41 protein-coding genes (2 of these 41 cut by a window edge) are annotated in these 57,671 nt (G+C 49.5%); 35 read left to right on the forward strand and 6 right to left on the reverse strand.

Translation table 11 applies throughout. From position 1 onward, the window contains the following. From BUB16_RS06060 to BUB16_RS06120, 14 genes are all read left to right on the forward strand, one after another. Window positions 1-500, forward strand: partial view of a polysaccharide deacetylase family protein gene (locus BUB16_RS06060; RefSeq protein WP_139240207.1) — the 3' end only. 565 nt of this gene lie to the left of the window's left edge; only the last 500 of its 1,065 coding nucleotides appear in the window; its start codon lies beyond the left edge, outside the window; its stop codon occupies window positions 498-500. A gap of 223 nt (window positions 501-723) precedes the next feature. Next, a complete protein-coding gene (locus BUB16_RS06065; RefSeq protein WP_211483102.1) occupies window positions 724-1,857 on the forward strand; it encodes a sialidase family protein in 1,134 nt (377 codons plus the stop codon). A 1-nt stretch (window position 1,858) separates the two neighbouring features. Then, on the forward strand, window positions 1,859-3,172 hold the full coding sequence (locus BUB16_RS06070; RefSeq protein ID WP_073060843.1) for a hypothetical protein: 1,314 nt from the start codon (window positions 1,859-1,861) through the stop codon (window positions 3,170-3,172). Between the two features lie 6 nt (window positions 3,173-3,178). Next, window positions 3,179-4,612, forward strand: a complete 1,434-nt coding sequence (locus tag BUB16_RS06075; RefSeq protein WP_084088075.1) for a purple acid phosphatase family protein — start codon at window positions 3,179-3,181, stop codon at window positions 4,610-4,612. 21 nt (window positions 4,613-4,633) lie between these two features. Then, window positions 4,634-4,813 carry a hypothetical protein gene (locus BUB16_RS06080; RefSeq protein WP_139240208.1) on the forward strand — a complete coding sequence of 60 codons (180 nt, stop codon included), beginning with the start codon at window positions 4,634-4,636 and terminating at the stop codon, window positions 4,811-4,813. A 211-nt stretch (window positions 4,814-5,024) separates the two neighbouring features. Then, window positions 5,025-5,984 carry a sulfatase-like hydrolase/transferase gene (locus BUB16_RS06085; protein WP_211483103.1) on the forward strand — a complete coding sequence of 320 codons (960 nt, stop codon included), beginning with the start codon at window positions 5,025-5,027 and terminating at the stop codon, window positions 5,982-5,984. Next, window positions 5,962-6,309, forward strand: coding sequence for a hypothetical protein (locus tag BUB16_RS21735; RefSeq protein WP_211483104.1), 348 nt, complete (start codon window positions 5,962-5,964; stop codon window positions 6,307-6,309). Before BUB16_RS06085 ends, BUB16_RS21735 begins: the two co-directional genes overlap by 23 nt. A gap of 227 nt (window positions 6,310-6,536) precedes the next feature. Next, window positions 6,537-9,911 (forward strand): SusC/RagA family TonB-linked outer membrane protein, encoded by a 3,375-nt coding sequence (locus BUB16_RS06090; RefSeq protein WP_211483105.1) that lies wholly within the window; start codon window positions 6,537-6,539, stop codon window positions 9,909-9,911. 17 nt (window positions 9,912-9,928) lie between these two features. Further along, window positions 9,929-11,608, forward strand: coding sequence for a SusD/RagB family nutrient-binding outer membrane lipoprotein (locus tag BUB16_RS06095; protein ID WP_073060851.1), 1,680 nt, complete (start codon window positions 9,929-9,931; stop codon window positions 11,606-11,608). 300 nt (window positions 11,609-11,908) lie between these two features. Beyond that, entirely contained in the window at window positions 11,909-13,855 is a 1,947-nt protein-coding gene (locus BUB16_RS06100; RefSeq protein ID WP_211483106.1) for a metallophosphoesterase family protein, read from the forward strand. Window positions 13,856-13,978: 123 nt separating this feature from the next. Further along, window positions 13,979-14,704, forward strand: coding sequence for an orotidine 5'-phosphate decarboxylase / HUMPS family protein (locus BUB16_RS06105; RefSeq protein ID WP_073060855.1), 726 nt, complete (start codon window positions 13,979-13,981; stop codon window positions 14,702-14,704). Between the two features lie 104 nt (window positions 14,705-14,808). Beyond that, the gene (locus tag BUB16_RS06110; protein ID WP_073060857.1) at window positions 14,809-15,840 is read left to right on the forward strand and encodes a zinc-binding dehydrogenase; all 1,032 of its coding nucleotides are present in this window, start codon (window positions 14,809-14,811) and stop codon (window positions 15,838-15,840) included. Between the two features lie 19 nt (window positions 15,841-15,859). After that, window positions 15,860-16,666: an SDR family NAD(P)-dependent oxidoreductase gene (locus BUB16_RS06115; protein ID WP_073060860.1), complete on the forward strand. Its 807-nt coding sequence runs from the start codon at window positions 15,860-15,862 to the stop codon at window positions 16,664-16,666. 255 nt (window positions 16,667-16,921) lie between these two features. Next, complete coding sequence (locus tag BUB16_RS06120; RefSeq protein WP_073060863.1) at window positions 16,922-17,809, forward strand: sugar phosphate isomerase/epimerase family protein; 888 nt, start codon at window positions 16,922-16,924, stop codon at window positions 17,807-17,809. A gap of 126 nt (window positions 17,810-17,935) precedes the next feature. Here the strand turns inward: BUB16_RS06120 and BUB16_RS06125 are convergent, their stop codons facing one another. Beyond that, window positions 17,936-18,805, reverse strand: coding sequence for an AraC family transcriptional regulator (locus BUB16_RS06125; protein WP_073060866.1), 870 nt, complete (start codon window positions 18,803-18,805; stop codon window positions 17,936-17,938). A gap of 482 nt (window positions 18,806-19,287) precedes the next feature. On the opposite strand from BUB16_RS06125, the gene BUB16_RS06130 reads away from it, so the two are divergent. From BUB16_RS06130 to BUB16_RS06230, 20 genes are all read left to right on the forward strand, one after another. After that, window positions 19,288-20,793 (forward strand): sodium:solute symporter family protein, encoded by a 1,506-nt coding sequence (locus BUB16_RS06130; protein WP_073060869.1) that lies wholly within the window; start codon window positions 19,288-19,290, stop codon window positions 20,791-20,793. Beyond that, window positions 20,780-21,739 carry a dihydrodipicolinate synthase family protein gene (locus BUB16_RS06135; RefSeq protein ID WP_073060872.1) on the forward strand — a complete coding sequence of 320 codons (960 nt, stop codon included), beginning with the start codon at window positions 20,780-20,782 and terminating at the stop codon, window positions 21,737-21,739. Before BUB16_RS06130 ends, BUB16_RS06135 begins: the two co-directional genes overlap by 14 nt. Window positions 21,740-21,873: 134 nt before the next feature. Further along, a complete protein-coding gene (locus BUB16_RS06140; RefSeq protein ID WP_073061212.1) occupies window positions 21,874-23,691 on the forward strand; it encodes an L-fucose isomerase in 1,818 nt (605 codons plus the stop codon). A gap of 267 nt (window positions 23,692-23,958) precedes the next feature. Continuing rightward, a complete protein-coding gene (locus BUB16_RS06145) occupies window positions 23,959-25,314 on the forward strand; it encodes a DegT/DnrJ/EryC1/StrS family aminotransferase (protein WP_073060875.1) in 1,356 nt (451 codons plus the stop codon). 270 nt (window positions 25,315-25,584) lie between these two features. Then, window positions 25,585-26,220 carry an RNA polymerase sigma factor gene (locus tag BUB16_RS06150; RefSeq protein ID WP_073060878.1) on the forward strand — a complete coding sequence of 212 codons (636 nt, stop codon included), beginning with the start codon at window positions 25,585-25,587 and terminating at the stop codon, window positions 26,218-26,220. A gap of 416 nt (window positions 26,221-26,636) precedes the next feature. After that, window positions 26,637-27,734: a FecR family protein gene (locus BUB16_RS06155; RefSeq protein ID WP_073060881.1), complete on the forward strand. Its 1,098-nt coding sequence runs from the start codon at window positions 26,637-26,639 to the stop codon at window positions 27,732-27,734. 40 nt (window positions 27,735-27,774) lie between these two features. Further along, window positions 27,775-31,179: a SusC/RagA family TonB-linked outer membrane protein gene (locus BUB16_RS06160; RefSeq protein WP_073060884.1), complete on the forward strand. Its 3,405-nt coding sequence runs from the start codon at window positions 27,775-27,777 to the stop codon at window positions 31,177-31,179. 21 nt (window positions 31,180-31,200) lie between these two features. Beyond that, complete coding sequence (locus BUB16_RS06165) at window positions 31,201-32,754, forward strand: RagB/SusD family nutrient uptake outer membrane protein (protein WP_084088078.1); 1,554 nt, start codon at window positions 31,201-31,203, stop codon at window positions 32,752-32,754. Window positions 32,755-33,031: 277 nt separating this feature from the next. Then, window positions 33,032-35,263: an alpha/beta hydrolase family protein gene (locus BUB16_RS06170; RefSeq protein ID WP_139240209.1), complete on the forward strand. Its 2,232-nt coding sequence runs from the start codon at window positions 33,032-33,034 to the stop codon at window positions 35,261-35,263. 119 nt (window positions 35,264-35,382) lie between these two features. Then, entirely contained in the window at window positions 35,383-36,315 is a 933-nt protein-coding gene (locus tag BUB16_RS06175; RefSeq protein ID WP_084088079.1) for an amidohydrolase family protein, read from the forward strand. 52 nt (window positions 36,316-36,367) lie between these two features. Further along, window positions 36,368-37,234: an amidohydrolase family protein gene (locus tag BUB16_RS06180; protein ID WP_073060892.1), complete on the forward strand. Its 867-nt coding sequence runs from the start codon at window positions 36,368-36,370 to the stop codon at window positions 37,232-37,234. A 115-nt stretch (window positions 37,235-37,349) separates the two neighbouring features. Then, window positions 37,350-38,597 carry a RidA family protein gene (locus BUB16_RS06185; protein WP_073060895.1) on the forward strand — a complete coding sequence of 416 codons (1,248 nt, stop codon included), beginning with the start codon at window positions 37,350-37,352 and terminating at the stop codon, window positions 38,595-38,597. Window positions 38,598-38,645: 48 nt separating this feature from the next. Beyond that, the gene (locus BUB16_RS06190) at window positions 38,646-39,674 is read left to right on the forward strand and encodes a Gfo/Idh/MocA family protein (RefSeq protein ID WP_073060900.1); all 1,029 of its coding nucleotides are present in this window, start codon (window positions 38,646-38,648) and stop codon (window positions 39,672-39,674) included. A gap of 586 nt (window positions 39,675-40,260) precedes the next feature. Next, complete coding sequence (locus BUB16_RS06200) at window positions 40,261-41,910, forward strand: PQQ-dependent sugar dehydrogenase (RefSeq protein ID WP_084088081.1); 1,650 nt, start codon at window positions 40,261-40,263, stop codon at window positions 41,908-41,910. 234 nt (window positions 41,911-42,144) lie between these two features. Continuing rightward, entirely contained in the window at window positions 42,145-44,580 is a 2,436-nt protein-coding gene (locus BUB16_RS06205) for a DUF7133 domain-containing protein (protein WP_170864298.1), read from the forward strand. Between the two features lie 696 nt (window positions 44,581-45,276). After that, complete coding sequence (locus tag BUB16_RS06210) at window positions 45,277-46,701, forward strand: enolase C-terminal domain-like protein (protein ID WP_073060909.1); 1,425 nt, start codon at window positions 45,277-45,279, stop codon at window positions 46,699-46,701. 99 nt (window positions 46,702-46,800) lie between these two features. Further along, window positions 46,801-49,458 carry a DUF6797 domain-containing protein gene (locus BUB16_RS06215; protein WP_073060922.1) on the forward strand — a complete coding sequence of 886 codons (2,658 nt, stop codon included), beginning with the start codon at window positions 46,801-46,803 and terminating at the stop codon, window positions 49,456-49,458. A 640-nt stretch (window positions 49,459-50,098) separates the two neighbouring features. Continuing rightward, window positions 50,099-50,371 carry a hypothetical protein gene (locus BUB16_RS06220; protein WP_073060925.1) on the forward strand — a complete coding sequence of 91 codons (273 nt, stop codon included), beginning with the start codon at window positions 50,099-50,101 and terminating at the stop codon, window positions 50,369-50,371. 82 nt (window positions 50,372-50,453) lie between these two features. After that, window positions 50,454-51,719: a serpin family protein gene (locus BUB16_RS06225; protein ID WP_084088083.1), complete on the forward strand. Its 1,266-nt coding sequence runs from the start codon at window positions 50,454-50,456 to the stop codon at window positions 51,717-51,719. Between the two features lie 261 nt (window positions 51,720-51,980). Continuing rightward, a complete protein-coding gene (locus tag BUB16_RS06230; RefSeq protein ID WP_073060928.1) occupies window positions 51,981-52,550 on the forward strand; it encodes an ATP-dependent Clp protease proteolytic subunit in 570 nt (189 codons plus the stop codon). 78 nt (window positions 52,551-52,628) lie between these two features. Here the strand turns inward: BUB16_RS06230 and BUB16_RS06235 are convergent, their stop codons facing one another. From BUB16_RS06235 to BUB16_RS06255, 5 genes are all read right to left on the reverse strand, one after another. Then, a complete protein-coding gene (locus BUB16_RS06235; RefSeq protein WP_073060931.1) occupies window positions 52,629-53,843 on the reverse strand; it encodes an MFS transporter in 1,215 nt (404 codons plus the stop codon). Window positions 53,844-53,938: 95 nt separating this feature from the next. After that, window positions 53,939-54,136 carry a tautomerase family protein gene (locus BUB16_RS21155; protein ID WP_139240210.1) on the reverse strand — a complete coding sequence of 66 codons (198 nt, stop codon included), beginning with the start codon at window positions 54,134-54,136 and terminating at the stop codon, window positions 53,939-53,941. Window positions 54,137-54,345: 209 nt separating this feature from the next. Next, entirely contained in the window at window positions 54,346-55,173 is an 828-nt protein-coding gene (locus tag BUB16_RS06245) for an arylamine N-acetyltransferase family protein (RefSeq protein ID WP_073060945.1), read from the reverse strand. Then, window positions 55,170-55,751 (reverse strand): NADPH-dependent FMN reductase, encoded by a 582-nt coding sequence (locus BUB16_RS06250; protein ID WP_073060948.1) that lies wholly within the window; start codon window positions 55,749-55,751, stop codon window positions 55,170-55,172. Before BUB16_RS06250 ends, BUB16_RS06245 begins: the two co-directional genes overlap by 4 nt. Window positions 55,752-55,942: 191 nt before the next feature. Continuing rightward, entirely contained in the window at window positions 55,943-56,899 is a 957-nt protein-coding gene (locus BUB16_RS06255) for a WD40/YVTN/BNR-like repeat-containing protein (protein ID WP_073060951.1), read from the reverse strand. A 268-nt stretch (window positions 56,900-57,167) separates the two neighbouring features. Between BUB16_RS06255 and BUB16_RS06260 the strand changes: the two genes are divergently transcribed. After that, window positions 57,168-57,671 carry the 5' portion of a helix-turn-helix transcriptional regulator gene (locus tag BUB16_RS06260; RefSeq protein ID WP_073061222.1) on the forward strand. The gene runs 132 nt beyond the window's last position, so the window shows 504 of its 636 coding nt (coding positions 1-504); the start codon lies at window positions 57,168-57,170; its stop codon lies beyond the right edge, outside the window.

The following is a 57,671-nucleotide window of genomic DNA, read 5'->3' on the forward strand; positions in this document are numbered from 1 at the left end:
ACTACAATATTCCCGTTATGTTTCCCGGGGGACACCTGTCATTTTTGAAGGAGGACTACCGGCAGGAAACGATCCGCGAACTGAAGGAAAGCGGACAGTGGAAAGAGGGGATGGAAGTGCCTACGCCCGATCTGCTGGATCAGGCGCCTGAAATGGGAAAAAAAATATGGTCGATGGGACTGCCGGTACTCGATGATCTTCATAACGTCAGCGGCTGGAAGTACCCGGGGGATAAAAAGCCTACGGACGAGCAGCTGCAGCGGTTCCATACGGAGAAATATATTGAGACGATTGATGAATTGAAGCCCGGACTGACGATGGTCATAATGCACTGTACGGATCCGTCGGAGATATTCGGGGATATTTCCTCCTCCGGGCTGCGTCGCAAGGGCGATCTGCTGGCGATGACGGATCCCGCGTTGAAGCGATACCTAGAGGAGGAAAACATCATCCTGACCACATGGCGGGAAGCAATGGAGCGGCGGCAAAAGGTCAATTAGTTTAATGCCGGGCAGGGGCCGCTGTGCTAAGGGGTCGGATAAGGCTGATAAAGACTGTGATAGGATATGATACACAGCATTTATTATTGACGAGAGTTTTGAAAACTCATCGAATAGGCTGACCTGCCGTCCGTTGAGCGTCTCATTTTAACTGACCGCAGCGCGAATACCCGGGACAGGCGGTACTGCAAGGGTTTCTTAACATACATAAAAAAGAAAGAGCATGATGATATACCCACTTTTAACGACAAACAGACTTTTTTTCAACATTTCCAGGCTCGTTTTATGCTGTATGTGGATGGCCGGCGCACTGCTCTTTGCCGGCTGCCAGTCATCAGAATCCCGGCAAGAATCCACCGGTGATTTGCCGGTAAAGGATTTTGTGTTTGAGAAAAGTAAAGGTTTTGACCAGGCCCATGCTTCGACCATTGCCAACCTCAATGAGGAGGAATTTGTCGTTGCCTGGTTCGGCGGTACCGAAGAAAAGCATGATGACGTAGGAATATGGATTTCCAGGGGACATCCCGGGAACTGGTCAACTCCCCGGGAACTGGTGAAGGTACGGGAGGATCCTCACTGGAATCCGGTGCTGTTCAGAACACCCGGCGGAGAAATTATCTTGTACTTTAAAGTGGGAAAAGAAATTCCCGAATGGGAGACCTGGTATACGGTCTCTTCCGATGGAGGAGACACATGGAGCAAGGCCCGGGAACTGGTTCCGGGAGACAAAGGCGGACGGGGACCGGTTAAAAATAAGCCGATTGTGCTCTCGAATGGCGACTGGCTGGCACCGGCCTCACACGAGGGCGACCGGTGGCGGGTTTTTGTCGACCGAAGTAGCGACAGCGGCGAAAGCTGGACGGCCGGCGATTATATCCCCATAGATACCTCCGAGTTCCGGGGCAAGGGTGCCATTCAGCCCACGCTGTGGGAGTCGCAACCGGGTCATGTTCATATGCTGGTGCGAACATCCGCCGGGGTCATCGGCAGAAGCGATTCCGAAGATTACGGGAAAAGCTGGTCACCGCTCTATGAGACATCGCTGCCGAATCCCAACAGCGGTATCGACCTGGCCAAGCTACCGGACGGTACCCTGGTCCTGGCCTATAACCCGGATGATGAGAACTGGGGCGACCGGGCACCGCTGACACTGGCCGTCTCGGAGGATAACGGGGAGAGCTGGCCGTACAAACTGGATATCGAAACGGGAGATCCGGAGGATGAATTTTCCTATCCCTCTGTTATTTCCCGGGGAGACACGGTAGCCGTCGTGTATACCTGGCAGCGCCGGAGAGTCGCTTTCTGGTCGGGTACGACAGAACAAATTAAAGCACAAACAGCTGACGACAACCAGTAAAATGCTGACACCGAAGCAAGATAAACGCCTGGCTATATTTATGGTTATGCTGACGCTGGGAACAGCATGGGCTATTCGCGGGAGTTTCGGACATGAATTCGGGGCGGCCTGGGCCGGTTCCATCGGGGTTCTTTCAGTGGTAGTGGTTTCAGGAAGAAAAGACTGGATGCAGAACTGGCCGGCGATAGCGGCAATAGGGGCTGTCGGCTGGGGAGTGACGGGCATGATCAGCTACGGACAAGTGGTGGGTTACGGAAAGAGTACTGATTTCCTGAACGTCTCATATGGGCTGCTGAGTCTGTTTTTGATCGGGGGGTTGTTCGGCTTTCTGGGCGGCGGTTTGACGGGACTGGTGCTGGAGACCTCAAAAGATAAAAAAGCAAACTGGCCCGCTCTGATTACCCAGATGGTGGCCGGGGCTTATATTGTTTGGGGATATTTGATTTATCAGTTGGAGTGGTATATGACGCCGCCGCGATCCGAGTTATGGGCGGCCTGTCTGGGCGCTTCGGCCGCATTGGGCTGGTACCTGCACCGACATCATTTTAAGAATGCCTGGTATGTGGCGTTTTCGACGATGCTGGGGGCCGGCTTCGGTTTCGCCTTCGGGAACGTTATGCAGGTCACGGGGAGCGCCAGCGGTATTGCTTTTAACTGGTGGAATGTTATGGAATATTCGATCGGCTTTTTTGGGGGACTTGGTATGGCTGCCGGGGTATTCAACCGAAAGTGGCCCCACATGCGATCGACAACGCTGAAAACCCACGGCTGGGCCATCGCCTTGTTATTCCTGTTTATCCCTCTTGTGACCATTGTGAGTACATTTTCATATGAGGAGATTGCAGAGCTGGGATTACAACTATCGGTACCGGAAGTGCCATCGTTTTATCTCACGCAATGGGGACTGGTTATGGGTGTTAGCGTATTGTCCCTGATAGTTGTTGGCGTACAGTTCCGAAAATTATGGGCGGGTCAAAGCTCCCCGAACCAGGTTGTTGCGGTCCTTTTCACCACGTGGATCTGGTATAAGCTTCTGCAAGTTATTGAATCCGGCGTGTTATATCAGTACCATTTTACCTCTGATGATTTGGCGTTTTTGAATATTGCCGCTGTAGCTTTGATATGGAAGTGGCGGAACGTACATGATCCGTTTGCATTCGCTGCTTCCGATAGAAAATTTAATGCTGTGCTGGTTCGCCTGGTTGCAGGCATTATCCTGGCTTTGCTACTATTATCCGGTATTGTGAGTAACACGCACGGCGAGTTACCGGGACAACAACAACGGTTTACTGTCGAAATCGAAAACATGAATTAATAGAATATGAAATTCGACGTGAGAAAACTATATAAAATACTGCCTGTCATGATGCGCCAGCGTGTGGATGGCTCCCCGCGGAACATGAAGGCGATGACATGTTTCCGTCATCGCAATCGATTGCCAGAGCGACCGAGATTATTCCGACGTGCTGATAATTCCTGGCAGCGTTTTTCCGGGCTTTTCATGGTGATGAAAATAGTGGTTCTGGGGTTAGTCTTTTTAAACGGATGTCACAGCAGTGCCGTATTGATGCAGGATACCACGAGTCCCCGCCGGATTATGATCAATCCCCTGGAATCGGGGAACACCGGCGTGGCAATAACCTGGCGGAATGCCCTGGATGTGCAAGACAATTTTGTCCAGTTCGGCATCGCACATCCGCATCCCCTAAACGATCTTTCGGGTTTCAGGCGTCAAAAGGCTGACAGCAGATTGGATACGATAAACTATAAAGGTACGACTGCAGTGTATAAAAGTTTTAGGACTAACATTTCGGATTTGCAGCCCGGGCAAGAATATCTGTACAGGGTGGGAAGTGATTCAAAGGGCTGGAGCGAGTGGATCCAGTTTGATCTGCCGGAAGCCCACCCCGACTCCGCCCTGACCTTTATTTATCTTGGGGACCCGCAGAATGATCTGAAAAGCCAGTGGTCACGGACCGTACGACAGGCCTATGCCACGGCGCCTGATGCTTCTTTTCTCCTGTATGCCGGGGATTTGGTCAATCGCGGGTATAACGACCGGGAGTGGAGGGACTGGTATGAGGCGGGCGATTTTATCCACAGGATGATCCCCTCCATCATGACGCCCGGGAATCACGAGTATGAATACCCGGATCTTACCCCGTTGTGGCGCACGAATTTTACCTTTCCCGGGAACGGACCGGAAGGCTACGGGGAATTGTACGGGGCCTGCTATTATATCGATTATCCGGCGGTTCGAGTGATATCCCTGGACGGCACCACGAGCGAAAAAGACGAGCACCTGCGGTCGGTTCAGGCAGAATGGCTGGAAAAGGTGCTGAAAAATACCGATAAAAAGTGGACCGTATTGACGCTGCACCAGCCTTTTTACAGTACGAAAGAGACACGTGACAATCCCCAGATTCGGGACGCGTACCGGTCGCTTATTGAACAACACGGGGTCGATATCGTATTGCAGGGTCACGATCACGCCTACGGGCGGGGCATGTTGGACGAAGGAGCCCGGCGACCCGGACGCACCGGTATCATGTATGTGGTATCGGTGAGCGGACCCAAAATGTACGAGATAGGGGAGGGGAAAAACTGGATTCAGCAGCAAAGGGGAAATACGCAGCTATACCAGGTAGTAACGATTCGGGATAACCAGCTTAACTTCAAAAGCTATACGGCTACCGGGGAACAGTCGGATGAATTCACGCTGAAAAAAACTCCGCAGGGGAATGTCCTGCAATAACAGTTGGAGGATCCGGATGAATTGGAGTTACCTGTAAGTCGCGAAATTGACGGCAGGCGGGAAATCTATCTTGAGCAGGGCAGGCATCCGTTCCGGATTGAGTATTATACCGATCGTCCCTATAGTTATATGCGGTTTGAATATACCGGTCCAGACAACGTCAGGAAGCCGGTTTCGGAGCTGGAATTTTATCATGAATAATACTATGAAACGGGTATTTTCATTCTTATTGGTTGCCTTTCGGGATGCCGGGCCATCACTTGATGATCTCTGATACAAGATTAGGAAAATGTATAGTCATCCAAATAATATTATCATTTGTTTCACAGTGGTATTGTTATCTCTGGGCAATGCTGACCAAATTCGGGCCCGGCATACACCGGCCGGATCAAAACCGAATATTATTTTTATCATGGCGGATGACCTTGGATACGGGGACCTGGGAAGCTATGGGCAGTCGATGATACAAACGCCCCATATCGATCGACTGGCGAGAGAAGGGATTCGTTTTACCCAGGCATATGCGGGGGGACCCGCTTGTACGCCTTCGAGAAGCGTGCTCATGACCGGACAGCATAACGGTCACACCGCCGCCCGCGATAATATTCCCCACTACCACACGTACTTGCAGAAAGAAGATACCACGGTTGCGGAAGTGCTGCAAGACGCCGGTTATCGTACCGGTGGCGTGGGCAAGTGGTCGCTGGGTGATGCCGGCACGGTCGGGAGGGCGACCAACCAGGGCTTTGATATGTGGCTGGGATATTTAAATCAGGATCATGCTCATTACTACTATACCGACTACCTTGACTATAATGAGCGGCGGCTTGAACTTTCCGGAAATGCCGTATTGAGAGAACATTACAGTCACGATATTTTGACGAACAAGGCGTTGCAGTTTATCCGAAAATCAAAGGATGACCCATTCTTTTTATATGCAGCCTTTACGTTACCTCATTTTTCCTCGGAGTCCGAGGATGAACATGGACTCACGGTTCCTTCCACGGTTCCCTACACGGATAAAGACTGGCCGGAAAGTGCCAGGAAATATGCGGCGATGGTCCATATGCTTGACCGGGATGTCGGTCGCATTGTTGAACTTGTTGACGAGCTGGGACTCGGGAAAAAGACATTGATTATATTCACCAGCGATAATGGAGGTCACCGTACCATTTGGAAAGAGTTTGATACGAATGGTCCGCTCCGGGGCTATAAACGAAATCTGACGGAGGGAGGAATCCGGGTGCCCTTTATTGCAAGATGGACGGGCACCGTGCCTGCAGGCAGGGTTAGTAAGGAAGTGATATCATTTCAGGATATGATGCCGACTTTCGCAGAGTTGGCCGGGGTTGCGAGCCCCCCGCAATATTGATGGAATATCAGTACTTGGAGCGCTTGCCGGAGATACAATCAAAGAGCCCCGTAACTATCTGTATTGGGATTACGGGCATACCCGGGTCAGGTATGACCAGGCCGTTCGCATGGGAGCGTGGAAAGGAATACGCCTGGGAGAGGAAGGTGAAATCCAGTTGTATCACCTGGGGAAAGACATCAAAGAGAAAAATAACGTAGCAGACCAATACCCGGATATCGTACGCAACATTGATGAGATTATGGAAACGGCCCATGAACCTGATGAGCGCTATCCGATCGGGGAAGAGTATACGGGGGATCCCATCTGGAGAAAACAGCAATAGTTTTTGAGGCGTCGTCCGTTAACTCGGGGAAACGATGGGGTTCAGCAAGGCTTTCATCCCTCCTGATGGCCGGTGTTAAAATAGTTTAGAAGACCGGGAATTTTCCAGTAGTCATTCCGCTGACGTTTAAGTTATATATAACCGTTGCGTCAAAAGCACCTAACAGTTAATGCTCATTTTCTGGATCAGAATATTAAGACAATAGCAAGATATAAAACGATCGGATTATGAAAAAAAGAGACAGATATCAAAAAAGTGTTTGTTCAGGGAAAGCAGTTTTTACGATAGCCAATTTTTTGATGGCTATAGTCGTTTGTTTGTTTTATCAAGTATCAACTGCCAGGGCTCAACAGACAGGACCGGCTGAAACGGTAAACGGAATCATCACGGATGCTTCTAATGGTGAACCACTGCCGGGTGTTAATATTAGCGTGAAAGGGACGACCACAGGTACGGCCAGCGATTCAAACGGTGCCTATTCGCTTGAAGTCGCATCACTTGCCGATACGTTGATCTTCTCCTTTGTCGGTTTTGAGACCCGGGAGATTCCGATAGAAGGTCGTTCCGAAATAAATATTGAGCTCACACCATCCGCAGAAGCACTGGATGAAGTGGTGGTCACAGCACTGGGAATTTCCAGAGAGACGAGATCCCTCGGTTATTCGGTGGAGGAAGTCTCCGGAGATGAGATATCGACTACATCACTTGAGAATGTGACCAGCGGACTGGCCGGCAGAGTCGCGGGGGTGACGTTGAACCAGACCAGCGGAGTGGGGTCTTCGGTCAGTGTGGTGATCCGCGGATTAACGTCACTTACGACCGACAACCAACCCCTGTATGTAATAGATGGAGTGCCGATGACCAGCGGATTGAACAATGTTTCAAATATGGGAGACGGCAATGAAGTTGACTATGGAAATGCCATCAGTGATCTCAATCCCGCTGATATTGAAGATATGACCGTATTAAAAGGTCCGAGTGCTGCTGCTCTTTATGGATCCCGCGCGGCCAACGGCGTCGTATTAATTACTACCAAGGCTGGAGAAGAGGGTCAGCCCCAGAGAGTCTCTTTCAGCAGCAGCAATGTCTTTGAGAGACCCATGGAGTTTCTCGATTTCCATTATCGATATGCAACAGGTAACCGGAATGCTCTTCTGGATGAGAGCTCGAACTATTGGGCGGGGCCCGAACTGGACGTTGGCAATGAGGCGGTGCAGTGGAACAGTCCGCTGGATGAAAACGGTAATCCCATACCAATGGAACTGCGTTCTTATCCCGATAATATGAAGAATTTTCTGGAAACCGGATTTACCACGTCCAACAATATTTCTCTGAGCGGATCCACCGATGGCTCCGTGTATCGGTTTTCATTTAACAATATGATGCATAACGGGATGATTCCGAATTCCAACCTGAAGCGAAATACGTTTTCCTCGAAATATACGAGAACTATTTCGCCAAATTTAAGTTTGGATGTAAATATTAATTATTCCCGGTCAGGTTCCGATGACCGGCCATCCACTGCGAGCAGAGATGCCAATCCGGCTGAGGCCATCTATACAATTCCTCATACGGATATCCGGGATATGGAGCAGTATTGGGAGGAGGGTCTTGAAGGCATTCAGCAGCGATCCTTTGATCAGGGTAAAGACAATCCGTATTTCCTGGCCTATGGTATTAATAATGGTTTTGAACGGGATAGGATATACGGGAGTGTAAGACTTGACTGGGAAATATTAACCGGATTGAGTGCTTTCGGCCGTTTCTCGCTGAATTCCAGAGATGAAACCCGTGAAACGAAGATACCCTGGAGTTATACCGAGATGGAGCAGGGGGGATACTTTTACAATGAACTCGGTGGAGAAGAGATAAATACCGATTTTCTTGTCACCTATGAAACCAGACTGAATGATTTTGATTTCAGTGTCTCCGGAGGTGGAAACTATATGATAGAAACCTCGACAAGGGTGAATACCGGAACCAGTAATAATAACAGGGGCCTGGAAGTTCCGAACCTGTATCGCATATCCAATATACCTTCGGATGTATTGTCCGTAAACAACAGCACTTCCGAGAAAAAGATTTACAGTCTGTATGCCACGGGATCCATCGGGTTTAAAGATCAGCTTTACCTCGATCTGACCGCACGGAACGACTGGTCCAGTACGCTGCCTGCCGACAACCGGTCCTATTTCTATCCGTCTGCATCCGTCAGCTGGCTTGCCCAGGAGACATTGCAGCTGCCGGATCAGGTCTCCATGCTGAAACTGAGAGGCGGCTGGGCTCAGGTAGGGAATGATGCGGATCCCTACCAGCTGGAGCCATCGCTGGGAGTGGGTAACCTGCCGGGTTTCGGCTTGCCGTCCATATCAATGCCTACGACCTTGCTGAATCCCGATCTAAAGCCTGAAATTGCAACATCTGTGGAGGGGGGCATGGACCTGGCCCTTTTTGATAACCGGCTGAGATTCGAGGGAACCTATTATACGGTTGAAAACAAAAACCAGATTTTGAATGTAAATACTCCGGCCTCTTCCGGCGCAACCAGCAAATTGATTAACGCAGGTATCATTGAGAGTAAAGGCTGGGAGCTCAGTTTTGGAGCTACTCCTGTCCGTACACAGGACTGGATATGGGATTTCCAGGTTAACTTTACCAGAAACCGTACTAAGTTAGTGGAACTCGATGATGAGATTGACCGCCTGCAGTTATGGGGCGCCAATGGAGGAGGTGCCTATACGGAAGTAGGAGAAGAGATTGGCAACCTGTACAGCAGCGGGTATGCGAAAGTGGATGATCCATCCTCAGAATATCACAATTGGCCCATACTCGGCAGTAATGGCTATTGGCAGGAACTGTCTGATCCGGACGACCGCATTAAAGTGGGAAACTTTAATCCGTGGGGTATTGTCGGAGCTCAGACGTCTGTATCATACAAGCGATTTACGCTGAGTGCCAATATAGACTGGCGAATCGGCGGCGATTTCATCTCATTTACCTATCGCTATGGCGAGTCGGACTGGAAGTCGCAGAGACAGATAGACAATATGATACCGGGCGGCCTCTACGGTACGGAAGAATTGATCGAGCTCATGAAATCGGATCCTGAACGCTATATTATCCCCCGAAACGGTAATTTTCCAAGAGTCGGAGGATATACCGAGGAAACAGGCGGTTATTATGTCGATGAAGGTGCTCCCGGTTATGACGGGGGATTCATTCCGGGTGTTCAGGAAGTGGATGGGGAATATGTGGAACATCTCGGGGGAGAAGGAACCAATTACCGGCCGATATCAACATTGTATCCATGGAGCTTTAACCAGCAGGTTACATTTGATGCGTCCTTTGTAAAATTGAGGGATATCACTCTGGGATACGATATCCCTTCGGTACCCGTGGTGGAAAGTATGAGTGTTTCGGTGTATGCCAGAAACCTGCTGTTATGGACGGCTGCAGGTATAGGCATCGATCCTGAACGAGCATTTACGGCCCAGGCCTCTCCACAGGGGGATACAAACATGATGTTCAGGCAGGGACTGGAATGGCAAAATGTACTTCCCCACTCAATGTCACTGGGATTTAACGTAGACATTAACTTTTAAAAAGGAGCCAGAATATTATGAATATGACAAGTACATACAGCAAATGGTTAGTACTGATTATCATAGTAGGCTTTTTGGTCAGCTGTGATGAGGATCTGACAAAAACCAATATCAATCCGAATGGCGTGAGTCCGGAGTCGGCGAATGCCAGCCTGCTGCTCCCGAACTTAATGCGTGATTTTGCGCGCGAGTATACCGAGCTCGGAGAGGGGCATATTGCAGGGGTCGTTCAGCATATGCAGGAAGATGCCTGGAATGAGGAGTATAACGACTATGACTGGGAACCCAGGGACTGGGATAATTACTATAACATGCTTCGTAATAATCAGTTCGTGTATGAAAAATCTGTAGAGCAGGAACAGGAAGCTCTGCAGGCTATCTCTTTGACCATGAAAAGCCTGATATTTGGTCATATAACGGACCTCTGGGGCGATGCACCATACTCAGAGGCTTTAAAAGTTAGTGATGATGATCCCGTTTTAACACCTGTATTTGACAGCCAGGAAGACATTTATCTCGGAGTGATCGAAGACCTCAAAGAGGCAGCGTCGCTGTTTGATTCCGGAGCCGCATTGGGGAATACGGATGCGGACCTCTTTTTTGGAGGTAATATGGAAAAATGGCACAAGTTTGCCCATTCCCTGATCCTGCGATATTCCCTGAGGATATCGGAAAAGCTTCCCGATCTCGCCCGGGATAATATCCGGGAAGTCTATCAAAGCGGAATATATCTGGGAAGTGTAAGTGATGACGTGAGTATACCGTATAATGACGCTGATCCCTGGATAACGGCAGCTACGGGCACGGATGCCAGTAACTTCCGGAGAAGAAGACCGGCGAATACCCTGCTCGATAAATTAACGGCCTATAGCGATCCCCGGCTGGAGGTCTGGTTTGCCCCTGTTCATGTACAATGGGTCGAGGATACCTCTCTGGAGGTTGCTGTGGAGCCTACAATCCGTAGGAATGGAGAGCCAACTGATATCGTATCCATGACCGAAGAAGAGTATTATGCGGAGGTTAATGCGGGCAACGAGTTTACAAGACATTTTAACCCGGAACTTGCAGATACCGAGTACGATACAAGCGAATATGTCGGTTTGCCAACGGCTTTATTGGAGCCTACGGCATATAACGGCAATCCAACTCCGGGTCAGCAGGTGCAAAATCAGCATGTCTCCCAGCTGGGTGACATTTTCAGGCAAACAAGTCACGAGTTGGTTCAATCCAGGGTTATGACTGCGGCTGAAGTGCATTTTATTCTCGCGGAAGCGGCCTTCAAAGGCTGGATCAGTGCGAATGCCGAAGAGCATTATAACGACGCGATCCAGCAGGCGCTCAATATCTGGGGAGTTGGCGATAGATATGAGGACTATATTGCGACGGAGGGAGTCTCCTATGAGGGGACATTAGAGCAGATCATGGAACAAAAATGGATCAGCTCTTTTACAATCGCCACGGAATCGTGGTTCGACTGGCGCAGAACCGGCTATCCTGAACTGAAAGCAGGTCCCGCCGCCGTGCGTCCCGTACCACCCCTGAGATTTATGTATGGAAATAATGAACTGGATACCAACAGTTCAAACGCCGACACCGCCGTTGAACGGCTGGAAGAAACAGAATATGCCAACGTCGGAAAGAACAGCTCCTGGTCCAAGCCATGGCTCCTGCAAGACACCGAACATCCATCCTGGTAGAGATTTTGATCTTTTGATTCGTTGTATTCAAGTAGTATCATGAAAGGGACGTTGGGAAACCTGAAGTCTCGAGATCCCGCTTGGGTCAGGCGATGGTGCGGCTGCGGAGGTCCGGGTATCCCGCACGCATGATACCTGTTGTTGTACAGGTATCATGCGGCTCTTAAAGAAGCGTAACCATGCAGGCATATAGCCGCAGGAGTTGTTGATATTGACTGGTTGCCATCCTGGTGGCGAATGAGTAGAGAATTTTTGTTAAAATAAATGCGAGTACCAGCTTCTAATATTAATAGGGTATATGTGGCCAGCGGTCGAACACGAGCGGTATGCGTTATTTTAAATCTCTTATATATATGTTTATATCTGACTTTCACCGGCTGTCGGGCCGAAAGAGGTGGTGATAAACGCAGTGATCGCTACGATTCTGTAAGTATCGGATTGTTGCCGGACACGCAGGGAGACGGCGATGCGGTTTCGATACATCCCATGAAGGCGGTGCTGGACAAGCTTCAGGCGTCGGGCGTGGATATCGTTATCCCGGTCGGTGACCTGACCAATCACGGGACAACCGCTGAGTTTGACCAGTGGACCAGCGTTGCGGAACAATACCGGAAGGAGGGCATAGAGTTTCTTCCCCTAATGGGAAACCATGAAACCAGTTATGCCTACGCGGTCGAATGGATTGAGTATATGAAAGAGTATATCCCGGAGGATGCGGTTCACATGGCCGGCGCACAATACCAGAACTACTATGTGGTGAGAGAAAACGTGCTGATTGTTTTGCTGCGGTACTACAACCTGCCCATTGCTTTTCAATGGATTAAGGAGGTGGTGGATAACCGCGTGGATGAAGTGGACCATATCGTTATTGCGAGTCACGACGGACTCATCGGCGCAAAGTACGGGGAAACCCGGGAGATGATTGTCGAGGGAACCAGGGGAGACCATCTTCTGATGGAGCAGTGGGATGAAATCAGGTCGTTCTTTTCGAGGCATGATGTGATATGGGTACAGGGACACGAACACATGTACCAGCGCTCCGTTATTTCAGCGCCTGTTCATGTAAACCCCTCATCCTGGAGAACCTCGGACCGGAACTACCGGTTGCCCCAGTATACTCAGATTGTTGCCGGTAATGCATCCTACAAAGGGTACGAATTCCGGTACGGGGAACGAGAAAAGGTTCAGGCAATTCTTCAGCAGAAGATGAATACCCGTGAGAAGGGATCTGAAGCGTATGATGTTAACGCCTCCGTGTTGTCTTTTGACCGTACTCAGGTTGATTTTGAAGCGTATTTCACTTCTCATACCATTAGCAGCAATAGGGAGGGAAAAAAGGAGCTTGAAAATCCGATCTGGGTATTGATGGACCGGTTTTCAAGGACGACGGATCGATGCGAGCGTATTGTATACCCGAATTCCATCCCTGCGGGTACGCGTCCGGTGTTGCGTCACGATGTGTTTTATCGAACCAGTGATTGTCGCGCTCCCGGGGGCTCTGCGGCAAAAATAGTGGACGGCGTCAATAATACGTTCAACCGCGTTGAAAGTACTCCACAGACCTTGAGCTGGCGCCAGGGATTCAGCCGCGCAGAAAGTCAGATGGATCTGATGCGGCTGGCCTACCAGTACCTGTTTCAGTATCATCAACCATGGACCCCTAATCTCAACAGCGGCCGGAGGCTTGTTCCCGCTGGTAACGGGCAACAGGTGGAAGTACCGGCGACCACCATCGATTTGAAAGAACACATGACGCTCAGCTGGTCGCCCCGGACAGCGGAAACCCTGTCTGATATCCTTATTGTGAGCGGCACGCAGGTACAGACCGGCATGTATAGCAGTGCCTACGGGATGAAAAAAAACATTGAAGAAGATCCCGGCCTTGACGGGAGTCAGCCTGACGGTTCGGCCAAGAAGCCCCACGACTTGCCGGAATCGGCGACAAAAAGCTGGGATATAACATCTGCCGCGGCGGATCCCTATGTCCTGCAGTTTGAAAACGATGTCGCCAGTCGGGACAATGCAACGCTTGCGTATTATGAGGAGGGCAGCTGGAAGCCCTTCACCCGGGAGGAATGTGTGATGAAATCCGCATATGAGTCCGGTTTTTTAAATAGATCCGCTCCTGTTCGGAAGGGGGAATGCAGGGGGGAAGCCCTGGTGGGTTTTGATAATAAGTACAATAACAGTAACCGCTGGTGGGTTCTCCTGCAAAGGGACGTAAAAGTGGCCCTGGTTGAGAAGTAAAAAACGATGAATTATTATCGGAGCTGGCACCTACCGGTCGGTTTGTTTATGTTAAAATACATCTGCCTAAAGTATTGAATTAGCCTGAAGTGTTACACACCTGACATAATCTGGAAATATTTTATGAATCCGACCGTACAGATTTCTTTGGACCTGACCAACATTGATGAAGCTCTCGAAACCGCCTCCATGGCCAAGCGGGCGGGCGTGGACTGGCTGGAGGCGGGCACGCCGCTGATCCTGGCCGAGGGGCTCCACGGGGTTCGGCGACTCCATGAGGCGTTCCCGGATACCCCTATTGTGGCCGACCTGAAAACCATGGACGGGGGCTACCTGGAGGCGGAGATGATGGCCCGGGCGGGAGCCACGCATGTCGTAGTTATGGCCCGGGCGCATGAGGAAACGATCAAGTGCGTGGTGGAAGCCGGCCGGGATTTTGGGGTAAAGGTGATGGGTGATAACCTGGGATGTCCGGATATGGTGGCCGGAGCGGAGCGCCTGGAGGCTCTGGGCTGCGATTATGTGATCCATCATATCGGCTATGACCAGCGCCGGGGGCTGGCCGCGCAGGGCCGGAGAAAACCCAGTCCCATGGACCAGCTGCAGGAGGTGGTCGACGCGGTGGAGGTCCCGGTACAGGCCGTAGGAGGGTTAAGTCTCGAGCAGGCGGTCCGGTGTCCCGCCCTGGGCGCGCCCCTTGTGGTACTGGGGGCGCCTCTGACGATCGACGCGGAGGCTTTTAAGACCGCCGAGGGGGACCTGGAAGACTCGCTTCGGCTGATTTGCGAGAAAGTGCACGGTTATGGAACGGGAGAGGCGGATCGGCAGTCCCCCGGCCACCCGGGTTGAAGAAATCTTATGGCGGGGAGTTGGTAAGGCCTGAGCTTAAATATGATGACGGAATACCAGGGGTTTAGCTATCTACTATAATTATACTATAAACAAACTTTCCCATGAAATCAGCAGCTGTTGTTAATTATGCCCCGGAAAAAGGGGCCGTTGAACTTCGTGAAGTCGATCAGCCATCCATAGGCGGGGAGGATGTCCTGCTGGACGTGTCCCACGTCGGAGTGTGCGGAAGCGACCTGCACCAGTGGACGGCCGACCACAGCTGGCCGGTGAACTACCCGGTGGTGCTGGGCCATGAATTCGCAGGCCACGTCGCAGCGATCGGGGATGAGGTGGAGGAGTGGCAGGAAGGCGACCGGGTGGTCAGCGAGACGGCTGCGATCATTGACCGGGGCAATCCGATGAGCCGTCAGGGACTGTACAACCTCGATCCCACCCGAAAAGGTTTTGGTTACGGGGTTGACGGGGCGATGACCCGCTACGTGCGGGTGCCCGCACGCTGCCTGCATCTGGTGCCGCCGGGAATTCCGTTCGAACACGCTTGCCTGACCGAGCCCTGCAGCGTGGCCTATAACGCCGTGGTGGAAAATACCGGCATCAGGCCCGGGGATCGCGTGTTGGTGCTGGGACCGGGAACCATCGGCCTGATGTGTGCGGCGATCGCCCGGATCGGCGGCGCGCAGGTCGCCGTGGTGGGACTGGAAGCCGACCGGCATCGCCTGGAGATCTCGCGCCGCTACGACTGTGAATCCATCACCGGCGATAAGGATGCGTCCGCCTGGGCGAAGGAATATGACGGACTCGGCGCCGACTGCGTGGTCGATGCGACCGGGGTCAGCGGTGCCCTCAAGGCAGCCCTGGAGCTGGTCCGACCCAATGGTAAGATCACCAAGGTGGGATGGGGCCCGCAGCCCCTGGGCTATTCGCTGGACCCCCTGGTGCAGAAAAACGTGACTCTCCAGGGGAGTTTCAGCCACAACTGGCCGGTGTGGGAGCGGGTGCTGGCCCTGATGGACAGCGGCCAGCTGGATGTGGAGCCGATCGTCGGCGGAATATGGCCGATTAGCGAATGGCATACCGCCTTCGAAAAGATGCACAGTGGAGCCATTGTCAAAAGCATTCTTAAACCGGAATAGGATACAGGAAACAAGGACTATGCGATTAGAGGATAAGGTTATTATCGTTACAGGGAGCACCACCGGTATCGGCAAAGCGATTGCCACCCGGTGCGTAGCCGAGGGCGCAAAAGTCATTGTCAACGGACGCAGTCGCGGGGACGGGGAGGCCGTTGTGGCCGAACTGGGGAGCGGCAAGGCCGCCCTGCATATCGGTGATATAAGTGACCCGGACACCCCGAAAGCCCTTGTTGACAGCGCCCTGCAGGCTTTTGGTCGCCTGGACGCGGTGGTCAACAACGCCGCGATGATTGTAACCTCAAACATTCATACCACCGATAAAGATCACCTGCACCGCGTATTTGATGTGAACGCGGCCGGCCCGCTTGCCCTCATCAAGGCCGCCCTGCCGCAGCTTCGCAAGCGACAGGGATGCGTGCTCAACATAGGATCGGTCAATGCCTACAGCGGGGAGCCCGACTTGCTGGCCTATAGCATGTCGAAGGGGGCCTTGATGACAATGACCCGTAACCTGGGGGACGTACTGCTGCGGGAGGAGGGCGTGCGGGTGAACCAGATCAATCCGGGCTGGGTGCTTACCAGGAACGAGGCCGTCCGAAAAAGCGAGCAGGGAATGGTTGAGGGTTGGCAGGAAGAAATTCCCGCCGCCTATGCCCCGGCCGGACGCCTTCTGCGTCCCGAAGAGATTGCCGCGGCGGCCCTCTACTGGCTGAGCGATGAGAGCGGTCCGGTCTCCGGACAGGTCGTGGAGATTGAGCAGTACCCGTATATCGGCCGCAACGTCCCCAAAGATGAAAGTACCGTTTCCGGGAAAGGTAAGGGCTAGCCTGTATGGTTCACTCTCGGAGATTGAGAAGATTCAACACAGCCACGAACCATTTCGCAGCCCCGAACATTCGGGGTAAGAAATACGGAATAGTTCTTCTCCTGTAATAAACCAGGCAAGTTATGGGTGAAGGCATTTGAGTGGAATGAAAAATTATAAATGAGGAAATGAAAAATAATATTCCAGGGACTATTATCCTTCGGACTCGTTCTACGTTATACTTTCTGCTAATAATTCATTACTAATTATTAACTCATGCCCAAATTAGCTGTATTTCCCAAAGCGTTTATGTCCCAACTTTGCCGGGACGGAACCATGACCGTTTCCGAATGGATCGAAATAGCGGTGCAGCTGGATATTGACGGGCTGGAGTGGTATGCCGGCTTTCTGGAGATGGAGGACCGTTCCAATTGGTCCCGGTTTCGCCGCCAGGTCGAAGCGCACGGAAAAACCATTCCCATGATGTGCTGTTCACCCGATTTTACCCACCGGGATCCGGACTTCCGGGCGAAGGAGATTCAAAAGCAGAAGCAGTGGATCGATATGATCCACGCCTTGGGGGGGTCCTACTGCCGGGTCCTGTCGGGACAGCGACGGCCGGGGTTGTCTATCGAAGAGGGACTCATCTTTGCCGCTGAAAGCATACGGGCATGTCTGCCGTATGCCGCCGAGCGTGATATTACCCTGATCCTGGAAAATCACTACAAAGATGATTTCTGGGAATATCCTGAATTTGCCCAGCAGATGGACGTGTTTTGCCGGCTGGTAGATCAAATTCATCATCCGAATTTCGGAGTCAACTACGATCCCAGCAACGCCTACCTGGCCGGGGACGATCCCCTTGAGCTTCTCGGTCGCGTATCAGACCGCGTGGTGACTATGCATGCCAGCGACCGGCAGCTGACGGAGGGCACGCTGGAGGATCTGCGCCGGGAGGAAGCAGGAGCCCGGGGCTACGCCCGGCGGCTCAGCCACGGGGAGATCGGGCAGGGACTGAATGACTACGATGCCATATTCAGGGAGCTGAAAAGCGCAGGATTTGACGGCTGGATCAGCATCGAAGACGGGGTGGACGGGATGGAGCAGCTGCGGCGGAGCGTCACCTTCCTGAGAGATAAAATCTCCCAGTACTGGTCCTGCTAAATACTACAACAGGGGGGTAAAAAGTAGAATGGTTGAATGTAACAGGTATAAAGGTCAGCAATGTCAGCTCAAATAATTTTGGCCGGGAAATTAAGAAACCAGCAGCTTTTTATAACTGATAACTGCTCAAGAGGCGGCGACCACTTTCTGGGATCTTTTTCTGTACTTTCCGGGCGTCGTACCCTTTACTTCTTTAAACTGGGTATTGAAATGGGCCAGGGTATTGTATCCGCTTTCATAGCATATTTCGGTTACCGTTTTGTTGGTAACGTTAAGCAATTTGCAAGCGTAACCTATGCGTACTTCTTTTAAGAAGCTAAAAAGAGTTTTTCCCGTTTTATTCTTAAAATACCGGCAAAATGCTCCCGGAGTGATATTGACTAATTCAGCTACTTCTTCGAGGGTAATATCTTCCTGAAAGTTCACAAAAATATACTCATATATTTTATTAATCTTATTGAAGTCCGATTGATTGGCTTGTTTAATATATCCGGGTGTTGACAGGTACGTGTATTCTTCAAATTCGAGGAGCAGGCCGAATACCTCTAAAAGCCTGATCAGGCTATTCAGTCCGTCCAGCTGTAACATTTTTTCCAGGCGATCCCTGACATCAATAATTTGAGGCCCCTTAAATCGAAGTCCCTGGGAAGAGTCTCGCAGGAGTTCAAGTACCGGCTTTAGCTCCGGGGTATTTATAAACTCAGATCCCAAAAATTCTTCCTGGAAATGAATGACAATACACTTGGGATGTTTTTCCTGATAAGTTCCCTTTACTTCCCAGCAGTGGGGAATATTGGGTCCCATTAAGACCAGATCACCTGCCTGAAAACTGGAAATATTATCTCCGACATATCGTCTGCCCCATCCGCGCTTTATAAAATTCAATTCATAGTTGCCATGAGAATGAATTTTTGAGGTATGTGAACCTAACTCATGTTCTCTGACAAGAAAAGAGTTTTTATCGGGAACCAGTATCTTCTCAACAAAAAAATCCATAAGTACGCGGGGATTTTATTTTTAGGATTCTTTTAAAACGTCAAAATGTGAATATACTTTAATTATAAGGTAATATTTATAAGTTTATGAACCCGTTATGCCTGATAATTAAAATAAAATTAACAATAAGTCAAATTAATTAAATGTTAAGGTCTAATATATTTTTGAATATATCGGGGATATAAACCTGACAATTAAGGCATATATTCGGACGATCCGATACCGGGAAAACAGAGGGCAGGTTGTAATAATTGATGAAAGAATTTTAACCGTGATGAAAAACAGCAATTTAATTGTTAAAATCGGGAAGTGCCGCCCGCAAGCAGTTAAAATACTTTAAGTATCAGATAATTTTCACATGGCTTTTCTCACAGTTGATTAGGTAATTAACGGTAGGTTTTTTATCTGTAGTAATCAGTGGGTTAGCATTCGTAACAATAACACGGATTAACTGAACGTTTCCTGTTTTCTTTTGGGGTTATATAAATATGACAAGTATTGATGTAATTATATTTTTTGTCTATTTGATCGGCATCACCATTTTTGGGAGCTCTTTTTATCGGCAGAACAAAACGTCCTCCGCATTTACTCTCGGTGACAATACTATACCGGGCTGGGTCATAGGAATGTCTATTTTTGCCACTTTTGTGAGCAGTATCAGCTATCTTGCTCTTCCCGGACAGGCTTTTATGACTAATTGGAACGCCTTTGTCTTTAGCCTTTCCATTCCTGTTGCGATGATCGTTGCCGTAAAAATATTTGTGCCTCATTATCGCAAAGTCAACAGTCCTTCGGCCTATACGTATCTGGAAAATAGATTTGGTTCCTGGGCTCGAATTTATGTGTCCACCTGCTACCTTCTTACCCAGTTAATGCGCATAGGGATTATTTTGTACTTGCTGGCGCTGGCTATAGAAGCAATATTCGGATGGGATATCGCCACGATCATCATTGTGACGGGTTTAACCGTTATTGTCTATTCTGTTTTGGGGGGTATCCAGGCGGTCGTGTGGACCGACGCCATCCAGGGGATTATTTTAATAGCCGGCGCCCTGTTTTGTACGGGATATATCCTGCTTGATCTGCCCGGTGGTCCTGAACAGCTGTTTACTATTGCCTTAGAGCAGGATAAGTTCAGCCTGGGCAGTTTTGATTTGAATATTTATGAATCCACATTTTGGGTCGTTTTTGTATATGGCATATTCATAAACCTGCAGAACTACGGCATTGATCAGAACTATGTACAGCGGTATGTAGCGGCCCGGTCAGACAGGGAAGCCAAACGCTCAGCACTATACGGGGGCTTGCTGTATATCCCCGTTTCCATGTTGTTTTTGTTTATCGGGACAGCGCTCTTTGTTTTTTACACTACCTCTGCGGCACAACTGCCCGCCGAACTGATGGACCCCAATCAGAGCGATCGTGTTTTTCCATATTTTATTGTCCGGGAATTACCGGCCGGGATTACCGGTCTGCTTATTGCCTCCATATTTGCTGCGGGTATGAGTACCATCTCCACCAGTTTAAACAGTTCAGCAACGGTGTTTCTGACCGACTACTATGAACGTCACTTTAAGCGAGTGGCCACAGAAAAAGACTCCATGCGGGTATTGTATACATCCTCTTTTTTAATTGGAATCATCGGAATTTGTATAGGCTTGTCGCTCATCAATGTAACGAGTGCACTGGATGCCTGGTGGAAACTTTCTTCTATTTTCAGCGGGGGCATGCTTGGTCTTTTTCTGCTTGGCATTTTTACCCATACCCAAAATACGCTTGGGGCTATAGCGGGTGTCTTGGTGGGAATATTAGTCATCGCCTGGTTAAGCCTTTCCAAACTTTTCCAGCTGGAGGAAACGCTGGGGTATCAGATCCATTCCTATTTAACTATTGTATTGGGTACCACCGCCATCTTTCTGGTTGGATTTCTTTTTTCATATTTCAAAAAAAGCTCTGAATCAAATAAAACCGAACATGTCACTAAATAATATTGGATCCTTGCCAAAGGGACTCTGGCCCGTAATGATTACGCCCTTCAATGAGGATCAAACCATTGATTATAAAGCACTGGAAATCCTTACCGATTTTTATCTTGACTCCGGTTCCTCGGGGCTTTTTGTGAACTGCCTGTCGAGTGAAATGTATTACCTGACGCCTGAAGAGCGCTTGCAATTAACCGAGAGGGTCGTCAATCATGTGGAGGAGCGGGTCCCCGTCATTTCTACCGGCACCTTTGGAGGAAGCATCAGGGAACAGGTTGAATTTATTAAAAAAATGTCCGATAAAGGGGTGGAAGCTGTGGTCCTGGTGACCAGTCTTTTGGCTAAAAAAGAGGAAGAGGATGAAATACTGTTGACGAGGCTCGATCAAATTTCTGAGGCTACCGGCGAAATTCGTTTGGGTATTTACGAGTGTCCCACACCCTACAAGCGTTTGATAAGTCCATCTGTCATGCAGTGGCTGGTTGACTCCGGCCGATTTTATTATCACAAGGACACCTCCTGTAATATTAACGATATTAAAGAAAAAATTGAGCTGACTCGTAATTCAAACCTGAATTTTTATAACGCAAATACGCCGACCGCTTATGAATCGTTACAACTGGGAGGGGACGGGTTATCACCCATATCCGCAAATTTTTACCCGGAATTGTATTCCTACCTATGTGAACATTTCAGAAACGGGAGCAGAGAATCCAGTATCAATTACTTGCAGAGAATGTTAACCCTTCTGGATGGGATTACCCGGAATAAATATCCGTTGATGGCGAAAGCTTTTTTGCGAAAAAGAGGAATACCGATAAAATTAGAGTTGCGAATAAGCCAGGAAAATCTAACGTACGAAGAGGAAAGAATAATGGATAGTCTTTTTGTAGCGGTTGAGGAGATACGTAAAGAGTTGGGTATTGATGAACCGTTATATGTAGCTAAATGAACCTGACACAGGTATGGAAGGAGTTGACTGAGAAGTCAGTAGGCTGTCATGCCTTTCCTTTACCGAATTAATCGTTCGTTAGATCCTAAAGCAAGAAAGAAAACCGATTAGCTATCATTATGAATAACAAGCAGATGTTCAAGCCCGCAACTCCCCAGGATCAACCGCGCGTAATCGGACGTGTCCCAAAGGTGGGAGTCCGGCCGGTCATCGACGGTCGCCGGCAGGGGGTACGTGAATCGCTGGAAGCTCAAACTATGGATATGGCCCGCCGGGCAGCGGCATTTATCACCGATAACCTACGCCACCCACACGGGGCGCCGGTGGAGTGCGTGATCGCCGACACCTGCATCGGCGGAGCAGCCGAAGCAGCGCGTGCGGCTGAAAAATTTGAACGCAGAGGGGTCGGGCTGTCACTGACCGTAACCCCGTGCTGGTGCTATGGGGCAGAGACGATGGATATGCACCCGTGGTATCCAAAAGCGATCTGGGGCTTCAACGGGAGTGAACGTCCGGGTGCGGTGTACCTGGCGGCCACCAAGGCGGCCCACGAGCAGAAGGGACTGCCGGTATTCGGTATATACGGCAGCGAGGTGCAGGATGCCGGGGAGGAGACCATCCCCGGGGATGTGCAGGAAAAGCTGTTGCGTTTTGTGAGGGCGGGTCTGAGCGTGGCCCGGATACGCGGCAAATCATACCTGTCTATCGGTTCGGTATCGATGGGCATTGCCGGGTCTATGATACAGGAGGACTTTTTTGAGGAGTACCTGGGCATGCGTTGCGAGGCGGTCGATATGTCGGAACTGACCCGGCGCCTGGAGGAGCAGATCTATGACGGGGAGGAATTTGAACGTGCAATGCAATGGGTGGAGGAATACTGCCGGGAAGGCGAGGATATCAATCCGGAGGAAAAGCAGCTCAGCCGCCGGGAGAAGGATCAAAACTGGGAGACGGTAGTAAAGATGACGCTTATCATCCGGGATCTCATGGTGGGCAACCCCAAACTGGAGGAGACAGGATACGGAGAGGAGGCATTGGGACATAATGCTATCGCTTCGGGCTTTCAGGGACAGCGGCAGTGGACCGATCATTTTCCCAACGGGGACTTCCCGGAAGCGATCCTGAACTCTTCCTTCGACTGGAACGGGATCAGGGAGCCCTATGTGGTAGCTACCGAAAATGACACCCTGAATGCAGTTTGCATGTTGCTTGGCCACCAGCTGACCAACAGGGCCCAGGTTTTCGGGGACATCCGCACGTACTGGAGTCCGGAGTCGGTCAAGCGGGTGACGGGACATACCCTGAACGGCAGAGCAGCTAACGGAATTATCCATTTCCTCAACTCCGGGTCCGCCTCTTTGGACGGCACCGGCCGGCAAAACCGCGAGGGAAATCCGGTGATGAAGCCGTATTGGAATATTCATCCGGACGAAGCAGAAGCCTGCCTCGAGGCCACGCGCTGGTGTCCCGCCAACCTGGAATATTTCAGAGGGGGCGGGTTTTCCTCCCAGTTTTTGACCAGGGGAGGCATGCCGGTGACCATGACCCGCATTAATATCATCAAGGGGCAGGGACCCGTGTTACAAATTGCCGAGGGACACACGGCAGAGCTGCCGGAAGAGGTTCACCGGACCCTGAACCGGCGGACCGATCCCACCTGGCCTACGACCTGGTTTGCGCCGCGGCTAACGGGCCGGGATGAATTCAGCGACGTGTACTCGGTGATGAACAACTGGGGTTCCAACCACGGGGTTTTGTGCCACGGCCATGTGGGTGATGGGTTTATCACGCTGGCGTCGCTGCTTCGTATTCCTGTTTCCATGCACAATGTGCCTAAGAAGCGCATCTTTCGTCCCTCTTCCTGGGCGGCCTTCGGGACCAAAGAGCTGGAGAGCGCCGACTACCGCGCCTGCCGCGCCTATGGTCCCCGCTACGGCACGACCATTGTATAGGCGAACTACGTTTGGCAATGTTAACCTGGCCAGCTAAAACCAGCAGCGTTCAGGCAATTTTCACGGCGACTCTGATTGCTTGGTATAATCGGTCTGCCTGTCAATGACTGGGTTATTTTTTTTCAAAAAATTTGAGTAGTCTGGAGATCTATCCGACTCTCCTTATATTGAATGACCAGGTATAGAATGGCTAATTTTTAAAAAGAAATAAGCCCGATAGGATATACATGGCACTCGTAACCCTAATAAATTAATAATTTCTTGGTCATGGATTCCCAAAAATTTTCCCGTAAACAGTTTCTCGCAACAGCAGCAACCGGTTCACTCGCCTTCGTAGCCTCGCCCTCCTTTCCGGCACTGGGAAATACGTCGGGCCGTGGCGGAGAATTAGCCGTTCTTGGCGGGGAGCCCGTCCGAAAAGGGATGAGCTGGCCGGACTGGCCCTATGTGGATGCCGACGTGGTAAAAAATGTGGTGGATACCACCTCAAGTGGGATTTGGTCGAGAATTCAGTCGTCAACCGGGAAGGTCGCAACCTTTGAAAAAGAGTATCCAAAACTGATGGGTATGGAATATGCGGTGGCTACCGGTTCGGGAACCCAGGCGCTCAGTACGTGTGTGGAGGCCTTGGGCATCGGTCCGGGCGATGAAGTTATTACCTCGCCCTATACGGATATGGGAACGATTGCGTCTATCCTGATGAGTCGCGCCCTTCCGGTGATGGCCGACCTGGACCGGGAGTCGTTTCAGATGGACCCCGATGACATCGAACGGAAGGTCAATGAACGAACCAAGGCCATCATGCCGGTGCATATTATGGGCTACCCGTGTGATATGGATCGTATTATGGATATTGCCGCGCAAAATGATCTGAAAGTGATCGAAGATGCCTGTCAGGCTCATCTCGCGGAATACAAGGGGCAAAAACTGGGGACCATCGGCGATTTGGGATGTTTCAGTTTTCAGGCCAGCAAGCAGGTGGCATGTGGGGAGGGGGGGATGATCGTAGGTCACGATAAAGAGCTGATAGACCGGTGTTACGCTGTTCACAACCGTGGGGCGGACAAACAGGGATCCAACTCGGTTATCGGGACTAAGTACCGGATGAATGAGTTTGAAGGGGCGGTGCTGATGGGACAGTTGCCCGGTATTGTGGACCGGTTCGAGAAGCGGGAGGAGAACGCCCGATATCTCACGTCTAAAATCAAAGATATCCCCGGCATTATCCCGCAAAAGCTGTATGAAGGCACCGGAAGCGGGGCTCACTATAAATATGCCATGAGATACGACAAGCGAGCGTTTGACAACATTGACCGCAGCAAGTTTTTGAAAGCAGTTCGGGCTGAAGGCGTGGGCCTCAGCGGATATATTCGGACCGGGCTTCACAGCGAACCGTGGACCGATCATATACTGGATCTGGACGTATACAAAGAGATGTATCCTTCCGCCCGGCTGCGAAGGTACCGGGACGATCTGGCGTGTCCCGATTGTGAACGCGTGGTAGAGGAGATGCTTGTCATGAACGGGCCGGGACCGCTTCTGGGAAGCAGGGAGGATATGGATTCCGTAGTTGACGCCATTGCGAAAGTCTACGAGAATCGGGACAAACTCGATTCTATTTGAACGGCACCGGCGGTAAAACGGCCGGAGAACAGTAGGACTCATTTTTGCGATCTATATAACTAAGGGGTATTCAAAAATAGCCGGAAAGCAGGATAAATTATATCAACGTACGGCCCTACTAAATTAAATTTGACTTCGGTCGTTATTTTTATAGCTTTAAACACGGGTAAAGTATCTTATGGTATATGTATTGGGTAGATTATTTAAAAAAGGTTGAATGAAATGTAACAATAGTATTTAAGGTAAAGGGCAATTCTCAGTTTGGAAACTATGGATCCAAAGAAGCAGGGTAAGGGCAGGAGAAACACAGAACATATCGATAAAGATAAAGTATGGGAACGGTTTGTTGCCGGCCATGATACATACTTCAAAAGCGTCTTTGACCATTACTATACATCCATGTATGGGTATGGAGTGAAACTGTGCAACCGTCCGGAGCTGGTAAAAGATTGTATTCAGGAATTGTTTCGCAATATTTGGGAGAGGCGCGAGGAACTCGATCATATTGAATCGCCCAACGTTTACCTGTTTGTCTCCCTGCGCCGTAAAATATTGAAGAAAATAAAGGCCCGGCGAAAAACAGGGGGAGATCTGGAAGAACTGGATGAACGGATATTCATCCAGTTTGGCAAAGAGGAACTCATCATCAGGGATGAAATACGATTTCAGAAAAAAAGCGAGCTCCAGCAAGCATTAAATCAGTTGTCCAACCGTCAAAAGGAAGTCATTTATCTGCACTATTACAACGGGATGAGCTACGGGGAAATAGAAAAAATCTTATCGATCAACCGCCAGTCGGTCCATAACCACATGTATCGGGCCATGGAAACCCTTCGCACCCTGCTGGATACGGAGATCATGAAGCTGGTGGTCACACTCCTGATCTCTTTTCTATTATTTTTATAGACGTAATGTAAGGTCCCGCTGGTCTAATAATTACATGATAATTTTTCCCAATGCCAATCTTTTCCTTATTCCTGAACTGTACGTGTTATTGGTCAAGCATCGATCCGGGAGTTTACCGGAGCTGAGTCTGTCCGACATGGTAAAATCTACTGCGGGTCCGCCGAATTAAGGCAGATTGCGAGTTTTTGTTACAGAGGGCACTATCTGACTTATCAGATTCCTGAATACGTTTTAAACTGACCCATCTTCGTTACGTTTTCCAAAGTCCGACTAAGGGCTGGTAAATGGTTATGACAGCACATTCATAATACCAGCTTATATTTTTTTCAAAATAAAATGAGTAGGCACGGGATCATTCCGACTCTCCTTTACTGACTTAACCGGAATGATCAAGGATATGTAAAGTACTATCAAACGTGCATAGAAAAAAATATACCGTAGACGAACTGGTTCAAAATCCATCCTTTCGCCAGATGGTAAAAGGTACCGCCAGCGCTGAAGAAGTCAGTCGATGGAATGACTGGATTGAAGCGAGTGATCAGAACAGGGCAAAAGCCAGGCAGGCCATTAGCGAAATAGCAGGTTTTGAGTTTGACGATCCCGCCCGGGGGGACGTAGATGAGGAAGTGGAGTGGAGCCGGTTATATGAGGCTACTGTGGGAAAGTCTGACACTAAAATACAACAACAATACATTCAGGGAAGAGACTCCTCTGCAAAATGGTGGTATCGCGTAGCTGCTATCTTGATCCTGGGAAGTATTATAGGTGCAGGATTATATCTGTATCCGGAAACGGATAAGGTATCAACGGGGGTGGAACAGATTACCCGGGAACAAACGGTCAGAACGGACTCGGGAGAACAAAAGACCATACGATTTTCCAATGGATCCAAAATTATTCTGAACAGTAATGCAACGGTAACCTATAGCCTGGGACTGTTGCACAGTCAAACTATTGAAGTAACCCTGGAAGGGGAAGCCTTTTTTGACGCGGAAAGCAAATCGGGCGAAAATGAACCAGTGTTTGCAATACAGACTCCGGATGGAACAATACGGGACATCGGAACGGAGTTCCTGGTAAGCGTTGGGGATGATTATTCCCGGGTGATACTGCAGGAGGGGACCGTTGAGGTCACGCCGCGGGAACCGGTAAATGAGGACCGGCGTATCGCCGTACAAAAAGGGGAAATGCTCGAGTTCAACCGGTCAGAAGTGCTAAAGAAACAAGGCGTAAATGCCACATTCTATACCTCATGGGCCACGGGATCCATGGAGTTTGATAAAACAACCGTTCAGGAATTTGCTGGTTTTGTGGAGCAGCGGTTTTATGTAGAAGTGCAGGTTGCCGATCCTGACCTGGCAGAGATAAGGATTGACGGGGCGGTCTATTTTAAATCACTGGAAGGACTGGTTCGGTCTGTTTCTGACATTATCAAGATTCCGGTATACCAGTCGGAAGACCGGGAAACAGTCTATATCGGTGATAAAGTCGGCGACCCCCGGACTGAACAGTAAATAATAATTATTTTGTTAAATAACTTAAAAGGATGCAGTCATGAAAAATGTTGTAAATTGTTCTATAAAGATAGCATTGGCAATTGTTTTGATATCCTTGACGGGTGCTTTTGCGCAAGCCCAGAAGCTGGGCTCCTTGCATTTGCCTTCTGGATTGAGTCAGGAGAAGGAACTCATGATAGAAGAGGGGGTTTCCATGAAAGAGGCTCTGAAACGCGTTGAAGAACGGTTCCATGTCGTATTCTTATATCGCACGGATACCATGAGAGGGAAAAAAGTGGACAGTGCCAAAATCCTACCCCGGAATGTCAAGCAAGCGCTGGAGATGCTGTTAGATGGTCAGGGACTTTCCTTCAAGTATCTGAATCCCAAAACATATGGAATATATGCCAGTCAGAAGAGACAAATAAAGAATCAAGTGCAAGAGGGTTCATTATCCGGGACTATTGTAGATCGTAAAAATGGCGAAGTATTAGTAGGCGCAAATGTGTATATAGAAGAGTTAGAACGGGGAGTATCGACTGATATAAACGGCGAGTACTCACTTGAATCTCTGCCGACGGGTGAATATACATTACGCATTACCTATGTGGGATATCGGGAAGAGACCGTAACCATTACGATTGGTGATGGAGAAAACAGGTTGAATATCGAATTACAGCCTGACCTTTTCGGCTTGGATGAAGTTGTAGTTACAGGGGTAGTAGGTGACACCGAAACGAAAAATTTACCTTTTACTGTGCAACGTGTTACCAGCAGCGACCTGGAAAAGGTGCCGAGTCTGAGTGCTGAAAGCGCTATTAGGGGCAAGGTTCCCGGCGTTACGATCCTGCAGGGCAGTGGAGAGCCCGGGGCGGGCGGAATGTCTGTAATGTTGCGTGGAGCAACGTCGATATCCGGCTCCAATGAACCACTTTATATCGTGGATGGTGTAATACTGGGAAGCGATATGCGTGACATTGAATCGCTCGATATAGAGAGTGTTGAAGTTATCAAAGGAGCTGCCGCCGCCACGCTGTACGGTTCCAGGGCGGCTAATGGAGTCATACAGATACGGACCAAAAGAGGAAAATATATGCGAGAAGACGCAACGCAGGTAAAATTACGGAATGAAGTTGGATTTAATGAGCTTCCCCGAACACTGGGTATGAACCAGTCTCATGCCTATTACAGGAGCGGCGATCCGGATAAACCATGGATCGGACCGGATGGCAACCCGACCGATGACAGGGTGGCACGGACCACAAAACCGGGAGCCACATCATTTTTGGATCAGGAATACCCGGTTCCAATTTACGATCACACGGAACGCTTTTTTGTTTCCAGGCCTTTTTATTCGAATTATATCTCAATAGCTCGCAATATTGGACAAACAAACTACGCACTTTCCTTCAATAATACCAAAAATGCCGGTGTTCTTGAAGACTCGGATGGTCATAACCGAAAAAATATACGGTTGAATATTGACAGCGAGATTTTTGGAAACTTGCAAACCTCATCGAGTATTTATTATGCGTCTTCGGTAAGAGATGACGTTGGAGGAGTTACCCCATTTTTCGATTTGTTATTTCAGCAACCCGATGTCGACCTCGCGGAGCGGGATGAAAATGGAAGGTATAAATATGAAGGGGATCCGACCTCGAACTACAACAATCCCCTCTATGATGTCGCATATATCGACCGTCAGCGAGATCGAAGCCGGATCATGGGTAGTTTTGATGTTAGGTATAACCCTTTTGAATGGCTTGAACTGGCCGGTAATTTCAGCTATGACCGGACTGATACTAAAAGTTCAGACTACTGGCCGACCTTCTACAATCATGTCAACAACACAAGCTACGAAGAGGGGGGATTATCTTTGAGCGAGGGATTGAATGAAGCCATCAATTCAAGTTTAACAGCTACTGTTGACAAAGGTTTCGGAAACCTGGCGACCCGGACCCAATTCAGGTATTTGCTTGAATCTACGGATAATGAGTATCTGTCCGCCGGTGGCCAGCGATTTCTGGTAGATGGTGCCCGCACATTAGGGGCCACGGATAATACCAGACAAAACCTTGTATCTTCCATGTCGACGATAAAAGCCGAAGGATATTACCTGTTGACAAATTTAAACTATCAGGACAAATATATCGTTGATGTGATGGGACGAAGGGATGGCAGTTCACTTTTCGGAGCAGATGAGCGGTGGCACAGCTACTATCGATTAAGCGGTGCTTACAGGATATCCGAAGAAGATTGGTTTAATATTCAGCCGATAAATGAGTTTAAATTGAATGCATCGTATGGAACGGCCGGGGGCCGTCCGGGATTTTCTTATCAGTATGAAACATGGAGTGTGTCGGGTTCGTCGGTGAGCAAAGGGAATCTGGGCAACAGAAATTTAAAGCCGGAATCGGCCAGTGAATTGGAATTTGGTCTTGATTTGGGACTTTATGACCAGTTTTTCCTGGATCTTAATTATGCAGAATCGGTCACCGAAGATCAGATTCTGCTTGTTCCTTTGGAAAGTTACTATGGGTTCAATAGTCAATGGCAGAATGCTGGGACGGTGGAAAGCAATACTTTTGAAGCAAGTTTGAGAGCTTATCCCCTGCAACGGCCCAATACCAGTCTATCTTTTACGTTCAATTTCGCCCGAACACGTTCCGTGATGTCTGAGTTTGATCGGCCTCCCCAAACGGTTTCCCTTTATTTTCAGAGGAGAGACAATGAGCCGTTTGGTAATCTGTACGGGGGACGATTCATAACGGATTATGCTGATTTGGAAGAGACTTATGGTGGCGACTACAGCGCCTACTTTGAAAAAAACGACGATGGATACCTGGTTCCCGTCGGTACAGGCAATTCCTGGCAGTCCATGATGTGGGGGGAAACCGTTGTGGCCGAAGACGGAACGGAGTTGGGGACTTGGGGACATCCGGTCCTTTATCACGATGATAATGCCTTGATCGGGAACACGGCCCCTGATTTCAGTCTTTCTCTTGGTACTAATTTTGATTACAAGGGACTGTCACTCTATACCTTGTTTCAGGGTGAGTTCGGCCATGATATTTATAACAGGACCCGGGCGTGGCTCTACAGAGATAATCTTGCTGCTGAACAAGATCAGCGGGGTAAAGCTGAAGAGGCCAAGAAACCGATCAATTATTACCAGACGCTGTATCGATCCGGTAATCCAAGCAGTCACATGGTCGAAGACGGTACCTATCTTAAACTTCGGGAGGTTTCGGTGAGTTACAGTTTTGACAGCACTCAGCTTAGTTCCATATTCGGAGGAGTGATTAGTACTATTAACATTGGTCTCATTGGACGAAATCTTATTACATGGACAAGCTATTCGGGATACGATCCGGAAGTGGGTAACCATCCGTTGCAAAGAGTGGATCACAGGGTCTATCCTAATTTCAGAACCATTTCGGGTAATCTTGAAATTCAATTTTAAATTTGAAAAGAATTTAACCTCATGAAATATCTTAAATTAGTTACAAGTTTAATGGTGATCACATTTTGTACGCTGGGTTGCACAGACCTGAGTGTAGATAATGAAATGAATCCAAATACAGAGGAAGCACTATCCCAGGTAGAGGATATTGAAGCTCTGGTGGGGAATCAGTTTCGGCAGTGGGTACAAGGGGTACAGAACCGGGGGGTCAATGACAGGATGACCCTGATGGGACTGGAGATGACAAATGGATATTCTTTTGTTTCTGATTACCTGAAATTCCCGCAGGAGCCGTTCAATAACTCCTCTTCCTACCGGTATAATAATATTGTAACATCACCGTGGTCGAATTTATATACGGCAATCTCTTCTTCAAATGACGGACTTGAAGCAATTGATCAAAGAGGAATGGAATTGGCCACGGAGGCTGAAACCCAGAGAATGAGGGCTTTCGCGAAATTTATACAGGGGATGTCCTATGCGTTTCTGGCAAACGAGTTTGATCAGGCCATCCTGATCGATGAAACAAACGATCTGGAGAACTTTGAACCCGAACTACATCCGTATCAGGAAGTGCTTAACTTTGCTCTTGGAAAGCTGGAAGATGCCCGATCAATTGCCCAACAGTATTCTTTTACGCTTCCCAATGAATGGATTCTCGGGAATCCTCTCACATCCGAGGAGTTTGTACGTCTGATTAATTCGTATGAAGCACGTTTTATCCTGCAGAATGCGAGAACTCCCGACGACCGGGATAATGTGGACTGGCAGCGAATCCGACAGTTAATTGAAAACGGTATCGAGGAAGATTTGATTATTGAAGCAGACGGATCGGTTTGGAGTATTTTTGCCGGCATTTTACAGGGCGGTGTTTTTCGTGCCAGCTATTACCTGATCGGTCGTACGGATGAAAGCGGTAAGTTTGAGGAGTGGAGAACCACACCGGCTGCGGAACGCTCCGAGTTCGTACTTGAGACGTCTGACAAAAGAATCGCCGGACAGGAAACAGTGCAAGGTACCGACTATTCCGGTACCGTAATGACCCTCGAGGCCCGTAAAAGAGCTCCCGGGACAGACTTCAAATGGGCCGGTCCTTCACTCTGGCCGGATGCTAACGGAGGATGGTATGGGTCCCAGTATTATTACCACAGAACGGACCAGGCTTGGAATAATGGGGGCGTGGGTCCCGTTCCGTATATGAGGAAAGCAGAAATGGATCTATATCTTGCCGAAGCCCTTCTTCGAGAAAGTGAACCTGTAGTCGATCCGGAGGCGGTTGAATTAATTAACCAGACGCGTGTTGAGCGAGGGGGACTGGAGCCCGTTTCGGTCAATGACTCTTTTGATAAAGTTTGGAATGCTATGCGATATGAATTTGATATTGAGACTGCTGCTACTGGTGGTGGGTTGGCTTATTTTACTAAAAGAGGTATGGGCGATCTAAGAGGAAAAGATTGGGGGGGACTGATTGAAGGGACGCCCTTGCATCTGCCCCTTCCCGCTGAAGAACTCGATCTGCTTGGCATGCCTCACTACACATTTGGAGGCGCGGGGACGGAAGGAGCAGCCCCTTAGCAGGAGGGAAAATGATCGTCAGTCAATGCAATGAAAATGACAGGTTTCCCGCTGCAGTATATTAGAGGGCCCCTGCTGATACTGAACTTAGAATACCTGATGAAATACCCCAGGTTGATGATTTCCAACGCAAAATAAGATGTACAAGAAAAATATATTCCTGATATTCTTCATACTTACCCTTTTCGCGGTCCCTTATACGGGGTATGAGCTTCAAGCTCAAGAAAACTCTTTCGATTTTTTTTCCGCGCCCTATAGTTTGGACTATGAAAGAGAGATGGAAGACGATATTCTATCGGGTATTAATAATTATTTGACCCGTTATACCGAGAAGATTATAGAGAGACGGCATGAGTATTGGGATCGAAATACCCGGTCTATTGAAGCATACCGGGAATCCGTAGCTCCGAATCGTAACAAATTAAAAGAAATATTAGGGGTCGTTGATCCCAGGGCCCCCGTCCGTATGGTATCGGAGGGCATGGAAACAAAAGCTCCGGTAGTGGGAGAATCCGCGAATAGTACGATCTATAGCGTTCGCTGGACGGTGATGGATGGCCTGACATCCGAAGGATTACTATTGGTACCCAAGGGAAATATCACGGCTTCTGCGGTCGTAATACCTGATGCTGAGGAAGACCCTGAGATGTATGCGGGGCTAAAAGAAGGTCCCGGTACAGCGCTTTCGCTTGCAGAGTCCGGTGTTCAGGTATTGATACCCCAGCTGGTCGACCGCCGTTCGGACTATTCAGGGAGCAAGAAGTTGGTACCCAGAAAACCCTGGACCGGTAATGCGGAACCGGTTGCCGTGTCAACCAATCAGTCTCACAGGGAGTGGATATACCGGCAGGGATATATCATGGGCAGACACATTATCGGCTTAGAAATTCAAAAGGTTCTCACAGCCGTAGACTGGCTGGAAGAAAACGCCCATGATTCCTCATTGCCTGTTGGTGTTATGGGGTACGGGGAAGGGGGACTTCTGGCTTTTTATTCATCCGCTATTGATGAGCGGATTGAAGCAAGCTGGATCAGCGGTTACTTTGGTCCCCGCGATGAGTTATGGAAGGAACCAATCGATCGGAATATTTGGGGACTCTTGACTGAATTTGGGGATGCTGAGATAGCAAGCCTGATTGCTCCCAGAAAAATGATTATTGAACACGTTCCTGTTCCGGATGTGGAAGAACCTCTCCCCGTCAAGGGGGATCAGCTGGATTACGGTCTCCCGGGCAAGCTTACTACGCCGGACCGGAAGCAGGTTGAAGAGGAGCTTGACCGGTTGTATGACTTTTTTCCGGACGCGGGTCATGTACAGCCCGATGTGGAGTTCATCAGCTCTACAAGTCACGGATCTACAAAGGCATTGGCTTCCTTTGGCAGGGCGCTGGGAAGCAAAACTGTTCCCGATTCCGATGCATCGCTGCAGCGGTCGGTCTGTGCAGATGCTTCTTCATTTATTGAAAATCGTGCCCATCGCGTATTTAATAATATGCAGGAGTATATACAGGATATGATTCCTGCTTCAGATCAGCGTCGCTACGAATTTTTGCAGGGGGATATTTCGTCCGCGGATTCATGGGATAAGGATATGGAACCCTATCGCCGGGAATTCTATGAAGAGGTGATGGGTAAAATTCCCGAACCCCTGCTTGCTATGAATCCCCGCATGAGGCAAGTTTATAACGAACCCGGATGGGATGGATATGAAGTGGTCCTGGATGTTTGGCCAGGGGTGGTCTCCTGGGGTATTCTGGCCGTTCCCAAAGATCTTTCTGACGATGAGAAGCGACCGGCAGTAGTCATGCAACACGGGGCCAGTGGACTTCCGAGCACACCGATTATTGTAGACAGCTACTTCCAGGTGCTCCCGGCTTTGGTTAACCGGGGTTTTGTCGTCTTTGCGCCCTATAATCCCTATCAGTTTAATATACGAAAAGCGAATGCTGTCAAGGCAGGCACCTTTTCTGTTATCATTCCCCAACACAAGCAGATTCTTAATTTTCTTCAGTCCCTCGACTATGTTGACGGAGAGCGAATTGCCTTGTATGGGAAAAGTTGGGGAGGTCGTACGGCCCAGACTGTCCCCATCGTCCTGGACCGTTATAAAGTGGCTATCAGTTCTGCCTACTTTAATGACTGGGTAAGGAAGATTGCCAGTGTGGATTACCGGAATTCCTATTATTTTACAAAATCAACGGGAGTCTATCACTGGAATATGGGAAATACGTTTACCCATGCCGAGATGGCATCCCTTATTGCGCCCAGGCCGTTTATGGTAGAGAGTGGTTACCTGGATGGCGTAGCTGCTCATGAAATGGTCGCCTATGAGTTCGCAAAAGTTAAACGTCTCTATTCCCATCTGGGCATTGGGGATCGCGCGGAACTGGAGTTTTTTATGGGGGGACACGATATAAACGGGCAGGGAACATTCCGTTTTCTTCATAAGCATCTGGAATGGCCGGCCCCGGATAACCCCACAGAACACCAAATGATTTCTCCTCCCTGATAATTTCTAATGTAAATCACAACAGTGATTAGATTATCCCTTTAGCAGTTTCGAAGCAACCTAAATACTACTGGTCAAAAACCTTATAAATTAACTACGATAATTAACAAACATAGCTTATGAGTGTTAACCGACGCCGCTTTTTAAAAAAATCTCTCTGGGGTATGACGGCCACCCTGGGAGCTCCTGTTTCTGGTATATTACAAAAGTTTGACCGCTCCGATGATACGGAGCCTGTGGCCCCGGAGGGCCTGGTTATCGATACCAATGTCCATATTTCCGAGTGGCCGTTCCGGGATCTGAAATATAGCGAGACCAGTGCCATGGTCGATAAGCTGCGGAAGCACGGGATCCGGGAGGCATGGACCGGCAGCTACGACGCGCTGTTCCACAAGAATATCGACAGCGTCAATGCCCGCCTGGCCGAGGCCTGTCAACAAGAAGGCGAGGGACTGCTGGTACCTTTTGGTACGGTCAATCCGCGGTGGCCGGACTGGAAGGAGGATCTGAGGCGATGTGACGAAGCCTACGGCATGCCGGGTATCCGCTTGTATCCGGGCTACCAGAACTATACCCTCGAACTCCCGGAATTTGCGGAATTACTGAAAGAAGCATCGGGCCGGGGAATGGTGGTACAGATTGCCATCGACCAGGAAGATGAGCGAATGCAGCACCCCCGGGTGGAAATCCCCGCCGTGGATGTGTCCCCGCTGCCTGCTGTCCTGGAGTCTGTTCCTGATGTGACCGTCCAGCTTCTCAATCCCTTCCGCCATGTCCGCGGTGATAATCTCGAATCGGTTATTAAAGAAACGGACGTTCTGTTTGATATCTCTAATCTGGACGGGAATGGGGGACTTGAACGTATCATGGCCGGTAATCACTGGTATCTCGGCAGTACCCCGATTCCGTCCGCCCGCCTTCTCATGGGCTCACACGTACCCTTTCGCCCGGTCGAAAACGTCTTGTTCAAGCTCATGGAATCCGCATTGGATGAGGAGGATGCCGCTGCTATCATGTCCGGAAATGCTGCCCGGATGCTCAGGACGGCATAAAATAATATTATAGATCCATCGAATGTTAAAGCTAACATAACTCATTTCATTTATGTCACATTCAGATTATAGCTTTACGGTTGATCCTGCTGCACTCGGCCTGCCATCACGAGACGAACTGGTCGATATGCGCATCTGGGACAGCCATTATCACGGGACCGGAAGCCATGAAGAAATCGTGAAGTATATCAAACGTATGGGTATTGAACGCGTTATTTCTCTGGATATCGGAGGAGGAGTTACTTCTGAGGACCCGGAACGCGATAAAAGACACCGGTCGCTCCTGAAAGAATGGCGGAAACTCCTGAGTGGTATTACCCGAATTGATCCTGGTTATCCCCATAAGAGCCTTAAGAAAATGGAACGATGGATCCGAAACGGTCCGTGCATCGGTATTAAGTACAGCGGGCTTATTGAACTGGATGTCACCTGCGACCACCCGAATAGTGACCCTATTATCGAGCTGGCCGAGGAACTGGGAGCCGTAATCTATATACATACCTGGATCAAGGTCGGAGGCAATCCCCGCTATGCAGGTGGGGGGAATTATACAGGCGAGTCGACGCCCATGGATGTCGCCAAACTCGCGGAGCGTTTCCCGGATGTACAGATGATCTGCGGCCATCAGGGCGGCGACTGGGAACTGGGAATCCGGGCCATACGGCCCCACGAAAATGTTTTATTGGAGTTTTCCGGGGCCCTGCCGACCTCCGGGGCGGTGGATCTGGCGGTCAATGAGCTGGGGACCGATCGTCTTGTCTGGGGGGGACACGGCCCGAGCCGATCCTATGCCAATGAGCTCTCGAAAGTCTATGACGCCGATCTTTCAGACGAGGAGCGCATGAAAATATTCGGGACAAATTATCGGCGACTTGCCGCCCCGATCATGCGCGAGAAAGGGTATTCTGTAAAAATCTAATGAGAAGGAATTCAGCTTATATGTTGCATTACACCCACAATCCAAACCATAGAAAGAGATGATCATGAATAGTGAACACAGATTGTTTGCTGCTTTCCTTGTTTTACTTGTTACTATGCTTACGGCCTGTACGCAGAAAAATTCAGATACAGATGAAAAATCAGCAGACGGTAATGAAGAGTCTATCAGATATATCGAGCCGAACGCGGCCACAGGTACCTCGATGGGGACTGTAGTATCAGGCAAGCTGCCACTGGCTCACACCGGGCAGTTTCTGGCGCTCGATAAAGACGGAAAGCTTGTGGGCACCGATAACACCGGGCAGCAAATCCAACAGGTGCTGAAGAATGTTCGCCTGGCATTGACGGAGGTCGGTGCCGGGCTGGAAAATCTGGTCAAGCTCAACGTATACGTTGCCAGCAACGAGGTCGCCGAGCAAGTGCGGACCTATTTCGCTGATACGTTCACCGGCGAGGCCAAACCGGCCGTCTCTTTTGTGGTGACGAAGCTGCCACGCCAGAAAGCGCTGGTGGCGATGGACGCAGTGGCGGCCGGCGTAGAAGCCCGGGACCAGAGCGAGGTGCTTCATGCTGACTCGCTCTACGGGGTCCCGAACCGGGGACACGTGGCCATCCTGCCGGTGGGGGAGAGGGTATACCTCTCCGGCCAAGTCGACCCGGGCGATCTGCTGACAGCCACACGCGGAACAATAGAGAGCTTGCATGGCACGCTGGCGTATTTAGGGCTCAGTGCTGAGGATGTGGCCCAAGTAAAAGCCTATCTTCCTGACGCCTCCAGAGTTGATGAGGTGGAAAAGGTCATTGCCGAGTACTATCGGGAGAAGCCCGTTCCACCCGTCGTTTTCGTTGAATGGAGTGAAGGTGATTATTTAAGGTATCTCTCCACTGATGGGGAGAAGGCTACCCCTATAGAAATTAGCTTGATTACTTCTGGAAAGGCATCTACTGAGGATACTACATATGCCAGAGACAGCCCCAACTACCTTACCTATCCGGGTTTGACCGATTACCCGGGCTATAGTCGGATCGTGACGGTGCCACAAGCGGATCTCGTTTACACATCGGGACTGTATGGCGGGCCTTCGAGGGACGCCGCCGGTCAGGTCCAAGACATTTTCCGCAAAATGAAAGATATCCTGAAGAAGGCTGGCTCAGACTTCGATCATCTCGTTAAAGGAACCTACTATGTGACGGGTGAGGAGAGTAGCGATAAACTTGGTGACATCCGGAAAGACTTATTTAATCCAGATCGTTTTCCCGCCTCAGACAAGATGCCAGTACGAGGTGTCGGAGAAAAGGAGGTGACTATTACTATAGAGATGGTTGGTATGGTGCCGAAATAGCACCTCTCCGCTAACGTTAAAATAATTTTACTCTTAAATAATTTCGCTATGATCAGAAGAATACTGTTTGTTGTCGTATTACTCTTTGTTAGCGTATGGCCGCTATCTGCTCAGCACATTCCGTCTGATGAGGAGATACGCATCGGCATTATTGGACTTGATACGTCTCACAGTCTGGCCTACGCTAAGTTGATTAATCAGACGGACAGCTCATCACTGGCAGGACTCCGGGTGGTCGCTGCCTATCCGAAAGGCAACCCCGACCTCGCGACGGGTGAACGCATCCCTGAGTTTACTGAGGACGTCCGTAAGCTGGGTATTGAAATTGTTGGCTCGATTGACGAACTGCTGGCGCGTGTGGATGTCGTCATGCTGGAGACACGTGATGGGCGCATGCACTTGGAGCAGGCGCTGCCTGTCCTCAAAGCAGGCAAGCCTCTGTACATTGATGCGCCGCTCGCCGGCTCCCTTGGTGAGGCCATTGCTATTTATGAGGCAGCCCAGCGCTACAACGTTCCCGTGTTTACGGCAGAGCCGCTGCGTTATACGCCCAAAACGCAAGCCATTGCAGAGGGCAAGGTGGGGGAGATCATTGGCGCTGCCACATACAGTCCGGCGCCCACGCATCCGACCCACTCAGATTTGTTTTGGTATGGTGGACACGGCGTTGCCATGCTGTACACCGTTATGGGTCCCGGCTGCGAGGTCTTATGGCGCGTTCACACGCAGGGTACAGATGCTGTGATTTGCAGGTGGGAGGACGACCGTCTCGGTACATACCGGGGTATCCGCAGTGGAAAGCGTGGCTACGGCGGGACCGCGTTTGGCACTGACGGAATTGTTCGCTTGGGCGGCTTTGAGGACTATCTTCCTGTAGTTCTTAAGGTTGGCTCGTTTTTCAAAAGCGGTAAGCCGCCTGTGTCTGCTGAGGAGAGCCTGGAGATCTATGCCTTTATGGCGGCAGCGGACAAAAGTAAGCGCTTAGGCGGCCAGCCAGTATATCTCGAGAAGATGCTGGCCAACACACGGAAAGAGGCCAGGCAGAAGCTGGAGCAGATATTAAGCGAACGTAATTGAGTGCTTTCAGAGTGAATAACGAGAAACATAACGCTCAAATCGCATCCGGAGTACCCATTACCAAGGTTTTTTAACCAGGGGAGGGCGCAAACCGTTTTAACAGAATGAGGAAATGCTTTTTTACGTGAAGCAGATGGGGCCCGAGCGGGTCATTTCCCTTGATACAATCGGTCATATTCGCAATGCTATAGTCCCGACCCCTTGGAATGCCAGGAGACTAAAGTATCCGGAAAAGTATAAAGAGCAAAGCAAGTGGAATAGCTTCTGGAAACGTCTGCATCCTCATTTTCCATTACAAAGGATAGAAACCGGAGTTTGAATAGTGAAGTACTGAGTTTTTGATGGTATTCTCTTCAACGATGATAAAATCTTTCCAGGTCGTAGGCAGCGAAAATGCGTTAATTTAATCAAAAAAAATCCCCGCAGGCTTGCCTCGGGGCGAGGAGGAAAGTTTGAAAACCTAAGGTTTCATTAAGACAAAAAAGAACTTCTTCCTGTTTAATACCTCGGGGCTCTGCCCCGAGGATTGTTTATTAAAATTTTGAGTCGCATTATTAATAACCAAATAAAATTCAAAGATTCAATTATGATTCAGCAGCTTAAAATATTTTTTCTCAATAGCCTGTCTTGTAAAAGGGAGGCTCAAATGCCCACAACATCCGAGGGTTTATTACAGAACCGGCGACTCGGGACTGTTTTATTGCTGTTGGGGATGGCGTGTTTTTTTATTCAATGTGCGAGAAATGATATAGAGAATTCCGGTGATCCATCCTTTGAAACCTACTTCAGGGCGGATTCTACGTACATTGGTATTAGCACGGTTGCGGAAAAATTAGATGTACCTTGGGAGATAACATGGGGTCCGAACGGCTGGATATGGATGACCGAACATGGAGGAACTGTAAGTAAAATTGATCCGACCTCGGGGCAGAGGAAAAAGATGCTAAAATTGCAGAATGTGTACGAGGGAACAACGCCGGGATTGCTGGGCATGGTGGTCCATCCGAATCAGGAGCGTTTTCCGTACCTTTTTTTGGTATACAATTCCAAAAAAGAAGGTGGAACCATTTATTGGAATGTCGATCGGTACAAAATTGGAGCGGATACCCTCAGAGACCGCAAAAATTTGTTAAAGATAAAAGGAGGCGATGGTCGCCAGGGTTCGAGAATAAGAATTTCACCGAAAGGAAAACTGATTGTTGCAAATGGCGTTGGATTCTCAAATTCCCAGGATGTGGATTTGTTGGCCGGAAAGATTCTTAGGCTGAATATTGATGGCAGTATTCCCGAAGATAACCCCTTTCCAGATAGCCCGGTTTGGGCTTGGGGATTCAAAAATCAACAGGGGTTAACCTTTGGTAAAGATAGTATTTTATATGCTTCAGACCATGGGATGGCCACGGATGACGAAGTTAGTATCATCAAGAAAGGGCGAAATCATGGATGGCCAACGGTAGAAGGGTACTGCGACAAACCGAAAGAAAAAGCATTTTGTGCCGACTCGTCTGTAGTGGAACCTATTAAAGCGTGGTCGCCCACTATTGCGCCGTCGGGACTTGCCTATTATGGATATGATAACATACCGGAATGGCAACATTCACTCCTTTTGACCACACTCCGCAATGTTTCCTTACACGTTTTATCGCTTGATAAGTCTGGCCGTACTGTCGAGAAGGAAATGGTTTATTTGTCTGATAAATATGGACGATTGAGAGATGTAACGATTTCACCTGAGGGTGATGTTTATATCTCCACCAGCAACCGAGACTGGAAACATAATTCTGAAGAAGAGTGGCCTAAACCAAATGACGACCGGATCCTTCGGCTTTCAGGAATTCAAGACAGTTCATCTCTGAAAGGCGTTCCCCCAATAAAACAAGTGGCAACGTATGCATCCACGATGATGAAACGATTGTCAAATTCAAAAGGAGGACGTATTTATAAGAAGCGCTGTGTCTCTTGCCACCAGCCTGATGGAAAGGGAATCAGGGGTAGCTTTCCTTCCTTAGAAGGGGATAAGCATATACCCAAGGCCCGGTTAATATCGATCGTGTTAGAAGGTAAGGACTCGGAGGAATACACGGAAAAAATGCCTGCTTTTAGATCTTTGAGTGACCAAAAAGTTGCCCGCGTGCTTACCTTTATCCGTTCCCATTTTTCAAACCGTGGTTCGAAAATTACAGAAGAGCAGGTAAAAGTGATCCGGGATAGTATTTCCGTTAAACATGACAAATAGCATATTTTTTTGGCAATGTTTGCATTCTATTTGAGATCACCAGTGTCCCGTTAAAAGTCGAAGAGCCCCAATTGGTTAAGAAATTGGGATTATATTGCGTGGGGGGACTGGTCGGAAAATAGCTCTTTAAGCGGCATACGCAGTAATAGGGCGACACTAAGAACCTGCATCATGACGAGTTCCTCCTATTATATTTATATGGAGAAGGAAATCATCGCACCGTATTATACTATCATGAATTACGATAACAACAGATCTTTTTTTCCCGTTGTCATAGTAATAGCCGCCTGTCTGTTTGTTGTACAGGCCTGCGAATCAGAAGAATCCGAACAACCCCTCGGCAAAACCTGCCTTACGCTTTCGGCCGGATTACAGAATGCCCCGGTAGATGATCCCGGCGAGGCCTATAATTATAAAGAATTCTCTGACCTGCCAACACCACCGCTGCCTCCGGAGCAGGCGCTGGAGCGATTCGAACTGGAGGAGGGGTTTCGTATCGAGCTGGTTGCACATGAACCCATGCTTACCGATCCCGTTGCCATGGATATTGACGCAGACGGACGCCTTTGGGTGATCGATATGCCTTCCTATTTGCCGGAACACGACCGCAGTGAAGCCGAAACAATTCCGCTGCAGCAGGTGCCGGAATCGAGAGTGGTGATTCTCGAGGATACCAACGGGGACGGGAAGATGAACTCGTTCAGGGTGTTTGTGGAGGATCTGAAAATGCCCCGGGCTATCAAAGTACTCAATGACGGCATACTGGTGGGCGAACCTCCCAACGCGTGGTTCATCCAGGATACGAATGGAGACGGTAAAGGCGATTCCAGGGAGGTGGTCTACCGTACGTATGGAGATCCGATGGTTGACAATGTACAGAACATGCCTAATAATTTTTTGTGGGGGATGGATAACTGGATCCACAGTTCGCATGATAATGTGGAAAGCCTGCGGAGGATTGACGGGGAGTGGCATACCCGGAATTTTAAACGGTTGGGGCAGTGGGGGATGAACCAGGACGACTGGGGCCGCCTCTACTCTGCGACCAATACCAGTCCGCTCCAGACTCATCTGGTACCGCATGGCTATAGTGAAAGGCATCCCGGTTTTGAGGTCAGTAACGGTATCAATGTAAATATTGCCCGGAAGGCACCCATGTGGCCGGCTCACCCGACCGGGGTAAACCGCGGTTACCGGGTGGGACAGGTGGTACGGGAGGACGGCACTCTCAAAACCGCTACTGCCACAACGGCCCCTGTCATCTACCGGGGAGATCAATTCGGGGAAAAATACCGTGGAAATGCATTTACCCCGGAGCCCGCAGGCAACCTGATCAAACGATATATTCTGGAAGCCGATCCGGCAGAGATCGAGGCTGAGGCAGATTTTGCCTATGAAGGCCGCGAATTCCTCACCTCAACGGATGAGCGGTTCCGCCCGATTAACATGTACAATGCCCCGGACGGTTCCATTTACGTGGTTGACATGTACAGGGGACTCTTTGAGACGGCGCTGTCGCTGACGGATCATCTCAGAGAGTACGCGGTGGAACAGGGACTCCACAAACCGGTTGGAGAGTTCGGGCGAATCTGGCGTATTGTGCGTGAAGACCGGGATATTGATTATGAAACCCCGGAGTTTAGCATGCTGACACCGTCTGAGGTGGTGGAGTACCTGCAGCATGAGAACGGACAGCTGCGCGACCAGGCGCAACAGGTGCTGGTCCAGTGTTCGCCGCCGGAGGTTGTTTCAAGACTCGAAGAGATGACCGCAGCGGGGGATGCGAAAGCAGACTGGACCCGCCTTCATGCGCTGTGGACCCTGGAGGGATTTGACCGGTCGGTCTACGGGCAGGGTGAACTCAGCCGGACAGCTCTGGAGGCCCTCAATGATCCCCATCCCCGGGTTCGGGCTTCGGGTATACGCATCCTTGAACGCTCCATGGACCGGAATTCCTCCGAAATATTCCCCCGCCTGGAAGAGCTGGCGGAAAAAGAGCAGGCGGCCTATGTCCGCCTTCAGCTGCTGGCCTCGCTGGGTGAATCCGACACCGGCCGGGCTCTACGGCTGATAGCGTCCCTCCTCGATGAGCATGCCGACAGCCCGTATTTCCGGGAGATGGCACTGTCCGGTGCGTACCAGCGCGAGGAACAGTTGGCCGGCATACTCCGCCGCGAATACAACTGGGGCAGCGAGCGGGGGGAAGCGCATGCGCAGCTGCTGAACCAGCTATCGGAAGCTGGAGAGCAGCGGTCGGGAACCGATTTGAGTCATTTGACCCAGGCGCAGCGGGAGCGGTACGAAAAGGGTCGTCCGCTTTACCGTACCTGTATGGCCTGCCATGGGAAGAACGGGGAGGGACAGTCCGGGGTAGGCGCCCGGCTGTCCGGCAGCAAATGGGTGCAGGAAGATCCGGAGGCGTTGGTACGTATCGTACTGCAGGGATTTTCAGGGAGAGCCGAAGAGCGTGGAGAGGAGATGACGTCCGTCATGCCGGGACACGATTACCTGTCCAATGAGGATCTTGCGGCAATCCTGACTTATATACGCAATGCGTGGGACAACAAAGCCTCGCCGATAGACCCGGAAACGGTCCGCGAGGTACGCGAAGAGACCCGGGATAAATCCGGTACCTGGTCCCCTGATGAGCTGCGTGACGTTATCAAGTAGATCATCGCTACCTGGATGAAACTGTTCAGCCCCATTTTGCAATGAACACCTATTTCTTATTTCGGAAAAAATAAAATACTCTTCCTGAAACGAGGCGGTCTTAAGAGGCCGATCGGGAAATCGTAAACTTGTATTCACAATGGTGGGTTATTTTGTCCCCCGATTGCCGGACCCTCGCTGAGTCAGAAATTGCCGGCCGGGGGTAACTCCTGCGTTTAACCTGACTCAGTCCATAATAATAGTTTGCCCTGCTCCACCACGAAGGCCATACAGGAGAAACTTAAGAACAGGATCTCTCTGAAGAAAAGCCGGATATGTTTGCCGATATTAAAGTGCGACGGAAAGAATGGAAACGGGAGATGGACCACGCTCCTCCTTGTGGCCCATTTCAGGATTATCTAATAATTGAGGATATGGGTCACCGGCCAAAATTTAACAAAGTATCTATTATAAATATATGATTGTATATTCAATTTGTAGAGGACTTTGAAAAACCAGGAATTTTGATCATTATCAAACCCTGAGCGTATTCAAAACCTCCGTATATAAGGCATAGGTTAGGAGCTTGAAAGCGCTAAAATGCAGAGATTGACAAAAGAACGGTTTTGCAAAGCGCTCCTGTATACAGGCTGGATTAAAATCCCAAAAACTCCAGTCTTCTAAAGAGGCACCTATTTAAAATTAGCACAGAATTATATGGATAATAAAGAAATGGACAGCGATGTGCCGATAAGTCGTCGCGTATTTTTAAAGTACACTGGGGCGGCCATGGCAATGACGATGGTTGGTCTCCCCGGGCGTTTTGATACACATTCATCTAAAAAGAGATATATCATGGGAAATATACGAATAAGGAATGTTCAATCTAACTTTGAGCGTATTCCTTTGAATCCTTATCGGTTTAAGGGAGGAGCGAGCACCGAAATGTGGAACGCAATTGCCTGTATGGAAAGTGAAACAGGTACACGGAAAATTGGATTGGGTCCACAAGGTGTGCTCTGGTCGGACGCTTCTGTAGCGGCTGCTCATTCAGAGGCTGGGGGCAACGCTTTAATGTATTCCGTGAGCGAACGAGCTTTACAAATGCTCAAAGGAGAATCATTTAAAAGTCCGGTACAGTTATTAGATGATATTTTCCCGGACGTGTACGGGTATGCAAAGGAAATTACCCGGATTGAGGATCTCAGCAAAACCTTTGCCTTGAATGCCTTGGTTTGTGTGGATAATGCAGCCTGGCTGCTCTATGCGGCAGAAAATGATATCCGCCATTTTGATGAGATGATCCCGGAGCCGTACAGACCGGGCTTGTCACATAAACACGAAGGAGTTGCGAGCATGCCTTCTTTTCCTTCCGGTACTCCGATAGGGAAAGTGAACGAAGCTGCGGAAGAGGGTTATTTTATCATGAAACTGAAGATCGGAGCAGCCGGTACACAGCAGGAGATGCTGGAAAAGGATAAAGAATTTTTAACGGCAGTGCATAATGCCCTTGGGGACAGGAGAACTTCGTATACCAAGAACGGCAGGATCCCGTATTATTTGGATGCCAACGGTCGCTATGAGAAAAAAGAAACGCTTCTAAAGCTGTTGGATCATGCAAAGAAAATCGGAGCATTTGATCACATTGCGGTCATCGAAGAGCCTTTCCCGGAGCATAATAACAATTATGTGGACGATATGGGGGTTCGTGTCGCCGCAGATGAGCGGGCCCATACAGTAGAAGAAGCCAAGGAATGCATTGAGCTGGGATATACCGCTTTTGCGGTGAAGGCCATTGCAAAGACCCTGAGTATGACCATGAAGATTACTCAATTGGCGTACGAACACGATATCCCGTGTTTTTGTGCGGATTTGACCGTGTCTCCGATATTACTGGAGTGGAATAAAAATATAGCTGCAAGACTAAAACCGTTGCCGGAGCTTACTGTAGGTCTGCAGGAAGCCAATGGTCACCAATATTATAAGGACTGGGATAAACAGATGAGTTATCATCCGATGCCTGAAGCGGAATGGGTAGAACCTCAAAAAGGAATATATCATACTGGAGAATCCTTTTATGAGCATAGCGGAGGGATATTCAAGCCATCAAATCATTATGAAGCGTTGTTTAAAAATATGTAATAATACTACTACATAAAATAAATGATACGAAGCTATTCGGTATTTCTTTTATGCCTTTTTATAATTGTCGGCTGTACAGATCCCAATTCTGACGCTGATATGAAAAGCGGTGAAACCGAGTCTGATCAGAACAACCAGGCAGGCTCTTATGAAGTGATGGACTACGGACCCGTTATTTCCGAATCCATCCGGAAGGCTTGGCCTGAAGGTAGTATCGTGCGAAAGGGACTGGCGATCCGGCTGGATCACGGCGCCGCCTTTATCTTTGATACCGATCTTGTGGGAATGGCCGCAGCAGCGGCAGGTGGCTGGCTGGATATTTCAAAGACAGATTATACCAGCTATAAAGGGTCGGATATAGCCGCCGTGGAGGGCCGGCAGGTGTTCGGCAGCCCGGAAATAGCCGGCTGGGCGCAGGACGGTACGTTTAACGCTCCGCGCGCGAGTGGCCTAGGCAGCATTCCACGTGACTGGGCGCATTATAAGGGCTACTATCGGAATGGGGATAAGATCGTACTCTCCTATAGGGTCGGGGGGACCGATATTCTGGAATATCCCGAAGCTATAAAAGAAGATGGAAAACTTGTTTTTGCGCGAAATATTAACATTCCGGAAACCGAGCACTCCCTGCAGGCGCTGTTGCTGGAGAAGCGGGACGGCTGGTCGCTTATCCAGGACGGGACCAGGGAAATCGGACTAAGCACAGGGGATGGCGCCCTGGTTGTTCGCCTGGCTGGTACCTCGGGCCATGCCCGTTTGCATTATGAGGAGGGGCGCGTGGAGCTCCATATTCCCCCGCAAGAAGAGCCGGCAACTACGCGGGTATTAATCTATGAGGCAAGTGATTATACCAATCGGTTTAGGGACCTTCCGGCCGAACTGGCCGATATTACAGATCCGGAACCGCTAACCCATGGGGGACCCGCCCGGTGGGAGCAGGAACTGGTGGTATCGGGGAATAAAGGCCAGGGTGCGTTTGCTTATGCGGTGGATCAAATACCGGTGCCTTTTGACAATCCCTGGGGATCGTGGATGCGACTTTCCGGTATCGATTTTTTTGAAGATGGAAAACGCGCGGCCATATCGACCTGGAATGGGGATGTGTGGGTGGTTTCCGGAATTGATAACGAGCTCGAAGAGGTCTCCTGGCGTCGTTATGCCTCGGGATTGTTTTATCCGATGGGACTGGCGGTGGTCGATGGTAAAATTTATGTTAACGAACGCAGCCAGCTGACCCGGCTTCATGATCTTAACAGCGATGGTGAGGCTGATTATTATGAAAATTTCAATAATGATAGACTGGTCTATCCGAGGGCTCATTCTCTTGAGCTACAGGTCGATTCGGAGGGCTATTTCTACTTCTTTAAAAATGGGAACAGGGTCCCCGGGGAAGTCCCCGGGCACGGGGCGCTCATGCGTGTTTCCCCGGATGGCAGCGAACGGCAACAATATGCCAGCGGTTTGCGGGGGGCAAACACATTGGGTATTGGACCGGATAAGACCATTCTTTCCGCCGATCAGCAGGGGAACTGGGTGCCGGTTGAACGGATAGATTTGATCAAACCCAATAGCTTTTACGGTTTTCGTCCCCACGGGGGAACAGGTCGCCCCGTCGGGTCGTTCGAGCCCCCGGTGGCCTGGATCCCCTACGATGTCAACAACTCCTCGGGCTCGCTGACCTACACTGACGAGGACCGGTGGGGACCGCTTTCCGGGCGATGGGTTCTGGGTTCTTATGGACAGGCGGACCTGCAGGTGGTGCTAACGCAAGAGTTGGCGGAAGGCAAGATGCAGGGCGCCACCGTTAAATTGCCGGTCGAATCAAAATCCGGTTTGATTCGGGGTACGGTAAATCCGGCAGACGGGCAGCTGTACCTGGTCGGATTGCGCGGGTGGACGACGCTCGGCAAAGCGGACGGAAGTTTTGAGCGCATCCGCTATACCGGCGGGAAGGTGTATCTGCCGACGGATTTCAGGATTACGCCCCGTGGAGTGGAATTGACATTTTCAGAACCCCTGGATCCCGGCAGTGCTGAAAACAGGCAAAATTACCACCTTCAGCGATGGGAATATATCTATTCGCAGCAATACGGGTCTCCTGAAATATCCCTCAGGAATCCGGAGGCAGAGGGACGCGATTCAGTAACGGTGCAATCAGCCAAGCTCTCTGAGGACGGACGATCCGTGTTTCTGGAGATCCCGGATATGCGCTCGGTTATGCAGATGAAGGTTGAGTATGACTTGGCGTTTGAGGATGGTAAATCTGCCTCCAATGCCCTTTATCCGACGGTAAACTGGTTATCGAAAGAAGAGGCCGATAAGCGGCCGGAGTGGCAACAGCGGATGATCGCCCGGCACCGGCAGAAAGCAAGTGATAAGGAGGAAATAGTAGAAGAAGAGTCAGGTCAACAATTTATATCGGAAAAATTTCAACAGGGAAAAGAGATCTTTCAACAAAATTGTGCTTCCTGCCACGTGCGCGGGGGAGCGGCCCCGTCGTTGGATGAATCTGAGTGGGCCGGCTCTTCTCCGGAAGCTGTTGTACGGATCTTATTACATGGCAAGCGGGGGAACAGAGGTATTATGACCCCTTTTGAATGGATGGATAATGAGCAAATTGCCTCGGTAGTCAGCTTTATACGGCAAAATTGGCATGAGAAAGAGCCCATAACCAGCGCCCAGGTGGAAGAAATAAGGAGGGATACGAGAAACCGGGAAGAACTATGGACCGAAGAGGAGCTTAAAAATTTAGAGTAGTGGTGAGAAGATTGATGTTATTTATTGCTGAAGGTCTCTAAAAACAGGATATAGTAGGAGAATTTGCGCCTCGGATAGCCGCTACCCCCCCCCTATCTTTGCCAACTGGCCGGAAGACAAGTCATCGGATATAAAAAATTCATTTTAGAGTAGTTACTCCCTGCCTTTCCTGTGTAGATACCATGTAGAACAGGTGATTATGGCAGGACTATAGCTTTGGCGTACTTTTTATTCTTATTCATTTGGGAAAAAGTACCCTTTGCTGCGTCATTATTCGCAGGTTGGAATCGGAGAATATTCTTTTTGTGAACGAGAACTGATTCCTGTTCATGTGAATATGAGGGCACGATGCAAAACCATCCAGGTCATGCTGAAATAAACTCAGGATGATGACATATAGGTTTTACAATAGCCTCTCTCTATGAATAAATCCTGAGTCATCACTACCACGGTTCAGAGAAACGATTCATTTAGCCAGAAAGGGCGGTAGGGATCGAAATTCAAATATCATGAACAGCATAGCAGAACCATGATATCAAGAGGAAGTCAACAGGCAATACTTTTAACAGTTATATGCATTATAGCTGTATGTACCATCTCATCTTGTCGTAATGATGCCAAAGTTTCGGCTAACGGAGTGATGACAGATCGGATTCATAACGAGCCCACAACAGGCCCCGGGGCAGAGATCGAAGGGGAGGAGGAGAGCAGGTCATGGTATCTTCCGGGCAAAGAGCCGTTTCCGCCGCGGAGGAATACCAATAAGAGCGGCAATCCTGTGGGGGTATTGTACTTGGGATTCAGTAATGAAATTAAGGTACAGCTTTTCAGTGAATTCCTGTCCGTCACCTTCAGAGAAGGGGATTTTGTATTCAGGGTGTATAAAAACTGTAGAGTGGAATTTGTTATATGATTTTTGGAGTATGCAATAGTTATCCTGCCTCCTTTATGTGTAGTAGGTATAGGTCACCGATCATATCAACAAAACTTATTCCATGATGAAATATCTTATAGTAACGCTTGCGGTCTTTTTTACGACTCTCACCGTGACGGGATGCGAAATGAACCAGGTGGATGAAGAGGAGACTGAACCGTTTGAACGCCGTGAACTTCCGCGTATGCTTTCCGAGCAGGAAGCTGAACTGTCAGAAGGGGCCGGTGATTTCGGATTGGACCTGATGCATCGTCTGGTGGAAGAGAAACCGAACCAGAACCATTTTATTTCCCCCTTAAGTATCCAGATGGCCTACGGGATGACGATGAACGGGGCAGGGGGAGCAACGTATAATCAGATACAGAAAACCCTCGGTCTGGAGGGAATGAGCCGTGAGGAAATTAATGAGGCGGCCCGTAACCTGATCGAGCTGTTGTCCGGCTTTGATGAGGATGTACAGTTTAATATTGCCAATTCAATCTGGTATCGGGATACGTTTACCGTGGAAGAGGATTTTCTGGAGACCAACGAAAGCTACTACGATGCGATCATTGAAGCGGCGGATTTCGGAGATCCCGGAACTGTCGACCGGATCAACAGCTGGGTAGGCGATAAGACGGGGGGACTGATTGATGAGATCGTACAGGGACCTATTGATCCGCTGACCGTTATGTACCTGATTAATGCCATGTATTTCAATGGTGACTGGACGGTACCCTTTGATTCCGAACATACAACCCGGCAACCTTTCTACCGTCCCGATGGCTCTGCGGTGGATGTGGACATGATGCGCATGGAGGAGCAGGAACGAATGCTCTACCGGCAGGGGGAAAATTATGAGGCCGTGAATCTCTATTATGGCGATGCCGGCTTTGCCATGACCCTGGTGCTGCCCGATGAGGAAGTGGGACTCGAAAGCTGGGTACAGGACCTGAACCGGGAGCAGTGGCGGGAGCTGACCGGCGGGTTTAACCGGGTAACGCTTATGATGGACCTGCCCAGGTTCGAGACAGCATATGAGATTGAGGATTTTAAGGAAGTTCTGCAGGACATGGGGATCACCGCTGCATTTGAACCGGCAAAATCGGATTTCAGCGGTATCAATCCGGAACACGATGATCTGCATATCAGTGATACACGGCATAAAACGTTTATCCGGGTGAATGAGGAAGGAACTGAAGCAGCCGCCGCCACTTCTGTCGAGATAGGCTTGGTCAGTATGCCAGCATCCGTACAAATCAGTTTCGACCGCCCCTTTTTCTATGTCATCCGCGAGGTGGAATCGGAGACCATTCTTTTCATGGGGACCATGACCGATCCTTCCTAAGAGGGATAAGAAAGAGGGCTTTGAAAAACCGGGAATCTTGGTCAATACCAAAGCATGAGCGTATTCAAAACCATAGCATAAAAGGCATGTGTGAGGATTTTGGATGCATGAAAATGCAGTGATTGGGTAAAACAACAGTTTTGCAAAGGTCTATGAAAATGAGTCCATTCATAATTTTGACTCTTGATGTTGCTGTGATATTTTACCGGGGCAAATATATTTCCAGGAACGCTTTTTTAACCATCAAGCATATTATCTGTCATGGACTCCAATAATAAATCTTCTTTTAATCAATCGGTTGCCAACCGGCTTTTTAAGTCACGCATTGTTATTATCAACGGTGAAATCACCCAGGAACTGGTGGGCAAGGTTGCCGGTCAGCTGTTAGCCCTTTCCGCCGAATCCAACGATCCGATCACTTTGTTTATTCACTCGCAGGGGGGGCATGTGGACTCCGGGCACGCGATCTACGATGCCATCAGGTTTATCGATGCGCGCGTTCGCATGGTGGGAAACGGCTGGGTGGCCAGTGCCGGAGCGCTCATCTATGTTTCGGTCCCCAGGGAGGACCGGTATTGCCTGCCGAACACCCGGTTTTTGCTGCATCAGCCGAGCGGAGGGGTGCAGGGCAGCGGCAGTGATATCGCCATCGAGGCAGAGGAGATCGTAAAAATGCGGAAGCGGCTGAATGAGATCCTTGCTGAGGCTACCGGAAAGCCCCTTGAAGAAGTAGAGGAAGATACCCAGCGCAATTTCTGGCTAACGGCTGAGGAAGCCAAGGAGTATGGCCTTGTAGGTTCGATTATCGAGCGTATTTCCGAGGTGGATTAATGTTGAGAAGCCGAAATTTCGCTTCTTTAAACGCTCCTTGGTAACGAAGCAGATTTCCCAAGTGCGTATAACCGGAGGCTACATCCGGGTGTCCATAGGAACTGTCGTTGGAACGGGATTGGTAAAAGCGAGAATCGACCGTCGGAGCAGGATAAATAGCAGTGCCAGACTCAACAGCAGCATCCCGGCTCCCCAAAAAAGAGTACTGAGTCCTAATCCCGTGACGACTGGTTGTCCGGCAATTGGGGAAATAAACTGCCCGAGGAATACAGCGGTGGTTAATCCGCCTACGGCACGCCCGCGCAGAGCTATCGGGGTTTCAGAAGTCAGCCAAACATTGAGGTTCGGAAACATCAGCCCCATACCGAGGCCGCATATCGCCAGTCCCGTCAGAACGATCAGATAGCTGCTCCCCATTCCAATGAACAGATAACCGGTTCCCATCAGGCCAAAATTCAACCCTAGAATGGAGAGATATCCGATCCGGTCTCTAATTCGGCCGTAGGTCAGGGAAGTTACCATCCCGAATAGCGTAGATACGGCAATCGCCATCCCGCTGATGGTGGGACCTGCCCCCAGCAGCGTTTCCAGGTAAAAGGGAACCTGCAGGGGAATAAAATAGAAAATGACCATTCCCAGAAAAGCGATACCATAGATCAGGGGTAGCAGCCTGCCGGGTTTTCCTGCAGGGGATTCATCTTCATCTCTCGGATAGGATGATTCATCGCTTTGGGTGGGTTCGGTGAGTGAAAAGGTCACCAGGGGCACGAGCAGGAGGGGAAAGAGGTAAATTGTAAAAGGCCAGCGCCAGCCCAGTTCCGCCAATCCGCCGCCGGCCGTTAGAAATACGACACCGCCGAAACTCATAAAAGCCGCCTGCCAGCCCATGAACTGCGACCGCTCCGGTCCCTCATAATAATCGGCTACCAGCGTTGTTGCACTGGTCATAATGCCGGCTACGGCTACTCCCAGCAGGGCCCGTCCCGCCAGGATAGTACCGAGGGAATCGAGATAGAGCCCAGAACTGCCGGCCAGGGCGTAAATAACCATTGCAGGAATAAGCAGCTTAAGTCGTCCGTTCTGGTCCAGGAACCATCCCACAAACGGACCTGCCAAAACAATAAACAGAGCCGGGAGCGTGAGTACCAGCCGGATCAGAAACCCGGCGTGTTCCACCTCCGAAAAGTAGTTCTGCATGGACGGCAGGGCAGGGGCGATGGTTGCCCCGGCCATGACTGTCAGGCTGCTGATCAGCAGCAGTGTTGCTTTTGTTGAAAAGTTATCCGTGTTCATTTTTGTCTATGTTTGATCTTGCAAAAGGTATCATTACGGCCGGCGGATCTATTGCAAAAAAGCGACCTTTCTTCCTTTTCGAAATGGTGGTAGGTTTAACCAATGATATCTCCACCCACCGCATAGCCGTTTTCAGAGGTTTCATGTATCCGTATGTTCACAAACTCTTTCACCTGCTCATTTTTTTCTGTGATATAAAATTCGCTGATTGATTCTGTTAGCTGTTGAACTAGTTGTGATTTTTGATTTTGGTCAAGATCGTCCCGGGGAATAGTTACTTGTATCGTAGGCATATTTTCCAGTCTTATGAGTTATAAAGAATGTTTTGTCTGGTGTTATTCTGAAATTTGTTTAAGAATCTTACATGATGAATAACCGTTCTTATGATATTTTGTTAGATCAACGTAATAAGCTCTTTGAGATCCCGGGTCGGAATCCGGGATGTCACAGAAACAGTTCGTTGGTTCTCTGCTATTAATGTAATACTATCCTATCATGGGTGTCAGTTACCGTTATCCTCAATAAGCTGGGATAATTTTTTATCCAGCCCGTTTTCTTCGGGAAGCGAAAGCAGAAAATGAGTTTCGAGCACCTCCCGAATTTCGCTGGTTGTTTCGAGGGGTTGTTTCTCTGTTTCCCCATTCAGATGGTGGATGGAGAACCGGTTATCCCGCAAAGCATATCGGCGTCCCGGCACCGGACGCGCGGCAATCAGTCCCGTCACGAAATGTGATTCCGGGTGATTTGACAGGTACCAGTTGGTGATTTCGTAATCAGGCACATAGTTCTCAACCAGATTAAACTGATAGACGTCCTTCCACTCGTCGCGCACCAGCGTCTGCATGAGATAATCCTCTCCCTTGCGGTCCAGCCGGTACGGCTCATGCGGGGTTTCTTGTATAATACCGGTTTCCAATCGTAAGGGAGCGGTGAGTGTGAGACCGCCGAACCCCACGTCGGCAATATACTTTTGATCATCGATTTCTATCAGCAGAAGCATATGTCCGCGTGCTGAAATTTCCACTTCCGGCCTGTTCCACCGGATGCGCGCCGCCAGTCCTTGTGCGTCAAATCCAATCGACCGGAGTACCTCCCGAAACAACAGATTCTGTTCAAAACAATAGCCGCCTCTTTTATGGGGGATCATCTTTTGTTCCAGGGATTGGGGATCCAACTTGACCTCCATCCCCAGAAACGGATTCAAATTCTCAAAAGGAATATTTTCCGTGTGCTTCCGGTGAAGCGTTTTCAGCGTATCCAGCGTAGGAGAGTCAGGTCCCTCATACCCGATACGTTCAAAATAGTTGTCGAGATTGATTGAAGTACTCATGCGACCTCCTCTTCATATTCCTGATCTTCGGTTTTCTTTTGATGGAGGGCATCGGCGAACCAGAGAAATTCGTCCAGGAAATTTTTGGTCGACTTGATGATATGTTCGTTTTGTGGCTCGAAAGAATCATCGAATGCCTGGTGGATACGGGGCACCAGCAAATTCAGCGGCATCGGATAGGCTCCCACTCCCAGGATGATCTGCTGCAGGTGAGTAGAAGCATTAATCCCGCCGAATCCTCCGGCTGAAGCAGCGACAACACCAATCGGTTTTTTCTGAAATTCACTCCAAAAATAATCGATCGCATTTTTGAGTACACCTGAGACACTGCCGTGGTATTCCGGCGTTACTAGCAGCAGGGCATCCGCCTCGTGGAGTCGCTCGCTGATATCCATCACATTTTCCGGCGGATCGGGATGATGTCCCACCCGCTCTTTAAGTACGGGCAGAGGATCCTCAGCCAGATCGATGAGGTCGGTTTCTATGGTGCGATTTGTGAGTCTTTCTTTAAGATAGTAGGCAGCTTTGTGGGTTTGACGCCCCATCCGGACGCTGCCCAGTAAGATTGCGACTTTCATAATACTATTTAGTTTGGTTTAACTTATAATGATATGTTCGTTCTATTTTTAAAGTGAAACCCGAATACTTTTAGATACCTGTTATTTTTATTTCTTCAGCGGATCCATAGTGAAGTCAGTTCTTGTTTTATTCTATTTGTGCTCCGGTTTTTTTGGCAGTTTTGTGTTTTTTCCTGTATGTATCCTGAACATCAAATTGCGGTAAGCGATCGAATCGATGAGGGTGTGCTTCCGACTTTTCTCCATTTATCATCGGTCCGGCGAAGAATGTGACCGTTGCGTGTTCCCGCGAAGACGGTTTCTCTTTCCGTATCAGCTACGGTCCACGCCAACACCAGATCTTCCGGTTGTCCCGCATATGCTACGGAATGAAAGGTATCCCCCCCGTCCGCAGACTCAAACAGAGCGGCGTCAGCTCCTTGCTCGCCGCCCCATGCCGGAGGGGCCGAGCGGGCAGCCGCGGCGTATAATCGTCCCCCCACAACAAATGCTTCACGGAAGTAGGTGTGGTCTAATTTATTATCCAGGCGGGTCCAGGTACGCCCGGCATTTCGTGAGCGGTAGAGGCCGCCGCCAGTTGAGGCGATATATTCATCAGCTTCTGTAATGAGCACATGGTGAATGTCATCATGCAGCCCATCGCGTCGTTCCGTCCAGGTTTTCCCGCCATCCTCACTGACATGCACACCACCGACTTCGATACCGGCTATGAGTCTTCCGGGGGCATCGGCATGTCCGCCCAGACTACGCACATGAGCTTCATTGCGGTGGCGGGGGGTATGCCAGGTGTTGCGGGAAGGCAGACTCTGCAGGCCTTCTAATTCACGCCAGGATTCCCCTCCGTCGTCGGAGAGGTAAAGGTGAGCCGGATGAGTGCCCGCATACAGCTTTTTGTTTTGGACCTCCTGATATACGGAGTAAACTTCTTTCCGGGGGACGTTGAGATTCACCCAGCTTTCGCCGCGGTCTGTAGAGCGAAACAAACCCGCCCGGGTGGCTGCAAGTATTTCCTCGCCGAACCGCCGCACCCGCAAAACGTGTTTTGTGTCGAGGACTTGTTTCGCCTCATCCATCTTATCAATCGGGACACGGTAGACGCCCCGGTTGGTTCCGATAAGCAGGATATGTTGATCTGAATTGGCAATCATAATTTCCTCTCCTTTCGTTAGTGTTTTGGTTGCGGTATGAAGTTGATTTAGGTTCCGGACTGATCTTATTAGCTTCCTGTTCACTCACTAATCTAAAAATTATGGATAATAAACAAAATAATTACTTTGTTTATTATGTTATTTGTTTCTTATGGAGCTCATAGATAATTTCAAACACACCTGTGAAGCTTAGAAGGGGGTTGTGATTTGTTTTTTTATCCGGAATGATTATCATAAAAAGATTTTCAAATTAATTGCTTTGTTTATTATGAAAAATAAGCTGCCTGATCACGAACGTGCGGTATCGATTCTTAAAGCAAAAGGACCGAAGTCGGTCAAAGACCTGGCCGGCGAAATGGATATTACTACGGAAGGGGCCCGCTTTCACCTGATGAAGCTCGAAAAAGAGGGACTGGTTCAGTCAGAGTCAGTGGTAGAGGGACGGGGCCGGCCGAAGCAGATCTGGTCGCTCACTGAAAAAGGACATAATCGCTTTCCGGATGCACATGCGGATCTTACGGCAAATCTTATTGCGATGATGCGGGAAACACTGGGACAAACGGCCGTGGATGAGGTGATCGGGACGCATGAAAAGAAAACACTTTCTCGTTACCGTAAAGAATTGGAAGATACTGATACGTTGGAAGACCGAGTGGCAAGGCTCACTGAAATTCGCACTAAAGAAGGGTATATGGCGGAGTACAAAAAGGATGAAGAGGGATTTCTTCTTATTGAGAATCACTGTCCCATTTGCACCGCTGCCAAAGCATGC

Source organism: Fodinibius roseus, from assembly GCF_900129315.1.
Classification (GTDB): Bacteria; Bacteroidota; Rhodothermia; order Balneolales; family Balneolaceae; genus Fodinibius; species Fodinibius roseus.

Coding starts and splice junctions, on each gene's coding strand:
- BUB16_RS06110 (WP_073060857.1), top strand. CDS start 14,809: ATGAAATCAGCAGCTGTTGTTAATTATGCCCCGGAAAAAGGGGCCGTT.
- BUB16_RS06190 (WP_073060900.1), top strand. CDS start 38,646: ATGATCAGAAGAATACTGTTTGTTGTCGTATTACTCTTTGTTAGCGTA.
- BUB16_RS06065 (WP_211483102.1), top strand. CDS start 724: ATGATGATATACCCACTTTTAACGACAAACAGACTTTTTTTCAACATT.
- BUB16_RS06095 (WP_073060851.1), top strand. CDS start 9,929: ATGAATATGACAAGTACATACAGCAAATGGTTAGTACTGATTATCATA.
- BUB16_RS06170 (WP_139240209.1), top strand. CDS start 33,032: ATGGAAGACGATATTCTATCGGGTATTAATAATTATTTGACCCGTTAT.
- BUB16_RS06210 (WP_073060909.1), top strand. CDS start 45,277: ATGGATAATAAAGAAATGGACAGCGATGTGCCGATAAGTCGTCGCGTA.
- BUB16_RS06085 (WP_211483103.1), top strand. CDS start 5,025: ATGGCGGATGACCTTGGATACGGGGACCTGGGAAGCTATGGGCAGTCG.
- BUB16_RS06070 (WP_073060843.1), top strand. CDS start 1,859: ATGCTGACACCGAAGCAAGATAAACGCCTGGCTATATTTATGGTTATG.
- BUB16_RS06150 (WP_073060878.1), top strand. CDS start 25,585: ATGGATCCAAAGAAGCAGGGTAAGGGCAGGAGAAACACAGAACATATC.
- BUB16_RS06255 (WP_073060951.1), bottom strand. CDS start 56,899: ATGATTGCCAATTCAGATCAACATATCCTGCTTATCGGAACCAACCGG.
- BUB16_RS06115 (WP_073060860.1), top strand. CDS start 15,860: ATGCGATTAGAGGATAAGGTTATTATCGTTACAGGGAGCACCACCGGT.
- BUB16_RS06230 (WP_073060928.1), top strand. CDS start 51,981: ATGGACTCCAATAATAAATCTTCTTTTAATCAATCGGTTGCCAACCGG.
- BUB16_RS06135 (WP_073060872.1), top strand. CDS start 20,780: ATGTCACTAAATAATATTGGATCCTTGCCAAAGGGACTCTGGCCCGTA.
- BUB16_RS06160 (WP_073060884.1), top strand. CDS start 27,775: ATGAAAAATGTTGTAAATTGTTCTATAAAGATAGCATTGGCAATTGTT.
- BUB16_RS06145 (WP_073060875.1), top strand. CDS start 23,959: ATGGATTCCCAAAAATTTTCCCGTAAACAGTTTCTCGCAACAGCAGCA.
- BUB16_RS06185 (WP_073060895.1), top strand. CDS start 37,350: ATGCTTACGGCCTGTACGCAGAAAAATTCAGATACAGATGAAAAATCA.
- BUB16_RS06205 (WP_170864298.1), top strand. CDS start 42,145: ATGAATTACGATAACAACAGATCTTTTTTTCCCGTTGTCATAGTAATA.
- BUB16_RS06165 (WP_084088078.1), top strand. CDS start 31,201: ATGAAATATCTTAAATTAGTTACAAGTTTAATGGTGATCACATTTTGT.
- BUB16_RS06175 (WP_084088079.1), top strand. CDS start 35,383: ATGAGTGTTAACCGACGCCGCTTTTTAAAAAAATCTCTCTGGGGTATG.
- BUB16_RS06180 (WP_073060892.1), top strand. CDS start 36,368: ATGTCACATTCAGATTATAGCTTTACGGTTGATCCTGCTGCACTCGGC.
- BUB16_RS06225 (WP_084088083.1), top strand. CDS start 50,454: ATGATGAAATATCTTATAGTAACGCTTGCGGTCTTTTTTACGACTCTC.
- BUB16_RS06215 (WP_073060922.1), top strand. CDS start 46,801: ATGAAAAGCGGTGAAACCGAGTCTGATCAGAACAACCAGGCAGGCTCT.
- BUB16_RS06075 (WP_084088075.1), top strand. CDS start 3,179: ATGAAATTCGACGTGAGAAAACTATATAAAATACTGCCTGTCATGATG.
- BUB16_RS21155 (WP_139240210.1), bottom strand. CDS start 54,136: ATGCCTACGATACAAGTAACTATTCCCCGGGACGATCTTGACCAAAAT.
- BUB16_RS06125 (WP_073060866.1), bottom strand. CDS start 18,805: ATGGATTTTTTTGTTGAGAAGATACTGGTTCCCGATAAAAACTCTTTT.
- BUB16_RS06090 (WP_211483105.1), top strand. CDS start 6,537: ATGAAAAAAAGAGACAGATATCAAAAAAGTGTTTGTTCAGGGAAAGCA.
- BUB16_RS06220 (WP_073060925.1), top strand. CDS start 50,099: ATGACAGATCGGATTCATAACGAGCCCACAACAGGCCCCGGGGCAGAG.
- BUB16_RS06140 (WP_073061212.1), top strand. CDS start 21,874: ATGTTCAAGCCCGCAACTCCCCAGGATCAACCGCGCGTAATCGGACGT.
- BUB16_RS06250 (WP_073060948.1), bottom strand. CDS start 55,751: ATGAAAGTCGCAATCTTACTGGGCAGCGTCCGGATGGGGCGTCAAACC.
- BUB16_RS06120 (WP_073060863.1), top strand. CDS start 16,922: ATGCCCAAATTAGCTGTATTTCCCAAAGCGTTTATGTCCCAACTTTGC.
- BUB16_RS06245 (WP_073060945.1), bottom strand. CDS start 55,173: ATGAGTACTTCAATCAATCTCGACAACTATTTTGAACGTATCGGGTAT.
- BUB16_RS06200 (WP_084088081.1), top strand. CDS start 40,261: ATGATTCAGCAGCTTAAAATATTTTTTCTCAATAGCCTGTCTTGTAAA.
- BUB16_RS06105 (WP_073060855.1), top strand. CDS start 13,979: ATGAATCCGACCGTACAGATTTCTTTGGACCTGACCAACATTGATGAA.
- BUB16_RS06235 (WP_073060931.1), bottom strand. CDS start 53,843: ATGAACACGGATAACTTTTCAACAAAAGCAACACTGCTGCTGATCAGC.